The organism is Oceanobacter sp. 1_MG-2023 (assembly GCF_030689025.1).
GTDB lineage: Bacteria > Pseudomonadota > Gammaproteobacteria > Pseudomonadales > Oceanobacteraceae > Oceanobacter.
In genome coordinates, this window is record NZ_JAUYWA010000022.1 from 1 (window position 1) to 57671 (window position 57671).

Here is a 57671-nt window from a genome sequence, read left to right on the forward strand (position 1 = left end):
CGTATTTATCAGACATGATGTGTCACTCCCTGTAGAGGGTAAACTATAGAGGTGACACAGAATTTTGAACACTACCCTCCATGCCGTAGCGGCAGCTTCAGCGCTTGATCTCTTCAACAGAAATAATCTGCTCAATCGGAAACACCGGTGGCCCATACTGGTTGTAAATGGCCACGTCGGTCGCGTCACGTCCGTAACCGGTAGCCACGTAGGCTCCCTTGCGGCCATATTGAGTGGCATCAAAGGTGTACCAGCGGCCGCCGACATAGGCTTCGAACCAGGCGTGTAAATCCATCGGCTGCAGCTCGTACAAGTAACCGACAACCTGACGGGCAGGAATACTCAGTGCCCGGCATAAAGCGATACAGAGGTGGGATAAATCCCGGCAGACACCGGACTGGCGCAGGTTGATTTCGATAGCCGATACCGGTAACGGGCTGGTGCCTGGTTCATAACGAATGGTACGGCGCACCCAGTCTTCAATCGCCGCCACCTGATCATAACCCGGCAGACAGCCTTGGGTGATTTCGGTAGCCAGTTGGTGAAAACGGTCGGATTCACAATAGCGGCTGGGCAACAGATAGTTGAGGACATCCGCTGGCAGATGCTGGATTTCCACAAAAAAGCTGCCCGGTGCTTCCTCGACATGCTCAAGGGTCATGACTTCTGCTGAGCAATACAGGGAAAACGGGCCGGGAGGCGCGATCAGTCGCTGGCAGTCGTTGCCATAGGAGTCTTTGAATTCGGTAACCGGCACGCTGGGAAGCACTTCGTATTCTTCCCGTGCGACCCATTGCTGAGAGCCCCGACGAGGGCGCAACATCAGAATAAACGGTGTGGGCACGGAAATTTCAAAGGAAAATTCACAACTGGTGCTGATCCACATTCATGCTTTTCCTGGTTGGTAGCTGAAGCGGTAACTATATGGGCAGAAGCCCTATACGCCTAGTGATATCAGGCTGTTTTCTGGACGGAGTGGGTAATTACAGCGGCCTGTTATCTGAGAACTTTTACCTCAAATCCGGCTTCGCTGAGAATATAGGCGGCGGCTTCGGCCCGGTTGTCTCCCTGTACCACGTAGATAAAATCGCGATTCAATGTGTCCAAATGGCTACGCAGGTGGGTCAGGGGGACGTTGCGAGCGCGGGAAGTGGTTTCTTTTATCAGCTCCTGGGTGGGGCGCACATCAAGCTGGATAATGCCGGTATCACTGTCTTCGATCAGTTCATTGAGTTGTTCGTTGTCGACATATTCCAGCACCGGTATTTTCAGTAAGGTATCAAAGTCAGTTTTACTGAGTACCATCACCGTGCCATTGCTGCTCATGGTAATGGTGGCACTGCGCGGCAGGTTACTGATCAGTGCATCTTCGCCGAAAAGTGTACCCGGGCCGAGTGCCGCCAGTGTTTCTTCTTGCTTGCCATTGCTTCTGGTGACAACGGCCTTGCCGTGTTTGATAACGTAACATTCATGGCCTTCATCTCCTTCCTGGATAAGTACATCCCCCAGTGTTACCGGACGTTCGTCGAAACGGGCTAATAATGTCTGGATATTGCCGGGTGGAATACGGCTGAACAGGTCGGACGTCAGCAAGGCCTCGAGCCAGTCGGTTTCTTCATCGGATGCTGCAGCCAGCGCGACGTCAATCCAGGTGTTGATTAATTGCAGGGAGCGCCTGGGCAAACGGGCAATCAGGCAATCGTCAACAACGACCGCTGAGTATTTATGAATGGAATGGTCGGCGTCGATTGCGAGGACGTTACCTTCATCCTCGCTGTGCTGGCGGGTGACATCAAAATGATCGTCGATCAGGTCGATGGAGCCCTGTAGCAAATAATGACAGTAGTCGGCTTGCTGACCGCGTTTGAACAACAAGCTGCGTGACGTCAGCCGGATCAGCTCGAAATGGGGCAGCAACTCTTCCAATGCATGTTCGGAGAGATCACCAAAAGGGATAAACCGCTGTAATTGCTCTGCACTGATCATAACCTTCCGTCCTGGGTGGGAGAGTGCCGGGTGAGCGGAGTACAGAATGTCATGAATACAGGTGTGCCCGTCAAGATAAAAAACCGCCAGTAATAAAATACAAAGGTGTTCGAGGATACCTCAAGTACGTCAGCCCCTGATTTGCGCTGTATCACAGCTCCGGTGAAGTTTTGTCGTTCACTGGTTGTTTGGGGTGTGACTGGCTTTGGGATACTCCGGCAGTGATCGCAAAGCGCATGGCATCTTCAAAGGACCAGTCAACCTGGGTCAACTCTGACTTGGGCAGAAACAGGGTGTAGCCACCAACCATATAACTCATTGGCAGATAAACCGCGACGAGGGGCTGGTCAGGGCGTGTTTGTTGTACCACCGGGGGTACCTTTTGGTTGGTGATAAAACCGACGGCAATACCTGGCCCGGGCATATCAACCAGTACGACCGGCTGTGACTGTTTTTTCTGGCCGTCAAACATACCGGCAAAGTCCTTTACTGCACCGTACAGGGTCTTGACGACAGGGAAGCGTAACAGGGTGTCTTCGAGGTATGAGTGTAACCAGCTGATCGGGTTGAACTGGATCAGTAAACCCACCACAAACAGGCTGACCAGCATCACGATCAGGCCAAAGCCGGGAATGTCTGAGTTGGCATCGCTCAATACCAGGCCGGTCAGGGATAACAGTTCAAGACCGATATTGTCGAGCCATAGCAGCGTTGACCACAGCAACCAGGCAGTGATCACCAGTGGTAATACGACGACAGATCCCTTTAATAGCACTCGAGCCAGGTATGGCATGGACGTTCCTTGATAATGGAGCCGGCTCAGAGGTCCGGTTTCCGGTGATTGAGTTTGTGTCGTAGCGCTTGGCGCTTGCGCCGGATTTTACGCTGTGTTGCCTGGGTATTGTTACTGCTCGGTACATTGACCACGAGACCAGCCACCACGTTCAACAATACGCAGCTGGCCAGAAAGATAAAGCGGGAGTCCAGGATTCACAACCGTGGACAGCCCGTAATGCGTGTACTCGTGATATGGCGTCAATCCTGCCGGTTATTTCCCCGCTGATGGGCCCCGGGAGTCCGGCGAACAGTGATCCCCCGTGCTTGCGTGAACAAAAGTCATGCTTTGGAGCAATGACTGGTTTGTGACTTCGAGAGTGGATATCAACGGGTGACAGGAGTGCCGGATGATTGCGCTTCTGGTTCTGCTTGGCCGGGATTATTCCTGCTGGCAAGCGTGCTGGATTGTATCTGAATGTAACAGAACGTGAGGAATCGCCTTGAGTCATGACGCCAGGCTTCAAGGCCGCTGGAATATTTTGTTTGTGAGTTTTTTTTGCATCGCCAGAAAGCTTGCTAACTGATTGTTCTTTAAAAGAAATTTCAAATTTCAGGTGGATTCATCAGCTTGCAATGAGAGTAGCCTATTCCTATAGTGTCACAAAGTGTCGAATTGTGGCGTATTTGAGACAAAAGTGGGAGATAGTGGGGAGTAACCGGATGGAATAAAGGCTAATATCCACTGCCCTGAATTGAGCTTTGACCAAGACATACACGAGGGTCTGTAATGACCAAAACGCCTGAAACCTGCACCGTGATGATCTGATTTTTTATGTTTCGCGGCATGCACCATATAAATCTGGATGCCAAAGGTCGTCTGGCAATCCCGGCAAAAGTACGGGAAGCCTTGGAGGAGCAGGAAGTGTCTGTTTTGGTGGTAACGGTGGACAGTCAGGATTCCTGTCTGCTGGTTTACCCGCTCGCGGAATGGGTCAAGATTGAAGCCAAGCTGGATCAACTGCCCACGTTAAACCCCGCGACCAAAAAGCTGAAACGCTTGCTGCAAGGCCACGCGACAGAATGCAGCGCCGACGGCAGCGGTCGGATCCTGATCAGCCCAGCCTGTCGTCAATACGCCGGGCTGATCAAGGAATGTGTATTGATGGGGCAAGGCAACAAGCTGGAACTCTGGGACAAGGCCCGTTGGGAGACTCAGCTGAACGATTATCTGGAACAACCCATGTCGCTGGACACCCTTCCCGACGAACTCAAGAGTCTGTCTATATGAATTTGCAAGAGCTGGCCCACGCTACCGTGTTGCTGGAACCAACCGTTGACGGTTGTTTGAACGATCCGTCCGGGGTTTATATTGATGGTACCTTTGGTCGTGGTGGGCACAGCCGGCTGTTGTTATCGAAACTGGCAGCGGATGGCCGACTGTTCGGGTTTGATAAAGACCCGCGGGCCATCGAAACCGGTGAGCAGCTGCATCAGGAAGACGAGCGTTTCAATATCGTACAAGCCTCGTTTGCGGATATGAAACAGGAGATGGCGGCTCGGGGAATCGAGCGTATCAACGGCATTCTGCTGGATTTGGGTGTTTCTTCCCCACAGCTGGATGATCCGGAACGTGGCTTCAGCTTTATGCGTGATGGCCCGCTGGATATGCGTATGAATCCGGATGCGGGCATGTCTGCCGCGGAATGGGTGGCCACCACGGACGAAAATGAAATTATCCGGGTCTTGAGAGAATACGGTGAAGAGCGTTTTGCCCGGCGTATGGCACGCGCCATTCTGGCTGCCCGGGCGACGGCACCAATTACCCGTACCCTGCAACTGGCGGAACTGATCAAGGAAGCCAACCCGGCCTGGGAACGTCACAAGCATCCAGCCACCCGTGCCTTTCAGGCGATCCGTATTGCCGTGAATAATGAACTGGGAGATCTGGAGCGGGTACTGGACGAAAGCGTCGACTTCTTGTTACCCGGTGGCCGCCTGGCGGTAATCAGCTTTCATTCGCTGGAAGATCGCATGGTGAAACGCTTTATCCGGGCACAGGAAAAAGGACGCGATGTACCTCCCGGCTTCCCGATACTGGAAGCAGACCTGGGTAAAACCATGAAACGTATTGGGAAAGCCATCATGCCCGATGATGACGAAGTGCGCAGTAATGCCCGTGCCCGCAGTGCGGTATTACGCATTGCCGAACGGTTGTCATGAACCTGGCAGTGATCCTGGTCTGGTTGGTGGTTGTGGTTTCTGCGCTGGTACAGATCGGCGTCAGCCATGGTCATCGCCAGCTGGTACAGCAATGGCAGACTCTGGATAGTCGCAGCGACGCCTTGCAGCAGGAACAGACCCGGTTGGTTCTGGAGCTGGCGGCATTGACCAGTTATGCCCGTATCGATCAGCGCGCACGACGTGAACTCAATATGATTGAACCGCAACAGGTCAGGATTCTTCCTCAATGACAGGCTTGGCGAATGATCATACTGCTCCGGGCATTATCCGCTGGCGCTTTGTATTAGTGCTGCTGGTGATGGCTGCGCTGCTGGTGATGATTCTGGTGCGGCTGATCTCGTTACATACGGTAGATCAGCCGTTTCTGTTTGAAGAAGGCGAAAAACGGATTGTCCGTGCCCAACTGCAACCTGCCCGGCGCGGCATGATTACCGACCGTTTTGGCAAGCCATTGGCGGTCAGTACTGCGGTGGTGGATATCAGCCTGAATCCACAGGTTTTTGATGTAAAACAGGCCGGTGCACTGGCTGACGTGCTGGATATGCCCGCCGCGACACTGGCAAAGGAAATTACCGAAGCCCGCCAGCGTGGGCGTGGCTTTTATTACGTCGACCGTCAGGTACAACCGGCCCAGGCCGATCGGGTTGCCGCTTTGGGGCTGGACGGGCTGCAATTTGACAGTCGGTTCCGGCGTTATTATCCCGCCGCAGAGGTGACATCGCATCTGGTGGGGATTGTTGATATCGATGGTAACGGCCAGGAAGGAATGGAGCTGGCTTATAACGATTACCTGACCGGTACTGGCGGGCGGCGTACCGTGATTCGTGACCGATACGGTCGGGTGGTAAAACAACTCGTGGTGGAGTCCGTGGCACAGCCGGGCCACGACCTGCGCTTGACCATCGACCTGCGGCTGCAATATCTGGCCTATCGTGAACTGATGGCTGCGGTGCGTCAGCACCAGGCGACGTCGGGCAGTGCGGTGTTACTGGATGCTCATAATGGCGAGGTACTGGCGCTGGTGAATCAGCCATCGTACAACCCCAATAACCGGGCCGGGCTAAAACCGGAGTTTATGCGTAACCGGGCACTGGCGGATGTGCTGGAGCCAGGTTCAACCATGAAGCCGTTTACGGTCGCGGCGGCGCTGGATTCCGGCCGCTATACTCCGGATACCCCGATTGATACCAGTCCGGGTTATTTACGTATCAAAAACAAGACCATTCGGGATCATCGTAACTATGGCGTACTGGATGTCACCGGTGTGATTACCAAGTCCAGTAACGTTGGCGTGAGCCTGATTTCAGCCGATCTTGGGGCTGACGTGCTGTTCAATATCATGCGAGCGGCCGGTCTGGGTCAGGCCAGTGGTTTGGGCTTTCCGGGTGAAAGTGTGGGCATCTTGCCTTATCCCGAACAGATGGACGACTTGCGTCTGGCCACGGTGTCGTACGGTTACGGCATGGCGGTTTCGCCGTTACAGCTGGCGCAATCCTATACCAGTTTTACCCAGCATGGCTGTCGTTTTAACGCGACCTTGCTACTGGACAATGAAGCGCGGCCTGGTTGCAAGCAGGTAATGTCGGCGGATACCGCTCGCAAGGTACTGGATATTCTCGAAACCGTGACTTCCGATATCGGCACCGGTCGACGTGCTCGTGTTGCTGGCTATCGGGTCGGCGGCAAAACAGGCACAGCCCACAAGGTTGGTGATAGTGGTTACGAGGATTCGACCTATAACGCCGTGTTTGCCGGTATTGCACCGCTGACCGACCCTGACCTGGTGCTGGTTGTTGCGATTGATGAACCCCAGGGGCGTGAATATTACGGCGGCGAAGTGGCTGCTCCGGTTTTTTCTCGCATCATGGAACAAGCGTTACGTTTGCGCCAGATTGCACCGGACGATTCGAGTGCCGCCGCCCTGATTGTTGCCGGAGACCCGAGATGAAGCTTTCCCAATTGTTGCAGGACGATCTGTTTATTCCACCGGAATGGGATCGTGAATTTGCCGATATGGTTACCGATAGCCGAGATGTTCAGGCCGGTGACTTGTTTGTTGCCCGTTCTGGAGCGGTGAGCCACGGGGCTGATTATATCAATGCTGCGATTCAGCAGGGTGCGGTTGCGGTTCTACAAGAGGCGGACGTCGGTTTTCGCTGTGAGTTTGGCCAGACCGCGGTGCCGGTTTTTTCGACACCAGAAGTGTCTGCGCAACTGGCAAGCTGGTTGTATCGGCGGTATCCGGATGCGGGCCAGTTACCGGTTCTGGCGGTCACCGGCACCAACGGCAAAAGCTCATGCGTGGCGTATATGGCCCAGCTTTCCCGGGCGCTGGGCAAGCCTTGCGGGGTGCTGGGCACCCTGGGGAATGGTATCTGGCCGGCCTTGGCTCCGACTCGTAATACCACGCCGGATTTGTCGGTGGTCTTACGGACCCTGGCCCAGACCGCGGACCAAGGCGCTGGCCGTGCGGCAATGGAAGTGTCGTCCCACGGTCTCGACCAGGGCCGTGTGGCCGGCATGCATTTCCAGGGCGCACTACTGACCAATCTGACCCAGGATCACCTGGATTATCACGGTGATATGGAGAGTTACTTCCAGTCCAAGCGCCGCTTGTTACTGGATTACAACGCCCGGTTTGTTGTGATTAATCGGGATTGCCCGTATGGACAACGCTTGCTGGCGGACCCGGAGATTCCGGGGCATCGTTTCAGTTATGGCGAGATGACGGATCAGGCGAGTACAGCACCAAGCGACGCTGGCTCTGCAGCGATTCAGTCTGTCAGTTATCGTCTGCTGACCCTGAACCGCAACGGGATGTGTGCTGAGCTAACCACCCCTTGGGGATGCCGCCAGCTGGAGTTGCCGTTATTGGGGGTGTTTAACCTCGCCAATGCAGTGGCTGCCATCACCATGTTGGCGGCGGCCGGTGACGATCTGGATGCGCTGACAGAGGCGGCCGCCGGACTGCAGCCTGTGGCTGGCCGTATGGATGTGTACGAGCCGGTCAGTGGTACTGGCCCGACGGTTATTATTGATTTTGCCCATACGCCGGATGCATTGAACAGCGTGCTGTCCTCCTTGCAGCCCTGGCAGCAACCGCTGACGCTGGTATTTGGCTGTGGTGGTGATCGAGACCGGAGCAAACGGCCCAAAATGATGGCGGTCGCCATGCAGTTTGCCGATGCCATCTGGCTGACCGATGACAACCCGCGTTTTGAAGATCCGCAGCGTATTTTTGCTGATGCACTGGCAGCTCCCGGCGCCAGTGAAGCCGGTTTGCACCTGGAGCATGACCGCACGCAGGCCATTACCCAGGCCCTGGCTGATGCGCCGGAACAGGGACTGGTGGTGATCGCAGGGAAAGGTCACGAAACCTGGCAGGAAATTGCTGGTGTCAAACATCCTTTTTGCGACGCCGATGTACTGGCGGCATTGGGGTATGTGCCGCGTAGCCCGTCTCCCAGGGGAGGGCAGCATGCGGTTTGATTTTAACCTCAGTCAGGTGGCGGCTTTATTGGGCCTGGCAACACCAGCCGTGGATGTGCGTTGTACTGGTGTCTGTACGGATACACGTCAGATCCAGTCGGGCGACTTGTATGTCGCGCTGCGGGGCGAGCATTTTGATGGTAATCGGTTTGCATCCCAGGCGTTGGCCGCTGGCGCGGTGGCCGTCTTGCTGGATGAAGCACCGCCGGAGGTCCTGGATGGCCCGTGTCTGATCTGTGCTGACGGGCTGTTGGCGTATGGTCAGATTGCAGGCTGGCAACGGGGCGCCTTTTATGGCCCGATTGTGGCGATTACCGGCAGTGCAGGTAAAACCACGACCAAGCAGCTGATGGCGAAGGTGCTTGAGCAACAATTTATTACCTGGATGACACCGGGGAATCTGAATAACCACATTGGGGTGCCCAAAACCCTGCTGGCTTTGCAACCGGAGCATGAAGCGGCGGTGGTGGAGCTGGGTGCCAGTGGCCCAGGGGAGATTGATTACACGGCCTGTCTGGTCAAACCAACCATCGGCATCATCACTAACGCGGGTGCTGCTCATCTGGAAGGGTTTGGCTCTCTGGCCGGGGTGGTGCAAACCAAAGGCGAGTTGATTGATAGCGTCGATGTTAACGGCATCGTGGTGTTGAACGCCGATGATCCGGCATTTGCACCGTGGCAAACACGAGCGGGCAATAAACAGGTTGTCTCGTTTGGTTTATCGGCCAGCGCTGATTTGTTTGCCAGCGAAGTGGCGTGCCGTGTGGGTGGCAGTGATTTTGTTGTGCATAGCCGTCATGAGGGTTGGTCGCAACATGTGTGTCTGGCTTTCCCGGGGCAGCACAATGTAAGCAATGCGCTGGCTGTTTTTGCGGCAGCCAGGGGATTGGGCATGACTCCGGCTATGATTGCCGCCGGATTGCAGGCTGCCGTGCCTGTGGCTGGTCGAATGAAGGCCGTGGCCGGGCAGAATCAATGGCAAATTATTGATGACAGTTATAACGCTAACCCGGCTTCCATTCGCGCAGCGATTGATGTAATAAGCCTCGCCTCCGGTGCCTGGTTGGTGCTGGGTGATATGGCAGAGCTGGGTGAAGAAGCGGAACAGGCGCACAGCGATATTGGTCGTTATGCACGCCAACAGGGAGTCTCGGCACTGGTTGCAACCGGGCCATTGAGTCGCTTCACTGTGGCCGCATTTGGTGATCAGGGATATTGGTTACCTGATCGGGATGGGGTGGTGGCGCTGATAAAACAAAAAATGCCCGACCAGACGACTGTTCTGGTCAAGGGTTCGCGCAGCGCTGGTATGGACTCTGTGGTCCGGGCGCTGCAACTGCATTCAGAGGAATAAGGTTTATGTTGTTGTGGCTGGGGGAATGGCTGACGCAGTGGCACTCGGGTTTTGGTGTCGTGGGTTATTTATCGTTAAGAAGTATCTTCTCCGTCATTACGGCACTGGTGGTGTCGATGGTGCTGGGGCCGGTTGTGATTCGCAAACTGCACCAATATCAGATTGGTCAGGCGATTCGTGAAGTCGGGCCAAAATCGCATTTGAGCAAGGCTGGCACACCAACGATGGGAGGCGTGCTGATTCTGCTATCGATCGCGGTCAGCACCCTGTTGTGGGGGAATCTGGAAAACCGGTTTGTCTGGGTAGTGCTGGTGTTGACGCTGATGTTTGGTGCCATTGGCTGGGTTGATGACTACCGCAAGGTGGTGGAGAAAAATTCACGAGGCTTGCCGGGGCGCTGGAAATATTTCTGGCAATCGGTGTTTGGTGTGATGGCTGCGGCGTATCTGTACTACAGCGCCCAGAGCCCGCAGGAAACCTTGTTTGTGATGCCGTTTTTCAAGGACATCATGCCGCAACTGGGACTGATGTTTGTGCTGCTGAGTTACTTCGTCATTGTTGGCTCCAGTAATGCCGTCAATCTGACCGATGGTCTGGATGGTCTGGCGATTATGCCAACGGTGATGGTCAGCGCGGCATTGGGCGTATGTGCTTACTTGGCGGGTCATGTGAACTACGCTAATTATCTGCATATCCCCTACATTGCCGGCGCTGGGGAACTGGTGGTTTTCTGTGGTGCCATGGTAGGGGCAGGGATTGGGTTCCTCTGGTTTAACACCTATCCAGCCCAGGTATTTATGGGAGACGTGGGCTCGCTGGCGCTGGGAGCTGCGTTGGGTATTGTGGCGGTGATCATTCGCATGGAAGTGGTGCTGTTTATCATGGGCGGTATTTTTGTTGCCGAAACCCTGTCGGTCATCCTGCAAGTGGGATCATTCAAAATGACGGGGAAACGCATCTTCCGTATGGCGCCCCTGCATCATCACTTTGAGTTAAAGGGGTGGCCAGAACCGCGGGTGATTGTCCGCTTCTGGATTGTCACTATTATTTTGGTGCTAGCCGGACTGGCTACCTTGAAAATTCGATAACAGGTTGTATCTATGACGCTGGCAGAAGCAGATATCAAACGCTTGATCGTCGGACTGGGAATCTCAGGCCAGGCGACGGCGCGCTATTGCCAGCGAATGGGCTGGTCGTTTGATCTGTGTGACAGCCGTACCGATTGCCCGGCAGCGAGCAGTCTGAGCACTCTTTTCCCAGCCGCGAATCTGTATCTGGGGGCGCTGGATGGTCAGCGCCTGTCTGCTTATCAGCAGATTATCGTCAGCCCGGGGGTGGCTTTGTCTGACCCTGCATTACAGCAGGCCTTGGCTGCGGGAGTGGACGTGATTGGGGATGTTGAGCTGTTTGCTCGCCAGAACCGGGTGCCGGTGATTGCGATCACTGGTTCCAACGGCAAGAGTACGGTCACTACCCTGGTCCGGGATATCTTGCGGGATGCCGGGGTTGCCGCGGAAATGGGCGGCAACATCGGGGTGCCGGTACTGGATTTATTGGCTGGGCCGCAACCGGATGTGTATGTGCTGGAACTATCGAGTTTCCAGCTGGAAACGACAGCGAGCCTGAAGGCACGAGTGGCGACCATTCTGAACCTGAGCGAAGACCATATGGATCGTTATCAGGGGATGTCGGCTTACCAACTGGCCAAGCAACGTATTTTTACTGGTTGTGAGTTGGCCGTTGTGAATCGTGATGATGCGGCCAGTAATCCGTGTGGCGAGATTATTGAAGCCGCCGGTTTCACCATCAAGGCCCCGACAGAGGATGATTTTGGCCTGCAAGCGGGCGACTGTGATGGTGTTGCTGGCGATTGGATTGTGCGTGCCGGTATGCAGCTGGTACACAGCTCGAAATTGAAAATACATGGCCGTCACAATCTGGCGAATGTGATGGCAGCGTTGGCGTTGGTCGAAACCGTTGGTGTCAGTCCGGCCCAGGCCCGTATGACGCTGAGCCGTTTTACCGGCTTGGCGCATCGCTGTGAGTGGGTTGGCGAGCATAACGGGGTGGTGTTTATCAATGACTCCAAGGGCACCAATGTTGGCTCTACACTGGCCGCGATCCAGGGCCTGACCGGTCAGGCTGGTGCGTTGTGGTTGCTGGCAGGGGGGGATGGCAAGCAACAGGACTTTCAGCCTCTGGCTCCGGCGTGTGCCACGGGGGTCGCCGGTGTGTGTTGTTTTGGTCAGGATGGTGAAGCATTGGCGGCGACGCTGTCCGACAGTTGTCCGACGTATAGCTGTCAATATCTGGCTGAGGCGTTTGCGCTGGCTGTTGCAAAGGCGCAGCCGGGCGACCGGGTACTGTTGTCGCCCGCCTGTGCCAGCCTGGATCAGTTTGCCAATTACGTGGAACGGGGCCGGCATTTTGGCGCCTTGGTCGGGAGTCTGATGGATGATTGACAGTCTGCGCTGGCAAGCCCGTGATCAACATTTTGTTCCCTGGTTGCTGCTGATGGTGCTGGGCTGGGTCATGGTGGCTTCGGCGTCTACCGGTATTGGCGAAAAACTGACCGGTAATGCGGCGTATTTTGCGATTCGTCATGGTGTGTATCTGATTCTGGGTGTGGTTGCCTTGTACGGCGCCAGCCAGATCAGTCTGGCACGCTGGCGCCAGTTTGAGTTGCCAATGCTGGCGGTGGGCTTTGCGGGCTTGTGTCTGGTGTTGGTGCCGGGGGTTGGTCATGAAGTTAACGGCAGTCGTCGTTGGCTGAATTTTGTCCTGTTCAAGTTGCAGGCGTCCGAGCTGGCCAAGCTGGCGGCCGTTTTTTATGTGGCTGGCTATCTGGTGCGGCGCTTGCCAGAAGTGCGTGAGCGTTTCTGGGGGTTTATCAAACCCTTGATTGTGCTGGTTATCATGGTGCTGTTGTTACTGATGGAACCGGATTTTGGTGCAGCGGTCGTGTTGCTGGGAGCAACCATGATCCAGCTGTTTCTCGGTGGTGTGAAAGCCGGGCAATATTTTTTATTGATGATTGGCACCGGTGCTCTGTCGGTTGTGGCATTAACGTCGGAAGAGTGGCGGGTTGCGCGCTTGATGGCGTATCTGGATCCCTGGGCACCTGAGCATGTATATGGCACCGGGTATCAGCTGACGCAGTCATTGATCGCTTTTGGTCGTGGTGAATGGTTTGGGGTCGGGTTGGGAGAAAGTGTGCAGAAACTGTTTTATTTGCCGGAAGCACACACCGACTTTGTGTTTGCCATCTGGGCTGAAGAGACAGGCTTGTTTGGTGGCCTGATGGCTATTGGCTTGCTGACTTTTCTGGTTGTACGGATTTGGCAAACCGTCTGGATTGCCCAACAGCGTGGACTGTTGTACGGCGCGTATATTGCCGCCGGTATTGGCTCGATGCTGGCACTACAGATTGTTATTAACCTGGGTGTGAATATCGGCTTGTTACCGACCAAGGGTCTGACCTTGCCATTTTTCAGTTATGGCGGCAGTAGCCTGATTCTGGCCTGTGCCATGGTTGGTATTGTTATGCGAATCAAGCACGAGGCCATGCTGATGCCTGAGCCGGAACCAAGAGATAACGGAGGTAGGGCATGAAGCCTTCAGGATCCAGTCGTAGCAAAGTGGCCCTGATTATGGCTGCTGGTACCGGGGGACATGTGTTCCCGGCATTGGCGGTTGCCCGTGCTCTGGTAGCACAAGGCTATGTGATTCACTGGCTTGGAACACCTTATGGCATGGAACAAAATCTGGTTCCTGCTGCAGGGTACCCGCTGCATGCAGTGAATATTCGAGGTTTGCGTGGCAAAGGCATCAAGGGTCTGATGATGGCCCCCTGGCGTATTGCCCTGGCAACCTGGCAGTCACGGGCGGTTATTCGTGCCATCAAGGCCGATATCGTGGTGGGGTTTGGTGGTTATATTGCCGGCCCCGGAGGGGTGGCAGCACGGCTTGCCGGAGTGCCTCTGGTGATCCATGAACAGAATGCAATTGCTGGAATGACCAACCGCTGGCTTAACCGTATCGCGCACTTGAGTTTGCAGGCCTTTCCCGGTGCTCTGGCCGGCGCGATGACAGTGGGCAATCCGGTACGTCGTGAACTGGTCGAGTTACCAGCCCGTGCCGTGCCCTTGTCTGGCCCTTTGAATATTCTGGTGGTGGGCGGCAGTCTTGGTGCGTCGGCCCTGAACGATGCCGTCCTGGCTTGTTGGCAAGCGATGCCAGCGGCTGGGCGGCCGAACTTGCGCCACCAGGTTGGCAAGCGGGATGCTGAGCGTATGCTGGCGGCGTATGCTGCCAGTGATGTGGTCGCAGACGTCTCTGCATTTATTGACGATATGGAGGCGGCTTATGGCTGGGCCGATCTGATGATTTGTCGTTCTGGTGCCTTGACGGTATCGGAAGTTGCGGCGGTCGGTAAAGCGGCGATTTTTGTGCCGTTCCCTTATGCGGTCGATGATCATCAAACCATCAATGCCGGTTATTTGGCAAACAATCAGGCCGCACTGATCTGTCAACAGAAGGATCTGACGCCAGAGTGGCTACAACAAACAATAGGCTTGCTGGATAAGGATCGTGCCCGTTTACAAGGCATGGCCGATCAAAGTCATGCACAGGCCCGGCCGGATGCAACCGCACTGGCTGTTGAACAGATTATGAGGAAAACCCGTGATTAATGCGTCTGCAGAAGCGACGCTGGCGAATGGTCCGCTGGCACATATGATTCCCGAAATGCGGCGTATTCGTTGCATTCACTTTGTGGGTATTGGTGGCACCGGGATGTGTGGTATTGCAGAAGTGCTGTTGAACCAGGGCTATACCATCACTGGTTCCGATATCCGGGCTTCCGCGGTGACCCGTCGCCTGCAAAATCTGGGGGTGACATTGTTTATTGGCCACGCCGCAGACAATGTGGCGCGCGCCGATGTGGTGGTGGTATCGTCGGCGATTGATGTCAGCAACCCGGAAGTATCGACGGCCCTGGAACAACGCAAGCCGGTCGTGCGACGGGCAGAAATGCTGGCGGAACTGATGCGTTTTCGTCATGGGGTGGCGGTTGCCGGCACTCACGGTAAAACCACCACGACCAGCTTGTTGACCAGTATTTTTGCGGAGGCCGGGCTGGACCCGACCTTTGTTATTGGTGGCAAGTTGAACAGTGCCGGTGCCAATGCCCGCTTGGGGGCCAGTCGTTACCTGATTGCCGAGGCAGATGAAAGTGATGCCAGCTTCCTGCATCTGCAGCCGATGGTGTCGATCGTTACCAATATTGATGCGGACCATATGTCGACTTATGGCGGCGACTTTGAGCGATTAAAGCAGACCTTCGTTGATTTCCTGCAAAACCTGCCATTTTATGGGTTGGCAGTGATCTGTATTGACGACGAGACAGTACGCTCCATTCTGCCTGCCATTTCCCGTCAGACCGTGACCTACGGTTTTTCCGGAGATGCCGACTATCGGGCGATCAATGTGGTTCAGCAGGGGCTGTTTACCGAGTTCACTCTGGTGCGGCCAGGGGATCGTCAGCCACTGAATATTCGTATGCGGATGCCGGGTCGGCATAACGTTCTTAATGCGCTGGCAACGGTTGCGGTTGCCGATGAAGAAGGTGTGCCTGATGAAGCAATCCGTTCGGCACTGGAGAAATTTGCCGGTGTCGGGCGGCGTTTCCAGGTCTGTGGAGAATATCCACTGGCAGGTGGCAATGTGATGATGGTGGATGACTATGGTCATCACCCCCGTGAGCTGGAAGTGACGATTGAAGCCATTCGCAAGGGTTTTCCCGACCGCCGTCTGGTGATGCTGTTTCAACCGCATCGATTTAGCCGTACGCGTGACCTGTATGAAGATTTTGTCAAAGTATTATCGACCGTGGATATCCTGTTGTTGATGGATGTTTATCCCGCTGGAGAAAAAGCAATTGCCGGTGCGGATGGCCGCTCACTCTGTGGCAGTTTGCGTCAGCGCGGAGAGGTGGATCCGGTATTTATCGAACGTGGCGAATCCCTCGAAGGGCTGTTGACGGGGGTGCTCAGAGCCGGTGACTTGTTACTGACCCAGGGGGCTGGCGACATTGGTTCCTTGTCTGCCCGGCTGGCCGAGCAATTACCTGGCTGGTTGGAGTCCATTGATCGTGCCAAAGCAAAGGGAGCGAATGAATGACAGATCGTAGCGGATTTGGTCGTGTAGCCGTTTTGATGGGCGGTGTTTCTGCTGAACGTGCCGTATCGCTACGCAGCGGTGAGGCTGTGTTGAGCGCCCTGGTCGCTGCCGGGGTGGATGCTGTTGGCGTGGATGTACAAGAAGACATTGCGGCTTGCCTGGCGCGTGAGCATTTTGATATGGCATTTATCGCATTGCATGGGCGGGGCGGCGAAGATGGTACCATTCAGGGGTTACTGGAGTGGCTCCGGATTCCCTATACCGGTAGTGGTGTTATGGCATCGGCACTGGGAATGGATAAGTGGCGCACCAAGCTGATCTGGCAGGCTGCTGGCTTGCCAACACCCGCGGCGGTGCTACTGGGGCAGCAATCTGACTGGCAACACGTCATTCAGGAATTGGGGCATGACGTCATCGTCAAGCCTGCCCATGAGGGTTCCAGCATTGGCATGCGTAAAGTACATGATGCGCAAGCCCTGCAAGACAGTTATCAATTTGCCAGTCAATACGATGCGCTGGTGCTGGCAGAACGCTGGATTACCGGGAACGAGTACACCATTGCTCTGGTGGGGGGACAGGCACTGCCTGTGATTCAGTTGAAAACGTCACATGAGTTTTATGATTATGAGGCAAAATACGAATCATTAGACACAGAATATTTATTGCCATCGGACCTGAGTGCTGAGAAAGAAGCCGAGTTGCAGCAACTGGCCATGACGGCCTTCGATCTGATTGGTTGTCAGGGCTGGGGGCGAGTGGATGTGATGGCCGATGCCGATGGCCAATTCTGGCTACTGGAAGTGAATACCAGTCCGGGTATGACGGACCATAGCCTGGTGCCAATGGCGGCCCGGGCAGTGGGGATGTCATTTACGCAATTGGTTATCCGCTTGCTGGAAGAAGTGAAGAAGCACTGATATGTCGGACAAGCAACCAGCACGCGGTGCCACTCTGACACCAGTCAGACGTGAGCCAATTACCCGGCGACTGCATATTCCCGTTCAGGTCTGGATCGGACTGGTTATTGCGCTGCTCTTTGTCGGTGCCGGAGTTGTTGTACGTCAGGCCTATCACACCTGGCCGGTTCAAGCGGTGGTGGTGGTTGGCCGGCTGAATGTTTTGAATGCAGAAGATATTGCGCGCCAGTTATTGTGGGTGAGAGACAAGAGTTTCTTTACTCTGGATGTGAACCAGGTTCAGCAGCAGGTGGCGGCTATTCCACTGGTGAGCCGTGTTGCGGTCAGAAAGCACTGGCCGGACAGTGTGGAATTACTGTTGTATGAGGAGTTGCCGGTGGCGCTATGGAATGATGAACAGCTACTGACTGCCACGGGTCGTCTGTCGGCAATACCGCCTGGATTCGCCACAACCGGGCTGATGCGACTATACGGGGCTGATCCGGTGAAGAATGAATCAGTGAAATATTTTCGACGTCTGCAGCAGGCTTTGACTGGTCAGGGTTTGACCGTGAACAGCATGAGTGTTAATGCGGTGCAGGCAGTCGATGCAACATTGTCAAATGGCTGGATTGTTCGTTTTGGACGCCAGTATTTTGAAGAACGATTACAGCGTCTGATTGCTCTATTGGGAGCGCTGGATGCTAAAGAGGTACGCCAGGTGGATTTGAGATATGGCAAGGGTGCGGCTATTCGCTGGCAAACAACAGGGGTAACCGGGTAATGGCAAATGCACAGGCAGGTCAAATGCTGGTGGGACTGGATATAGGAACGTCCAAGATTGTTGCTATTGTCGGGGAAGTGACATCAGATGGCGGTATTGAAATTGTTGGTCTCGGTAGTCACCCCAGTCGGGGGATGAAAAAAGGCGTAGTGGTTAATATCGAGTCCACTGTGCAGTCAATTCGCCGTGCAGTTGAAGAAGCCGAACTGATGGCGGGCTGTACCATTCATTCGGTGTATGCCGGTATTGCTGGCAGCCATGTACAGTCACAAAACTCCAATGGCGTAGTCGCCGTCAGAGGAGCCGAGATCACGGAAGCCGACGTGGAGCGGGTCATCGACGCTGCTCAAGCTGTCGCTATTCCACAGGATCGACGTACGATCCATGTTCTGCCCCAGGAATATTCAGTCGACCATCAGGAAGGTATTCGTGAACCGGTAGGAATGGCCGGTGTCAGGCTGGAGGCCAAGGTACATCTGGTAACTGCAGCGGTGAATGCAGCGCAAAATATTGAACGTTGTGTACAACGTTGTGAACTGAGTACTGATGATATTATTCTGGAACAATTGGCATCCAGTTATGCCGTGTTAAGTGATGATGAGCGGGAATTAGGAGTCTGTATGGTAGATATCGGTGGTGGTACCACTGATATAGCTATTTTTACCGATGGCGCTATACGGCACACCGCTGTTATTCCAATTGCAGGGGATCAGGTGACCAATGATATCGCAATGGCATTATTAACACCGACCCAGCATGCCGAAGCGATAAAAATCAAGTACGCCTGCGCCTTGCGCCAGTTGGCGCACGAAGATGAGATGATCAATGTTCCGAGTGTTGGTGAACGCCCGCCACGTCAGCTGTCACGGCAATCTTTGGCAGAAGTGGTCGAGCCTCGATATGATGAATTATTTTCTCTGATTCAGGCAGAATTGCGTCGTAGCGGCTATGATGAATTAATCCCTGCTGGTGTTGTACTGACCGGCGGCACATCAAAAATGGAAGGTGTGGTTGAATTGGCAGAAGAGATATTTCATATGCCAGTCCGATTGGCCCGGCCTCATGGGGTTTCCGGGTTAACTGACGTAATTAATAACCCTATTTATAGTACCGCTGTAGGGTTACTTCTTTACGCTGTGAAACAGGCTAAAAATAAGCCAGTAGCTATAATTGAAGGTAAATCACATTCCGGGATCTTTACACAGTTATCGGAATGGATAAAAGGCAACTTTTAGTATTTAATGTAATGATGGGTAGTAGAGAGGGGGGGGCATCATGTCATTTGGAAAAGAAGGCGATATGTTTGAGTTAGCAGATGATGTGCCGGAAGAGGCGATAATCAAGGTTATCGGCGTGGGTGGCGGTGGCGGTAATGCCGTCCAGCACATGGTAGAAAGCAACATTGATAGCGTTGATTTTATCTGTGCCAATACCGACGCTCAGGCGTTGCGTAATGTTGGTGCTCGTTCTGTAATTCAACTGGGTGTTGGCCTGACCAAAGGACTGGGTGCTGGCGCGAATCCTGATGTTGGTCGCCAGGCGGCGATGGAAGATCGTGATCGTATCGCAGAGGCCCTGAAAGGTGCTGACATGGTCTTTATTACAGCTGGCATGGGGGGAGGCACTGGTACAGGTGGCGCTCCTGTTGTTGCTGAAATTGCCCGTGAACTGGGCATCCTGACTGTTGCTGTTGTTACTCGGCCGTTTTCGTTTGAAGGTAAAAAACGTATGGCCATGGCAGAAGTTGGCCTGAAACAGTTAAGCGAGCATGTTGACTCACTGATTACTATCCCTAATGAAAAACTCCTGTCGGTCCTGGGTAAAGGCACCACATTGATGGATGCTTTCCGCACTGCCAATGACGTGCTGTATGGCGCGGTCAAAGGCATTGCCGATCTGATTACCCAACAAGGCATGATCAACGTTGACTTTGCCGATGTGCGCACAGTGATGTCCGAAATGGGCCAGGCCATGATGGGTAGCGGTTCCGCCAGTGGCGAAGACCGTGCACGTCAGGCCGCAGAAGCAGCTGTTGGCAGTCCTCTGTTGGAAGACGTCAACCTGAAAGGAGCACGTGGCATCCTGGTGAATGTGACCGCAGGCTATGATTTGTCATTGGGCGAATTCTCGGAAGTAGGTGACATTATTGGTGAATACGCTGCTGAAGATGCAACGGTTGTTGTCGGTACTGTTATTGATCCGGAAATGACCGATGAGCTGCGGGTTACTGTTGTTGCCACTGGCCTGAATTTCCATGCCAGCAGTTCTTCAGCTCCTGCAACGGAACCCCGTCCAAAAAAAGTAGTCGATAATACACCGGCGCCAAAGCGTGCAGATGGTACTCCAGACTACAACAAGCTTGATCGTCCAGCCGTGACTCGTCAGGCTGGAGCGGGAGCTCAAGCTGCGACAAAAGCGGAACCACAAACACGGCAAGACATGGAGTATCTGGATATACCTGCTTTCTTGCGTCGTCAGGCAGATTGAGTAAAAAGAGCATGCCGCTAGCGTGTTCTTGCATTCCTGCTATAATTGCAGGATCTATCTATTTGTATAAGAAACGACCAGAAATGGCAGGATTGTCAGAATGATCCCTCAACGCACCTTAAAGAACACTATCCGCGCTTCAGGTGTAGGCCTTCACTCCGGTGAAAAGGTCTACCTGACTCTGAAGCCCGCCCCGGTTAATACAGGGATCGTATTCCGTCGTACCGATCTTGACCCTGTCGTTGATATTCCTGCGCATGCGTTGAATGTCGGCGAAACCACCTTGTCCACCACCCTTGTACGTGATCACGCCAAAGTCGATACGGTAGAACACCTGTTGTCGGCCATGGCCGGGCTGGGTATCGACAACGCGATTGTAGAAGTCAGTGCCCGCGAAGTGCCTATTATGGACGGCAGCTCTGGCCCATTTGTATTTTTGCTGCAATCGGCAGGTTTGATGGAGCAGGATGCTCCAAAGCGTTTTATCCGTATCAAACGTCGTATCGAAGTCAAAGAGCGTGACAAAACCGCTTCTTTTGCTCCTTATGATGGCTTCAAGGTATCGTTTGAAATTGATTTCGATCATCCAGTACTCAAACAGAGTGTTCAGAAGGCCAGCCTGGATTTTTCCTCGACGTCATACGTCAAGGAAGTAAGCCGTGCGCGTACCTTCGGCTTTACCAAGGATCTTGAGTATATGCGCTCCAAGAACCTGGCGCTGGGCGGTAGCGTTAAAAATGCGATCGTAGTGGATGATTATCGGGTTCTGAATGAAGACGGCTTGCGTTATGAAGATGAGTTCGTCAAACACAAGATACTGGACGCAGTCGGTGATCTGTATTTGCTTGGGCATAGCCTGATCGGTGAGTACATTGGCTACAAGTCTGGTCATGGGCTGAATAACTGTCTGTTACGAGAGTTGCTGGCGCATGAAGATGCATGGGAATTCGTTGAATTTACCGAAGAAACTGCACCGATTACTTATATGCGCCCAGCTGCTGCTGGCTGATTGCATCTGAAAAACTATAGCAATACCCGAAGGCCATACTATATGGCCTTGTTTTTGTCTGTTTGTTGGTGGATTCTGATGAGTTTTGCGGTTTGTAAGGCTTCGTTTGTGATGCGGTTGGTGTCAATAAGTAGCAAGCAAGTTGGTAATCGTCACTTACCTGGTTATTTATGAACATTATTGTTGTTGGTCAGCGTCACGGAGAGTCCCGTACTTACCGATTGACCACACCTGCCAAGACATTGTTATTTGGGTGCCTTGTGGCCCTGCCTTTTGCAATGGGGATGGCCGGGTTCTGGTTGGTTGACTGGTTGGCAGATGAAGGTTTTTCCCTAGAGCCACAGGCAGCAGAAGCCTGGGAAAATGATCTCAGCCTGCAGCGTCAGGAGCTGGAGCAGATTCGTGTCCAGACCAATCAGGAATTACAGGCATTAACGGTCAAACTGGCCGAGCTGCAGTCCCGTCTGATGCGTTTGGATGCTCTGGGTGAACGCCTGGTCAGTGTTGCCAATCTGGAAGCCGATGAATTCGATTTTTCCATGGCACCTGCTTTGGGCGGGCCAAAGACACTGGGTGAAGCCTACGAAGCGCCGGAAATCAGCGATGTGCTGAATGACCTGGCTAATCGTATTGGTCATCGTGAGCAGCAGCTGGAAGTGCTGGATGACCTGATGTCTGCCCAACGGCTGGATGCGGATACATTTGTAACTGGCCGACCGATCAAAAAAGGCTGGATGTCTTCCCGCTATGGTCGTCGTACCGATCCTTTTACCGGCCAGCTGGCCTGGCATGGCGGTGTTGATTTTGCCGGTAAGCAGGGGTCGGATATTATTGCGGTTGCGTCTGGGGTTGTTACCTGGGCTGGTGATCGTTATGGCTATGGCAAACTGGTTGAGATCAATCACGGCAATGGCTATAAAACGCGTTATGCCCACTGCTTTGAGCTGAACGTCAAGGTTGGCGATATCGTTCGTAAAGACGATGTTATTGCCTTGATGGGAAGTAGTGGCCGTTCAACCGGCCCTCATGTGCATTTTGAAGTGTACAAGAACGGCCGGACAGTTGACCCATCTGCATATCTTCATCGTACCCTCCGATAGGCATTGATCAAATTACTTGTCACCATCTCGGACTTGTCATCTGAAGCGCGTATAATCGAGCGTTTCAGTCCGTCCGGGCCTCACTGTATTTGCAAATTGGATAGTTAGAATCTCATGATGGGTAATATTTTTCGCAAGCTTTTCGGCAGTAAAAATAGCCGGGAACTGAAGCGTATGGGTAAGCTGGTTACACAGATAAACAGCCATGAAGAAGCCCTGAAAGCGCTTGTTGATGCCGAGTTGCAGGCCAAAACTGCTGAATTCAAGCAGCGCCTGGAAGGTGGTGAAAAACTGGATGCCCTGCTGCCAGAAGCTTTCGCCGTCTGCCGGGAAGCCAGCCGGCGAGTGATGGGGATGCGTCACTTTGACGTCCAGCTGATTGGTGGTGTTACCCTGCATGAAGGCCGTATTGCCGAGATGCGTACCGGCGAAGGTAAAACCCTGGTGGGTACCTTGCCAACCTATCTGAATGCTTTGACAGGCAAATGCGTCAGTGTCGTTACCGTGAACGATTATCTCGCGCGTCGTGATGCCGAGTGGATGCGTCCACTGTATGAATACCTGGGGTTGAGTGTTGGTGTTGTTGTCCCCGGCCAGCAAACCGCAGAAAAGCGCGAGCAATATCAAGCGGACATCGTGTACGGCACCAACAACGAATTCGGTTTCGATTACCTGCGCGACAATATGGCGTTTTCTCTGGACGATAAGGTGCAGCGCGAATTGTATTTCGCCATCGTCGATGAGGTGGATTCCATTCTGATCGATGAAGCCCGAACTCCTTTGATTATTTCTGGCCCTGCTCAGGATAATTCCGAGCTGTACCGCAAGATCAATTTGCTGGCACCCAAGCTGGTCCAAGGTGAACTGGACGAAGACGATACCCCGGTTTCCGGGCACTTTATTATCGATGAAAAAACCCGTTCAGTTGAAATGACTGAGGAAGGGCACGAATTTGTTGAAGGCATGTTGGTTGACGAGGGAATTCTGGAAGCCGGTGAAAGCCTGTATGCCACCCAGAATCTCAACTTGCTGCACCATGTCCATTCCGCTTTGCGGGCCCATGTGATTTACCATAAAAACGTCGACTATATTGTCCAGAATAACCAGATTGTTATTGTCGACGAGCATACCGGACGTACCATGCCAGGACGTCGCTGGAGCGAAGGCCTGCATCAGGCTATTGAAGCCAAAGAGGGTGTCCGTATCCAGGCCGAAAGTCAGACTCTGGCTTCCACGACCTTCCAGAACTACTTCCGGCTGTATGAAAAACTGGCTGGTATGACTGGTACTGCCGATACCGAAGCATTTGAATTTAACCAGATCTATGGCCTTGATGTGGTGGTGATTCCGACCAACAAACCCGTCCAGCGAATCGATTACAATGATGTGATTTACGCTACCCAGCCAGAAAAATACGCAGCGGTTGTCGAAGAAGTACGTGCGGTAATTGAGCTGAAACGTCCGGTACTGGTGGGTACCGCGTCGATTGAATCTTCCGAATATGTGGCTGGATTACTGACAAAAGCCAAGATTCCGCACAATGTGCTGAACGCCAAGGAAAATGCACGCGAAGCAGAAATTATCGCTGATGCCGGTCGTCCGGGAGCCGTGACCATCGCGACCAACATGGCAGGTCGTGGTACCGATATCATGCTGGGTGGTAACTGGGAGTCTGAAGTTGCCCGCCTGGATAATCCTACCGAGGAAGAAATCGCCGCAGTCAAGAAGGACTGGCAAGAACGGCATGATGCGGTATTGGAAGCCGGGGGTCTGCATATCGTCGGTACCGAACGTCATGAATCACGCCGTATCGATAATCAGCTGCGTGGTCGTGCGGGTCGTCAGGGGGATGCCGGTTCAACCCGGTTTTTCCTGTCGCTGGATGACAGTCTGATGCGTATGTTCATGTCCGACCGTATGCGTAACATGATGCAAGCGCTGGGCATGAAAGACGGCGAATCCATCGAGCACAAAATGGTCACCAATGCCGTTGAGAAAGCACAACGCAAGGTGGAAGGCCGTAACTTTGATATTCGTAAACAGCTGCTTGAATACGATGATGTTGCCAACGATCAACGTCGGGTGGTTTATGAGCAGCGTAATGACCTGATGGCGATGGAAGATATTGGTGACATTATCTCCACGATCCGGAAAGACGTGGTTGATGATGCGATTAATGACTATATCGCCCCACAAAGTCTGGAAGAGCAGTGGGATATCGCTGGGCTGGAAGCGCATCTGAAATCAGAATTTGATGTCGATTTACCAATTCAGCAATGGCTGGACTCGGAAGACAAACTGTACGAAGAGACGCTGCGTGAACGTATTCTGACGGCCATTGAGCAAGCCTACCAAGAGAAGGAAGCATCTGCCGGTCGGGAAACACTGCGTGGTTTTGAAAAGCAAGTCATGCTGCAGATCGTCGACAACCTCTGGAAAGAGCACTTGGCGACCATGGATCATCTGCGTCAGGGAATCCACTTGCGCGGTTATGGCCAGAAGAACCCGAAACAGGAATACAAGCGTGAATCATTTATCCTGTTCCAGGAATTGCTGAGCAACATCAAGCGCGAAACCATCCGTGTACTCTCTCATGTCAAAGTGCGTGAAGAGTCAGAAGTGCAGGCAATGGAAGAAAAACGCCGGGCGGAAGCTGAAGCCCAGGCCCAGTTGGCCAAGTACGAACACGAAGCAACGACCAGCATGGTGGCGGATGAGCCAATCGAGCAGGCCGAAGGTGATGATCAGGCGCAGCCATTTGTACGTGACGATCGCAAGGTAGGCCGTAATGAGCTCTGCCCGTGTGGTTCGGGTAAAAAATACAAGCATTGCCATGGCAAGCTGTCATAAGGCACAAGAGAAACAAGATGGCCGTTAATTTTTCTGTATTTGAAGATTTTGCAACTGTTGCCGGTGTGCGGCTGGGGGTTGCCCAGTCTGCCGTGCGTTATCCAAACCGGGACGACATGGTAATTTTTGAGCTGGCGGAAGGCACAGAAGTCGCCGGAGTATTTACCCGAAATGCCTTTTGTGCCGCCCCGGTCGTGGTTGCTCGTGAACATCTGGCGCTGCAGGCGCCACGTTACCTGCTGATCAATACCGGCAATGCCAACGCCGGGACAGGCAAGCAGGGATTTGCCAATGCTCGACGTAGTTGTGAGCTACTGGCGCAGGCAACCGGTGTGGCCAGCAATCAGGTCTTGCCATTCTCGACCGGCGTGATTGGTGAGCCGCTGAATATGGATGCCTTTGAACGGGGTATTCCACTGGCTCTGGCTCACCTGGGCGACGATCAGTGGGCCCGTGCAGCCCGTGGCATCATGACAACCGACACCTTGCCCAAAGGTTACTCTCACTGTTTTGAGCTGGATGGCCACGAAGTAACGATCACAGGCATCTCCAAGGGTGCTGGTATGATCAAGCCGGATATGGCGACCATGCTGGGTTTTATCGCCACGGATGTTCGCATTGACAAAACCGTGCTGGAACAGTGGTGTGGACGCCTGGCGAATGCCTCGTTCAACCGTATTACCATTGACGGTGATACCTCCACTAACGACAGTTGCCTGTTAATTGCAACAGGTCAGTCGACCCTGACCATTGATGATGCCGATTCGCCAGTGGCTGAAGCCCTGTTTGCCGAACTGAAAATCGCATTCCAGTTGTTGGCTCAGGCCATTGTGCGTGACGGGGAAGGGGCAACCAAGTTTGTCACCGTCGAAGTGGTCGAGGCACAAGCCGCGCAAGAAGCGCTGGATGTGGCCTATACCGTGGCCCATTCACCTCTGGTCAAGACAGCGATGTTTGCCTCCGATGCCAACTGGGGTCGTATTCTGGCCGCTGTTGGTCGTGCCGGTGTAGCAGATATGGAACTGGAAAAAATCCAGATCTGGCTGGATGACGTACAAATCGTGGAAGATGGCGGTCGTTGTGATGGTTATAACGAAGATGCTGGCGCTGCGATTTTCAAACAGCCCGAGTTTACCGTACGTATTGCCCTTGGGCGTGGTGATGTAACTGAGACTATCTGGACGACCGATCTGTCGCATGAATATATCAGCATCAATGCTGATTACCGTTCCTGATGGCAATTGGCGCTGATACCCAGCCACTTCAACTGGCTGTTGCCGTTGCGGTGATCTGTAATCCGCAACAGCAAATCCTGATCGCAAAACGTCCGTATAACAAACATCAGGGCGGCTATTGGGAATTTCCAGGTGGCAAAATTGAAGCTGGGGAAACAACGACGGCCGCGCTGATACGAGAGCTGGACGAAGAGCTGGGATTGCAGCTGGAGCCTGCCTGCCTGTCGGCACTGATTGAAGTCTGCTTCGATTATCCTGACAAGTCGGTGAGACTGGATGTGTATTGGGTTGCTGTTACGGCGGCTGAAGCGTTACAGGCTCATGGTGCCGAAGGCCAGCCGATTACCTGGGTAACCGCCAGGGAATTGCTTGATTACAATTTTCCGGCGGCGAATCAGCCGATTCTGGAAGCAACACTGCATCGTTTGGCCCAATCAAACCTGGCTGAATAACCGCAAGCCGGTTATTCAAACGCGGTTAAAAATGGCCATACGGTCAGCATGATAATAATAGCTATCGCCACTACTACCAGAAAAAAATCGACGGGACGTTCCTGAAAGCGCTGGCGTAGAGACGCTGGTAGCTGATCCGGATCGTCAGTCTGTTTTTGGGTTAACAGATTGTGCTGTACCTGGTCGATCAGGGATCTGGCTTCGGCATAATCGTCAGCACTCACTAACCAGATAGCTGCTACCGCTATCCCCCAACGCCCGGCATGGGTTTCATAATACGGAATATCATGCTGTTCCAGTAAAGCCCGCACGGCATTGGCTTCTTCATCCGGTACGTTATTCAGCTTGAATAATAATCTGGCCATCAGGGTTTGCTCGTTGCAGATGTTGGTCGGACCGTGATGATCAGACCGGCAGCACATATCAGGGATATCAGGCAGAAAGCATATAGAGGAATCAGTCCCCAGTGGGTGTAGGGGGTTTCTCCTGTGCGTAATTCCGCCTTGGCGGTCAGACTGCCCAGGGTACTGGTCTGTAGCTGTTTTACGATACGGCCGTGATGGTTGACCAGCGCGGTGATACCGGTGTTGGTCGAGCGGAGCAAATAGCGTCCGGTTTCCAGTGCGCGCATTTGCGCCAGTCCCATATGCTGTTTTGGCCCGAGAGAGTCACCAAACCAGGCGTCATTACTCACTGTAACCAGCAGGTTGGCATTCTTGGCCATCTCGCCCACCAGTTGGGGGTAGGCGATTTCGTAGCAGATATAAGGGGCTATCAGATACAGCTGGTCATGTGCTTCAAAACGGATCAGCGGCTGCTCGGCAGCACCATGCAGAAAACTCGACATTTCCAGATCAAGAAAGGGAATTAATCCGCGTAGCTGACTTTCAAAAGGGATAAATTCGCCAAAAGGCACCAGTTGTTGCTTGTGATACAGGCCGTCAGCCATACCCGCCGCAACCACGCTATTGTGGTACTCCCCAGCCAGCGGATGATTGGGGGGATAACGGTAGGCAATGCCGGTAATCAAGCCGGTATTATGCAGTTGGGCGTTGTGACTGAGTTCGTCAAGATAGGGTAGAAACTGGTCATAAACCAGTGTCACGGCTGTTTCGGGCCAGACAATCAGGTCGCTGTCCCAGAGTTTTCTGGTTTCCTTGATATACAGGTTGATGGTCGGACTGACCATCTCCGGTTTCCATTTCAGGTTCTGGTTGATATTGCCCTGTACGCTGCTGACCGTTAGTGTGTCGATCGTCGTGGTCCACTGCTGCTGCTGTAACCAGTACCCCGTGGGCCAAAGCAGCAGTACTAACAAGTAACGTAGCCGGGTAGTGCGTAATGTCTGGATCAGGCTGCTGACGGTCAGTACCAGAATAACGGAAATACCATAGCTGCCGATCACTGGTGCCCAGCCCGCCAGCCAGGTGAACAAGTGAGCATCACCGGCAAATAACCAGGGAAAGCCGGTAAACAGCCAGCTTCGTACCCACTCACTGATAAACCAGAATGTTGGTAACAGCAGCCAGGGTATTACCTGCCGTCCATTACGACGGAACAGGGCATACAGTGCGAAACAGCCAGCCGGTACCAGAGCCAGTACGGCAGCAAAGGCGGCAGCCAGCAAGATGGCCAGTGGCGCAGAGGTGCCTCCAAAGTCATGCATGCTGACATAGACCCAGGAAACACCGCTACCAAATTGGCCAAAGGCATACCACCAACTACGCCCAAAGGCCTGTCGGCAAGAATCCGGTTGCCACAGCATATGGGTAAACAACGCCAGGCTGACCAGGCCCAGCGGCCACCAGTACAGTGGCGCCAGTGCGAGAGGGAAAATGGCACCAGCGGCCAATAACAACAGCCTTGAAATCCAGCGGTGGGAGATCATAGAGACCCTGGTGGAAGTGGTTGGCATCACACAGGGGTGACCTCAAGCAAGTTGATTTGACGGCTGGTGCCGTTAATGACCTTGAAGTGCCAGTTTTCGATATTGATGCTTTCGTTACACTCAGGTACCCGGCCAAAATGATGGATCACGATGCCGCCAATGGTATCGAAGTCATCATCACTGAAGCTGGCTTCAAAATGGTCGTTAAAGTCATCAACCGGAGTCAGTGCCTTGACCATAAAGATCTGGCTTTCGACTTCCTTGATCAGGCTCTCTTCTTCATCGAAGTCGTGTTCATCTTCAATATCACCAACAATCTGTTCCAGCACATCTTCGATGGTGACCAGGCCGGCGACGCTGCCAAATTCATCAACCACGATGGCCATATGGTTACGGGTTGCACGGAATTCCCGCAGCAAAACATTCAGCCGCTTGCTCTCTGGCACAAAGGTGGTTGGACGCAGTATATCCCGCAGGCGAAAATGATCGTGATGATCCGCCAACAGCAGTGGCAACAAATCCTTGGCCAGCATAATGCCGAGGATTTCGTTTTGACCTTCACCGAGTACCGGGAAGCGCGAGTGAGCTGATTCAATAATGCGCGGAATGCAGCCCTTGAGTGACTCGTTGATTTGAATCGAGACCATTTGGGCGCGGGGAATCATGATATCCCTGACCTGCATTTCGGAAACCTGCAGGGCACCTTCAAGAATGTTCAGTGTATCGTTATCGACAATGCTGCGCTCGGCAGCCTCGCGTACAATCACTTTGATGTCCTGACGGCTTTGTGGATCGTCAGAGAACAGGTCAGTCAGCTTTTCCAACCAACTTCGGGGGTCTTCGTTCATGGGGCCTCGTCTTGATAAGGGTCTGGGAAGTTGAGCTGTGCCAGCAGGCAACGCTCCAGTGCTTCCATCTCTTCCGCTTCGTCGTCATTTATATGGTCGTATCCGAGTAAATGCAAGCAGCCATGAATGACCATATGCGCCCAATGGGCCTCGTCGGATTTACCCTGTTCATGAGCTTCTTTGGTGACAATCTGCACACAGATGACCAAATCTCCCAATAACGGGATCGGCACCTGGGGCGGAGCCTCAAAAGGAAAGGACAGGACATTGGTGGGCGAGTCCTTTCCGCGATACTCATGATTCAATTGTTGACTTTCTTCCGCTCCACAAAGACGAATGGTTAACTCTGGCTCGTCATAAGGTGAGCGGTCGGTGAGCGCGGCGGTTACCCATTGCAAAAACTGCGCTTCCGTTGGCAGTTCTGTTGCGCCCGGATCGATCTCATCGGCTAGCTGTAAGTCCAGCAGAGGTGTGGTCATTGTGTGTTGGCCTGCTGTCGTTCCTGGCGGCGGGCTAGTCTGGCCTGCTCCTCTTGTTCGTCGTGACGGTCGTAGGCATCCACAATTCGTTGTACCAGTGGGTGGCGGACGACATCACGATTGTCGAAGCGGGTAATGCCAATGCCTTCAACGCCGTCGAGAACTTCCAGACCATGGCGCAAGCCGGACTGCACGCCACGGGGCAGGTCGGTTTGGGTAAGGTCGCCGGTAATCACCGCTTTGGAGCCAAAGCCGACCCGGGTCAGGAACATTTTCATCTGTTCTCTGGTGGTATTCTGGCTTTCATCCAGAATCACAAAAGAGTGACTGAGGGTACGCCCCCGCATATAGGCCAGTGGCGCTACCTCGATGATATTACGCTCCATCAGTTTGCCGACATGTTCAAAGCCCAGCATCTCGTAGAGAGCGTCGTACAGTGGCCGCAGATACGGGTCAATTTTTTGGGCCAGGTCACCGGGAAGAAAACCCAGTTTTTCACCAGCTTCCACGGCCGGGCGTACCAGCAGGATGCGTTTTACTTCATCTTGTTGCAGGGCTTCTACTGCGGCGGCAACGGCGAGAAAGGTTTTACCGGTACCTGCGGGGCCAATGCCGAAGCTGATGTCGTAGCGACGTATCTGGTGAATATATTCGCGTTGATGCTTGCCGCGGACTTTGACATAGGTCTGGGGGGTCTTGATAACCAGCGGGCCGTGGAGATCAGGCTGTTCTGGTGACTCTGCAATATCGCTGTCACTGTTACTGTTGTCACTGGCTTCATCATGCTGACTGATTTTATCTTCCGAGAGCAGTAAATGAATCAGGTCGGGTGTGATCGGCGTGCTATTGGCGGTCTCACGGTAAAGCCGTTCAATCAGCCGCGCTGCCCGCTGCCCGGCAATCTGGTCGCCTTCAAAGCGGAACTGACCGCCGCGATTATAGATCACCAGTTGGTAGTGGTCGGCAATCTGGCGAATATGGCTGTCCAGATGGCCACTGAGATTGGCGAGTCGGGAGGCATCTTCCGGCTGCAGCTCCAGAGTCTGGACGGCAGGATCCGCAGTAAGTGCTGGAGCGCTGGGCGTATCGGTCAAAAAAATCTCCTGAAAATAAGCAAAAGCGTACTGGTCTAATACGCCTGGTCAGCATCGATGATGACACCACGCAGACTGTTCGGGTAGGCATCTTCAATCTGCACCCGGACGAATTTACCAATCAGGCTATGGTCTTCATAGTGGAAGTTGACGACACGGTTGTTTTCAGTACGTCCCTGCAGTTCACCGGGGTCTTTGCGGGAGACGCCGGTGACCAGAATGGTCTCTTCCCGGCCAACCATACGACGACTGATCAGCTGGGCATTTTGCAAAATACGGTCCTGCAGAATATGCAGACGTTCTTTCTTGATGCTCTCTGGTGTCTCGTCCGGTAACTCAGCCGCCGGTGTACCGGGGCGGGCGCTGTAAATAAAACTGAACGAAGTATCAAAACCAATGGTTTCGATCAGCTTCATGGTGTCTTCAAAGTCTGCCAGTGTTTCACCCGGGAAGCCGATAATAAAGTCGGAGGAAATGGAGATATCCGGACGCAGCTTGCGCAGTCGCTCAATCTTGTCGATGTAGAGGTCAATTTCATGGCCGCGTTTCATCGCCGCAAGAATCCGGTTGGAACCACTTTGTACGGGTAAATGCAGATGGCTGACCAGTTCGGGGACTTCGGCATACACCTGGATCAGGCTATCGCTGAATTCCAGTGGGTGGGACGTGGTGAAACGGATACGGTCAATACCCTCGATATCGGCAACCTGAGTGATCAGTTCGGCAAGGTCGGCTTCGTCGTTGTCGGTGGTTTGGCCACGGTAGGCGTTAACATTCTGACCAAGCAAGTTGACTTCACGTACCCCTTGCGCTGCCAACGATTCGACTTCCTTGAGGACGTCGGCCAGTGGTCGGCTGACTTCTTCGCCGCGGGTGTAGGGCACAACACAGAAAGTACAGTACTTGGAGCAGCCTTCCATCACCGAGACAAACGCGCTGCAACCCTCTACCTTGGGAGCCGGCAAGTGATCAAATTTTTCGATCTCAGGGAAGGTAACATCCACTACCTGGATGGCATTGGCCGCCTTGTTGACCATGGATGGCAGGCGGTGCAACGTCTGGGGGCCAAACACCATATCGACAAAGGGAGCACGCTTGATAATGGCATCCCCTTCCTGGCTGGCAACACAACCGCCAACGCCGATTTTCAGGTCGGGATTTTTGGCTTTCAATTTTTTCCAGCGACCCAGCTCGTGGAAGACTTTCTCCTGGGCCTTTTCCCGGATGGAACAGGTATTCAGCAGAATAACATCGGCTTCTTCCGGGTTCTGGGTGATTTCCATTTTATGGCTGGACTCCAGCATGTCTGCCATTCGGGATGAATCGTATTCGTTCATTTGGCAACCGTGCGTTTTGATGTAAAGCTTTTTCGGTTGGTCCTGAGTGGCAGATGTCATGGGCAAAACAGCCTTCGGTATCGCGTAAAAAAAGGGGCGGTATTATACTTCGCTCCCTTCTGTTGATGCCAGTATGTATCAGCAGTCCTGATCGAGATTTTCTGTGTATTTGAGGTTGTCTGACGCCTGTATGAATTCGAAAGAAATAGCTGAACCCGTTTACCGTGTTGTTTTTTTACAGCAAGCGGAGGTATTTGAAATTTATGCGCGCTATATCTATCCCAGTGATTTATATGGTTTTGTTGAGATCGAACAATTGCTGTTTGGCGAGCGTTCCCAGGTGGTGGTTGATCCAGGCGAAGAGAGGCTGAAAAACACGTTTGCTGATGTCAAACGCACCTTTATTCCTATGCATGCCGTTATCCGTATTGATGAAGTCAGCAAAGAGGGTACGCCGACCGTGACCAAAACCGATGGTACGACCAATATCAGTGTCTTCCCCGGGCCAGGAGGAGGCCCGGCAGGACGGCGATAACGTCATTGATGACGGTTGGTGATGATGATTCCGGCACGGCTTGTCAGCTTCGGCAGGCCCTGCTATGTTCAGATGAGATGTTCCTGATGAGTAGGGGAGTGAGTCTCATGAATACAGAAGTGATGCCGTTGTTCTGGCGGATTGCCGAACACGAAAAAAACGGACTGGAAGCCGTTAGTCTGTTAATGCCTGCTCCGGTTAGCGGAGAAGAGCCTGCAGAATTCCCCACTGATGTTTTTTTCTGCTCTTCCAGAGAGCAAAAACCACCGGTTGACTTGCGCTGGTCTGATGAAGATTCTGACCTGTTTATGAGTCTGTTGGATCGCGTGGTGGATGTTGAGGAAAACAACGAAGTCACACTGGATATCAATGACGGTATCGTTCAGGGCATCGTGCAACTGGTAGCCTTGGCACGATTCAAGAAACCAGCCAGTACGGATGATCTGGTCGGTGAGGATTTTAATACCGAGCGGGAAGAAACCGAAATTGGCGATCTTGTGGCGCTGAATACCCGTTACGGTTATATCCTGGCGATTGTGGTCGGATTGGATTCCATCGATACCACCTGCGTCTTGCTGGAGTCTGTGGAGGATGAATCCGGACTGACTCTGGCGGCAGAAAACACCCTGGTTGTGGCTAACCGACTGTCAATCTTATCGAGCCGCTTTGCCGACTCGGATATTGGCCAAGGTGAGGTGCGGCACTGACGTTGATTGGCAGCGACATGTCGCTATATCTCATATGATTGCTTATTTCGCCAGCGCCAGTCGCTGGCGTTTTTGTTTCAGTATCAAGTGAGTCAGGGTGGAATAAAAACCAGTCCCGGCTTGAGAGTGGTAGCGGAGCTGAGCGGTAACTTCACTGGCCACAGTATTTGCAGTGGATTGCTTGTTCATGTGTGATCCTGTCCGAGTAGGTGAAAGAATATTCATTCCGTGTTCGTATCGTATTAGCAGCGTATGGCATCCCAGCACAGGCAGAGAATCTCGTTTTCATCACAGTTGACACAACTGAACTTCTCAGGTGCCTGCTGTTGTTTTTTGGCCATCATGGAAAGGCTTCCGTACGTCACGGTATTCAGCAGTTCGTTAGGAAGTTCTTTGAATACTCCCTGATGCTTGCCGTCATTCAGTAACTGCCCAATCACCTGCTGGAGCGTTGCCAGGGATTTTTCCCGTTGTTCCGGGCAAATCGTCGGTGACGCCAGCAGTTGATCCATCAGTGCCCGCTGGCAAGGGTTGGCCAGCACGTAGCGATAATAATTTCCCCACAAGGTGAAAAAGCGTTCGCGTAGTGACAGCGAGGGGTCGTAGCCCTCGGTACAGGCGGCGGTCAGCTTTTCAATCAGGTCATCAAACAAGGCACAAACCAGATCCTGCTTGGTCTCGAAATATCGATAGATAGTTCCAGCCCCACACCCGGCAAGGGCGGATATTTTGGACATTGGGCATGCTTGAAGGCCATGTTCAACAATCATTTTTGCTGTTGCTTTAAGGATATCTTCGCGCCTGTCTATCATGATGCTCTATTGCTTGTGACTGAATGTTCATTCTGTTCTTTGAAGAGCCTGTTTGCAATCCAATATTAGGGGAATATTAGGTATTGTTTTGGTTCAATCTGTTGATTATCTGCAACAGTTGTCAGGAAAGGGCAGTGCAGCGGTGAGCAAGGAGAGAGAATCGGTCAAAAGTGATACGAATAGCAGGCAGTCAGGACTACCTGTGCCTGCTATATTGTTGATATATCGGTTGATATTTCGAAGGTGGCCTCGAAAATTGCGTGCTTATACGTTGAAACGGAAATGGATAATATCACCGTCCTTGACGATATATTCTTTACCTTCCAGACGCCACTTACCGGCTTCTTTGGCACCGGATTCACCCCGATACTGGATAAAGTCGTTGTAACCAATCACTTCCGCCCGAATGAAGCCTCGTTCAAAATCGGTATGGATGGCAGCAGCAGCCCGTGGGGCGGTATCACCGACCTTGATGGTCCAGGCGCGAACTTCTTTTACACCTGCGGTGAAGTAGGTTTGTAATCCGAGTAATTCATAACCGGCGCGAATTACACGGTCCAGTCCTGGTTCTTCCATACCGATTTCGGAAAGGAATTCCATCTTGTCTTCATCATCCAGTTCAGCGATTTCAGACTCGATTTTGTTACATACCACGACCACCTGGGCACCTTCAGCAGCGGCGATATCGCGGACCACATCGAGGTGAGGGTTGTTGTCAAAACCGTCTTCCGCCACGTTGGCAATGTACATGGTGGGTTTGGTGGTCAGCAGGTGGAATGCGCGGGCGACCTTTTTCTCGTCATCACTCATATCCAGCATGCGGGCGGTATGGCCTTCTTCAAAATGAGGCAGCAAGCGCTCGAGCAAGGCTTTTTGTGCGATGGCGTCCTTGTCACCCCCTTTGGCGGTACGGGTGACACGTTGATACTGTTTCTCGCAGGAATCCATATCAGCCAGTACCAGCTCGGTATTGATAATATCGATGTCATCAGCCGGATTAACCTGGTTGGCAACGTGAATCACGTTGTCATCTTCAAAACAGCGGACAACGTGGGCGATGGCATCCGTTTCGCGGATATTGGCAAGAAACTGGTTGCCCAGGCCTTCACCCTTGGATGCACCGGCGACCAGCCCGGCAATATCAACAAATTCCATCGAAGTGGGAACAACGCGTTCCGGTTTGACGATTTCAGACAATTCATCCAGGCGTTTGTCGGGCATGGAAACCACTCCCGAGTTAGGCTCAATGGTGCAGAACGGAAAGTTCTCTGCGTCGATGCCGGCCTTGGTGAGTGCATTGAACAGCGTGGATTTTCCGACGTTGGGTAAGCCAACGATACCGCATTTAAAGCCCATAGATGGTTTCCTGTATCTGATAAAAACGGGGCGGGTATTTTACCCTTTAAACGAGTGAAGTCGATTCATGGCTTTGGCCATTTCGCCATTCAGGGCATCGGGTAGCACTTGAATGGCTTCATCGATTGCAGCCCGAATACTTTTTTCTTCGGCAATGGGGGCGCGACCCAACACATGACCGGTAACGCGAGATTTATCGCCGGGGTGGCCAATACCAATGCGCAAACGGTGAAAGTCCTTGTTATTGCCAAGCTGACTGATAATGTCGCGCAAGCCATTCTGGCCACCATGGCCACCACCGGTTTTGAAGCGTGCAACACCGGGAGGAAGGTCCAGCTCATCGTGAATAACAAGGATGTTATCTGCTTTGAGTTTGTAAAAATTAGCCAGTGCCGCAGTAGCAAGTCCGCTGCGATTCATAAAAGTGGTGGGCTTGAGTAACCAGCATTCATGGCCATTGATTCGGCCCTTGCCTGCGAGCCCATGAAATTTTTTGTCCGCTGACAGGGTGATACCGTGGCTACGTGCAATAGCGTCCAGGCACCAGAAGCCAGCGTTGTGGCGGGTATGTTCGTATTCGCTGCCCGGATTGCCCAGACCGACGATCAATGAAATTGGTGCAGTCACTTACTTGCCTCATCAACATAATGATTCGAGAACCGCTTGTCAGCTTGCGGCATCATAAATGCTGGTCAATCTGAAAACAAAAAAAGCGAGGATAAACCTCGCTTTTTTTATTACGACCAGACGAAATTATTCAGCAGCGTCTGCTGCTTCGTCTTCGTCGCTTTCTGTGGTGCCTTTAGGTACCAGAACAGACAGTACTGCAGCGTCGTAATCTGCGCCATGGCTCAGAGCCAGAGATTCAACACCTTCTGGCATTACCAGATCGCTCAAGTGAACAACAGTACCGACTTCAACGTCAGCCAGATCTACCTGAATAAATTCTGGCAGGTTTTCAGCTGTTGTGATGATGTCGATGCTGGTGACCTGGTGAGTCACTTTACCACCGCCCATTTTAACGCCAACGCAGGTATCTTCGTTGATGAAGTGCAGAGGGACGTGGGCCTTGATCTTGCTGTCTTTGTTAACGCGCAGGAAATCAGCGTGCCACAGGATGTCTTTGGCAGGATGGCGTTGCAGGTCTTTCAGGACAACCTGTTCAGACTTGCCAGCAATCTCCAGAGTAATGATGCTGTTGTAAAACGCTTCATTCTCCAGTCGTTTGTTGAATTCATTCGACTTGATGGTAATGGTTACAGGCTCTTCTGAACCACCATAAACAATAGCAGGAACGCCATTTTCACGACGCAGGCGGCGGCTCGCACCTTTCCCTGAATCTTCGCGAACAACAGCAGACAATGTGAAGTCTGACATAATAAATACCTCGTTAGCAGATAGAAAAACCGCCAGAACTTGCGACCAGTGCTGGCGGTTTTATTTAACCGGTAACACTGAGTGCTACCGGGTTCAGTACGTGTTCGTATGGTTAACGGAACATCGCGCTGATGGATTCTTCATTATTAACCCGGCGTACCGCTTCAGCCAGCAGACCAGCAATGGTCAGTTGGCGAATGGAACCGGTGGCGCGAGCGGCTTCAGACAGCGGGATGGTATCGGTAACCACCAACTCATCCAGTTCTGCATTGGCAAGCCGTTCAAGAGCGGGGCCGGATAGTACAGGATGTGTACAGTAGGCGACAACTTTTTCAGCACCAAATTCTTTTAATGCCTTGGCGGCATGGCAAAGAGTGCCGGCGGTATCGACCATGTCATCAACCAGTACACAGGTACGGCCTTTGACATCACCGATGATATTCATGACTTCGGCAACGTTGGCTTTCGGGCGACGTTTGTCGATGATGGCGAGGTCGACATCCATCTGTTTGGCGATGGCACGAGCACGGACAACACCGCCGATATCCGGAGAGACAACAATCAGGTTATCGTAATTCTGGCGTTCCAAGTCATCCAGCAATACCGGAGAGGCGTAAACGTTATCGACGGGAACATCAAAGAACCCCTGAATCTGGTCAGCGTGCAGATCAACCGTCAGCATACGGTCAATACCAGAACCTGCCATCATATCGGCAACGGCACGGGCACTGATTGGTACACGGGCACTGCGTGGGCGACGATCCTGACGGGCGTAACCAAAATAAGGTACAACGGCGGTGATACGTCCGGCAGAAGCACGACGCAAGCCATCGGCCAGCAGCAGGATTTCCATCAGATTATCGTTTGTGGGAGCGCAGGTAGGCTGGATTATAAAAACGTCTTTACCGCGTACGTTTTCATCGATCTCAATGGTGATTTCACCATCACTGAATTTTCCAACGCTGGCTTCACCGAGGGGAATGTCGAGACGTTCGACAACGAGTCGGGCCAGTTCCGGATTGGCATTACCGGTAAATACCATCAACTTAGACACAATAGTCCCCTTTGATGTCACTTTAATCTGAATTGGGAGAAAAAGAGTTGGCTGGGGTGGCAGGACTCGAACCTGCGGATGACGGGATCAAAACCCGTTGCCTTACCACTTGGCGACACCCCAATCTAGGACGGTCTGAATAATATCTTATGTGCTGGTGAGTAGTTAATACCCCGCGCAATAAAGCGTTCATATTCAGCCGGTAACTGCTCAGAAACCTTTGCGGCTTCTGCTTCCGAGTCGAAGCTTGAGAATATGCAAGCTCCGGTTCCCGTCATCTTAGCAAAGGAAAATTTATTTAGCAAATTCAATGCTTTACCAACTTCAGGATAAATCATTGAGACAACTTGCTGGCAATCGTTATTGCCCCCTTGCTCAAGTGCGAGGCGCATATTAATTACAGGAGTGTGTCTTGTCAAACACTTATGTGAAAAAACTTTTCCCGTGTTTACATGGACATCGGGCCGAACCACCAGAAACCACTTTTCTTCCAGCTCGGGTACCGGCGTTAGTTGTTCACCAACACCCTCAGCAAAGGCCGCCTGGCCCTGTACAAAAACCGGCACATCGGCTCCAAGGGTAAGACCCTGGGCAGCGAGCTGGTCGAGCGATTGATGGCACTGCCATAATTGATTCAGAGTGAGCAGTGTCGTGGCGGCATCGGAACTGCCACCACCAAGGCCACCTCCCATTGGCAAGCGCTTGGTCAAACGAATATCAGCCCCGGGCACAGTCCGGCCTTGTGTTTTGGCAAGATTCTGTAACAACCGCGCAGCACGAATAATCAGGTTGGATTCATGCTCAACACCATCAATGGCTGGTGTGAGTGTCAGCTGGTCATCCTCTCGGCACCGAAACTCCAGCCAGTCGCTGTAATCGAGAAACTGAAACAGGGTTTGCAGGTTATGGTAACCGTCGGGTCGCCGACCGGTAATATGCAGCATCAGATTGAGTTTGGCGGGTGCCGGTACTCTGACCCAGGGGTTGGCAGTATCAGTCATACAATGTCCATTCGTTAATCGCCAGAGTCAGAGAGTAATGGTAACCCTGGATCTTGATCAGTCCGGGCAGCCAGATGCCCTGTTGCTGTTGGTAGCGGCTAAAGCGCAAGGTCCAGCCGTTTTGCTGTAGATGACTGAGCAAACCATAATCATCAAACTGACTGGTGGCATCGCCATCCGGTGCCGGTTGCCCCTTGACCCAGTAACGAATACCACTCACCGGCAAGTACCAGCCAAGGTGATCCGCCATCAAGCTTTCTGCGTTGGCTGCGGTCAGGGGCTGGTCATGGTTTGGCAAGGTCAAGGTCGCGTTATGCTGATTACCCTCCAGGCGGGATGACCCCTGACCCATGGGGCCGGTAATAAACAGATCGTACTGCTGCTGGTCTTGTTGCCAGGTGAGGTAGCCGGTCACGCTGTCATTCTGTGTTGTGACCGATAATTTACCGCGCAGCTGCCAGTGTTGCAGTTGATTCAGCTGACGTTGTTGTAACTGCTGGTCACCGGGCAAGAGCGAACAGGAAGAGAGGGCGCTGACGAACAGCAGGAACAGCGGCACTACCCATCGGGAGCGGACGTGTGGCGCAGCGTGCGCCATCAATATCGGATTACTGATCATTCAGATCGACCTTCAGACGCTGCAGCGTGTTCTCGATAATGGTGCTGTCAGGCTGATCTTGCAGCCCGGACTGCCAGACGGCCTTGGCCTGTTGTTGCGCCCCGGTGATCCAGAGCAGTTCGCCGTAATGAGCGGCGATTTCATGATCGGCAATGATAGTAAAGGCTTGCTGTAGCAAGGGTTCGGCTTTCTGGTAGTCTCCCAGCTTAAAGTAGGCCCAGCCCAGGCTGTCGATAATGGCTGGACTGTTGGGACGTAATGCCAGCGCCCGTTGCAGCAGCGGCAAGCCGTCCTCAATACGATGCAAGCGGTCGACCAGAGTATAGCCGAGGGCATTGAGGGCATCGGCGTTGTCGGGTTGCAGCTCAATAACCCGCCTCAGGTCCTGTTCCATGAGTGGCAGGTTATTCATGCGTTCGGCGACCAATGCCCGGTAGTAGATAACCTTGGCATCATTGGGGTTGTCATTAATAAGCCGGGTATAACGATCCATTGACTCCTGATACTGGCCATAGTCGGTCAGCAGGCTGGCTTCCAGTATGGTCAGTTCTGTGTGTCTTTTGGGGAAGCTCTGGCGCAAGGTTGTCAGGTAAGCAACGGCGCTCTGGATACCTTGTTGCTCGGCGATCAGTGCCGCGGCATTCAGGTGGGCGGGCATAAACTCTCGGCTGTCTTTAACCTGGATATAATACTCAAGCGCCTGATCCGGTTGATTAAGCCGCTCTGACAGTTGTCCGAGATAAAACAGTGCCTGATTCTGATGCGCGCCACTCTCCAGCAGACTGACCAGATGCTGGTAAGAGGACTGATCTTCTCCCATATCAAATTCAATCAGCCCCAATGACAGCAACACGGTATGGTCGCCAGGGTATTGCTGGTGCAAGTCACTGAAAGCCTGTCGGGCGAGCAGGATCTGGTCGGTATTCAGCAAGAGCCGGGCACGCAGCACTTGCATACCTTTATGGTCAGGGTGTTGTTGCAGGACTTGCTCGACCCAGGCCAGAGCAGCAAGTTTGTCACTTCTTGCTGCCAGCATTCGCGCCTTGAAGACCGATGCCGGCAGATTTGCGCTATCCAGTACCAATGCCTGGTTGAAATGCTCAAGGGCGCTGGTATCGTTGCCGGTACCTTGTTCCAGAATTCCCACCGCAGTCCAGAGCGACGGATTATCAAGATCTTCCTGCAGTGCTTGTGACAGAGCATCAAGCAATGGCCTGCGATCACTTTCTGCACCGAGAGACGCAGTAGAAGCCAGTAATTCGTAATGACTGTCACCGGTGAGCGCCTGCAATTTTTGTAAATGTCCCAGCGCATCAACAAACTGCCGTTGTGCCATATACAACTGCGCCAGTTGCCAATGGACCTCGGCGTTGTCAGGATCGGCAGCAAGCCAGATATTGGCGGCCTGGATCGCTTGCGGATACGCTCCCATATATTGGGAGACCTGGGTAGCTCGGGCAGCAATTTGTGGATTGCCGGTGCGCTTGGCGGAAGCAAGATAACCGTCACGAGCACGTTCGAACTGCTGACGCTGTCCGGCAAACTCGGCGGTGAGCAGTTCGACCAGTTCTGTCTGGCTGAAATTGGCCACTCTTTCGTCTTCGACTTCGTCAGCAGCAACAGCGGTTTCTTCTGGCTCGATCGATTGTGTGATTGCCGGAGTACTGGCAAGAGGCTCATCAGGCTGCATTTGTTGGCTGGCACAGCCCGGCAACAAGATGCCGAATGCCAGGGTTGTGAGGAGCCAATGAGAGAGAGAGGCACCTTTACTACCGGCTGAATGCAGTAAAGATGTCGCGTTCGGAGCGGCTGTCAACGATGTTGTGAACACTCTGTTTCTTCCGGAACGAGGGCCTTCAGGAGTCGATAACACCTGAATTGCCAGAAAATTTTGTGTCTATTTAGGGTTAGATGACACACTAAGTCAAAGATTTAAGCGGTAAAGCCAAGCGCTGGCGTTTATAATCCGCGCTTTTCGATCAGGGGTAGCACACAGCGTAATGGGTATCTGGGTTCTGGGAATTAACCATAAGACCGCACCGGTGTCCGTGCGTGAACGCGTTGCATTTAATCCCGCTACCATGCCCGCCGCTCTGGTCGACATTTGCCAGGACAAGGCGGCTGCCGAGGTTGTCATTCTTTCAACCTGCAACCGTACTGAGATCTACGGATCGTCTGCAGAGTTCCGTTGGACACACGTTAGAGACTGGCTTGCCGGGCATCATGGGCTGGATGCACGAGAATTGGATAACGCACTTTACTGTCTCGAAGGCGAAGAAGCGGTACAACACACCATGCGAGTCGCCAGTGGGCTGGACTCATTGGTACTGGGTGAGCCACAAATCCTCGGGCAAATGAAGTCCGCTTTCGCCGTAGCGCAGGAAGCGAGCAGCGTCGGGTCCGAATTGGGACGGCTGTTTCGCCAGACATTCTCGATTGCCAAACGCGTCCGCACCGATACCGCCATTGGCGAGAACCCGGTCTCGGTGGCCTTTGCTGCCGTACGGATGGCACAGCATATTTTTGCCGACCTGGGTCGCAGCACTGCGCTGTTGATTGGTGCCGGGGAAACCATCGAACTGGTGGCCCGGCATTTACGCCAGGCGGGTATTGAAAAAATCATTGTCGCCAACCGTACCCTGGCACGGGCGCAACATCTGGCCGAAGAATTTCACGCCGAAGCGGTGCTGCTGGAAGATATACCGGAAGTACTGACCGAAGCCGATATCGTGATCACCTCTACCGCCAGCCCGCTCCCGGTATTGGGTAAAGGCGCGGTTGAAAAAGCCCTTAAAAAACGCCGCCACAAGCCCATGTTCATGGTTGATATTGCCGTTCCCCGTGATATTGAGGCCGAAGTCGCCGACCTGAGCGATGTCTATTTGTACACCGTCGATGATCTGCGCAATATCATTGAAGAAAATGTCCGCTCGCGTGAAGACGCCGCGCAACAAGCCGAAGAGCTGATTCTGGCGGGCGTTGAACACTTTATGCGCGAGCTGAAAGTGCTCGATGCCGTTCATACCGTGACGGACCTGCGCTCTCATGTCGACACACTGCGTGAAGAACAGCTGATCAAAGCGATCAAACAACTGCAGAACGGTGCCGAACCCGAAAAAGTCCTGCGCCAGTTTGCCTATACTTTTAGCAATAAACTGCTTCATGCACCGACGATTGCCCTGCGTAAAGCAGCCGCCGACGGTCGCATGGATGTCTTCGACAGTACCCGTGAGCTGTTCCAGCTCAGTGATGCCGCCGATGCCGCCAGCAACAGCGATGATAGAACATGAAAGCCTCCCTTTTGCACAAACTGGAATCGCTCTCCGAGCGTTACGAAGAAATCGGACACTTGCTCTCCGACCCGGAAGTGATTAACGATCAGAACAAGTTCCGCCAACTATCACGAGAATACAGCGAGCTGGAAAGCCTGGCCCAGACCTTTGGCCGCTACCAGCAAGCACAAGCTGACCTGGATGAAGCTGATCTGCTGGCCAATGACAGCGACCCCGACATGCGCGCCATGGGCGAAGAAGAACAGCACGCCGCCAAGGCACAGCTGGAAGCCTTGAGCGGCGAGCTGGAAATCCTGCTATTACCAAAAGACCCGGACGATGGCCGCAACGTGATTGTCGAAATCCGGGCCGGCACAGGTGGCGACGAAGCGGCAATTTTTGCCGGTGACCTGTATCGCATGTACACCCGTTTTGCCGAAACCCAGGGCTGGCGCACCGAACTGATGAGCGCCAGCGAAGGTGAACACGGCGGCTTCAAGGAAGTGATCACGCGCATTGCCGGGACGGATGTTTACTCGCGGCTGAAATTTGAATCCGGTGCCCACCGGGTGCAGCGCGTACCAGAAACCGAAAGCCAGGGGCGTATTCATACCTCGGCCTGTACCGTTGCAGTGATGCCAGAAGTCGACAGTGAAGAAGAAATCGATATCAACAAAAATGATCTCCGTATCGATACCTTTCGTGCCTCCGGTGCCGGTGGTCAGCACATCAACAAAACCGACTCCGCTATTCGCGTAACGCATTTGCCGACAGGTCTGGTTGTCGAATGCCAGGACGAACGCTCGCAGCATAAAAACCGCGCCAAGGCACTGGCCGTTCTGGCGACTCGCTTGCGTGATGCCCAGCGGCAGGCAGCTCATGCCGAACTGGCAGCCACCCGCAAAAGCCTGGTGGGATCGGGGGACCGTTCTGAGCGAATCCGCACCTATAACTATCCGCAAGGGCGAGTCACCGACCACCGCATAAACCTCACCCTGTACAAGCTCGACGAGATTGTACAGGGAGACCTCAACCCGATTCTCGGGCCGTTGGCGCAGGAACATCAGGCTAACCTGCTGGCGGATATGTCCGGCCAATGAGTCAGACCATCGACGCCTGGCTGGCAGCTGCACGACAGCGGCTGGAAGCAAGCTGTCATGCCCATGACCCGCAAGACAGCAGCGCCCGGCTGGATGCCGAATTACTGGTTGGCCATGTACTGCAAAAGCCTCGTACCTGGCTTTATACCTGGGGTGACAAAACCCTGGCGGCCGCCGCGCGCGAGCAACTCGAACCGCTGTTAGTACGTCGCTGTGAAGGAGAACCGATAGCCCATATTCTGGGTCAGCGCGCGTTCTGGTCACTCGATCTGGAAGTGAATGCCAGCACTCTGATTCCCCGCCCCGATACCGAAACCCTGGTGGAATGGGCATTGGAATTACCCTTGCTGGCCACCGCTCGGGTGTTGGACCTTGGTACCGGCACCGGTGCTATTGCCCTGGCGCTAGCCAGCGAACAGCCGAGCTGGCAGGTATCCGGGGTCGATGTGTGTTTGCCCGCTGTTGAACTGGCACAGCGTAATGCCCGGCGTAACCAGATCAAGGCCACCTTCTTGCACAGCCACTGGTTTGACGCCCTGAGCGGGCAATTTGACCTTATCGTCTCCAATCCGCCTTATATCGACTCCGATAATCCGCATCTGGTGCAAGGGGATGTGGCCTTCGAGCCGCGCAGTGCCCTGGTTGCGGAACAACAAGGCATGGCAGACCTGAAATATATCATCAGCCAGGCACCGGCTTTTCTTAACGCCGACGGCTGGCTGTTGCTGGAACATGGCTATCAACAGGCAGAAGCAGTTGCCGCCTGTTTGGCGCAACAGGGCTTTGTCGATATCGATACCCGGCATGATCTGGGCGGCCAGCCACGCATTACTGGCGGACGCTGGCCTCAAATCCGGTTGGCCTGATGCGTATGACCCAAGCCATCCTGTCGAAGGAATAGAAAATGGACACTCTCTCAGATCAACAACTACTGCGTTACAGCCGTCATCTTTTACTGCCAGAGCTGGACCTCGATGGCCAACTGGCACTGTTACGCGCCCGGGTAATGATCATCGGATTGGGTGGATTGGGCTCTCCGGTTGCACTGTATCTGGCCGCCAGCGGTGTGGGCGAGTTGATCCTGGTCGATGACGATCAGGTGGAATTGTCCAACCTGCAGCGCCAGATTATCCACGGCGATGCCGACCTCGGGCGCGCCAAAGTCGATTCCGCCGCGACCAACCTGCGAGCACTCAACCCGGACTGCCAGGTAACAGCCATTCAGCGTCGAGCCGATCAAACCTGGTTGCAACAGCAACTGGATAGCGTCGATGTGGTACTGGATTGCACCGATAATGCCGATATTCGTTACCAACTGAATCAGGCCTGCCTGACAACCTTGACGCCATGGTTATCGGCTGCCGCTACGGGCACACAAGGCCAATGGATCTGGTTTGACCCAAGAGACAGCAACAGCCCGTGTTACCGCTGTCTCTACCCGGACCTGAACAGTGATGGACTCAGTTGCGCCGACAGTGGCGTGCTGGCCCCTCTGGTTGGGGTTATCGGTTCATTACAGGCATTGGAAGCGCTGAAATTTATTGCCCGGATCGGTGACACCCGCCCAGGTCGACTGAAGACATTCGATGCCCTGACAGGGGATCAGCGTTGTTGGGAATTACCCGGCAACCCGCATTGCCCGGATTGTGGTCAATCGGAGTAGTTGTTTACTATTTGTGATCAGAGCAGCAAAGTGTGGCAGAAGACCGATTCGTTTCCACGTTAGCTCTCAAAAGGCGCTTCCATGATCTTATATAAGTACATGTCCTTTGAAACTGCATGTAAGGTCATTGATACTCTATCATTAGGCTTTTCATGCCTCGAAGATTTGAATGATCCATTTGAATGTACCGCTTTTGGTTTTACGAATAATGGGACGGAGATAAATTCTGATTTAGCTACAGCGGCAGCGGCGTGCAGGAACAGATTTTCCAGAAAATACGGAATCTTGTCTTTAACCAGGCAGCCGCTAAATAGTTTGATGTGGTCACACTATGGAGATGAACATCAAGGTGTTGTCATAGGAATTGATGTTGATATTGCTGGATTTTCTTGTGTCGAAAAATGCGTTATTCCTAGTCAATATGGCGAAGTGATTTACTCTGCAACCAAACCACATAAAGACTTGCCAGTTATTAGTGCAGATACTCTCATGGAAATTGGGCAAGAATTGAGATTTGATCCAGATGCATTTAATCTTGTGAAAAGGGCATTCTTATACAAGTCAATCGAATGGGGTTACGAAGAGGAAGTAAGAGTGGTTAAAAAAATATCAGGAATTTCTTTGGGTTATCATATCGGACAAGGTCGTCACGATGAGTGGAATAAAATAACTATTTCTGGTAGGCCTCTATATTTTTTTGATATACCAGAAAACTCAATAAAAGAAATATATTTGGGGCACCATATTCGTAAGAATGTAACAAAGAAAAATGTATTGACTGGAGAAGAACTCAAGGGTTTATTAAATTCTTGGAGAGAAAAAGGTATCAAGGTCATGCGATGTAATCCTGATTTGCATTCATGGAATCTGATTGCTAAACCGTAATCCAGCTAAAAAGGGGAGCAACCTCCCCCTGTAATTATTAGGCTTCTAGCCGGGCACCAAATACATTCCGCCAATCTTTTAGTAACCGCTTACTTCGTGATCACCAGTACCCTAATATACCCCACCAAATCGCCCCAACCAACGTCCAGATAATCAGGTTTACCACGCTCATTACCAGGCCCATGATCCACCAGTCCTCCATGGAGACGTAGCCAGAGCCAAAGATAATTGGTGAGGTGCCGGTGGCGTAATGGGTGAGGGACATCATCAGGGAAGAGGCGCCAGCCATCAGCAAGGCAAGGAACATGGGTGGTGCTCCCAGCGCCAGCCCAGCAGCATAAAATGCGGCAAACATGGCGGTAATATGCGCGGTGGTGCTGGCAAAAAAGTAGTGGGCGTAAAAATACACCGCTACCAGAATCAGCACCGATAATTGCCAGTTAAAACCAAAGTCGGCGATATGGCTCTCAACCTGATGGGAAAACCAGCCAACCAGCCCCAGTTTATTCAGGAAGGTTGCCATCATAACCAGTGCTGAGAACCAGACGACGGTGTCCCAGGCGGATTTTTCTTTCAGTATATCGTCCCACTTCAATACGCCAGACACCAGCAAGACCGATAACCCGAGAAAAGCCACGGCGGTGGTATTAACGGCAAAGGCATCGCCAAACAGGATGGCAGGCAACCCGGCCCACAAAATCAATAACAGGGCAAAAACACCAACCATGATTTTTTCGTCAAAATGCATGGGCCCCATATCATCCAGCTGCTGATGGGCAAAACGGCGGGCGTCGGGTGTTTGGGTAATTTCTGGTGGGTAAATCCAATAGATAATCAGCGGCATCAGCAGAATACATACCAGCCCGGGCAATAATGCGGCCAGCGCCCAGGTTGCCCAGCTGATACTGATCGCCATGCCGGTAGCATCGGCGACGAGTTTGACAACCAGCGGGTTCGGAGCCGTGGCGGTAATAAACATGGCAGAGGTAATAGGGTTGCTGTGGTAGTTCACCAGTGCCAGGTAATGGCCTATTTTCCGTTGTGTTCCTTGCTCCGGGCAAGAGCCAAAACTGCCGGCAATGGATTTCATGATGGGATGAATAATGCCACCACCACGGGCAGTATTGCTGGGGGTGACGGGGGCCAGCACCAGTTCGGATAACGCCAGGGCATAACCGACTCCGAGGGTTTTACTGCCAAATAAAGCAATAAAATGATAGCCAATCCGATTGCCAAGACCGGTTTTAACCAAGCCTCGGGAAATCATGATGGCGATACCAATCAGCCAGATCAATGAGTTGGAAAAACCACTGAGAGCGTCTGCAATGGCTCCTTTGGGGCTGTCGTTGGTGACGCCGGTGATAGCAACCAGGGTGATGGCCAGCATGGCGATGGCACCAATGGGCATCACCTTACCGATAATGGCAGCAATGGTACCCACAAAAAGCGCCAATAAATGCCAGGCTGAAGGCGAAACGCCTTCAGGCACAGGAATAACAAACCAGATCAGTAAAATAATGATGAGGCTGACCGTGGCCGGAATGATTTTAATGCCTCCAGCTTGCATATTCAGATCCTTATTCAGTGGACAAAAGGGTGTGAGTTAATGCGTTATAAATAATGCTTCTGGATTGATGTTACCTATAATAACAGGCTGTGCTTCGATAATGTTTATAGCAGTTTATGCTTGCCTGCTATTAGTTGGTCTGAGTCATTATGGCTCAATGGTGTTGTTATGGTCAGCCCGATTATTCACCCAGGTATCGATGAATAATCAGGCTGGGTAATCAGCCATTATTGAGCTGAATGATTACCTCTGTTTTACATGGCTTCTTTAAAGATTTGCGCCACTTCTTCAAATGTTGGCTGGATCGGGTTGGTGATACCACAGGCATCTTTCATGGCATTTTCAACCAGCGTCGGGATATCTTCTTCCTTGGCTCCCAACTGGGCAACACCCGCTGGAATATTGACATCCGCAGACAGGGTGCGAATTGCGGCGATGCAGTCTTGGGCGGCATCTTCAGCGGATTTACCCAGTACATCACAGCCCATTGCGGCGGCTATATCAGCCAGTCGTGGTGACGCGACCTTGGCGTTAAAAGCCTGTACATGTGGCAACAGAATGGCATTACACACGCCATGAGGAAGGTCATAAAAACCGCCCAGTTGGTGAGCCATCGCGTGTACATAACCCAGAGAGGCGTTATTAAAAGCCATGCCTGCCAGAAACTCAGCGTAAGCCATTTGCTCGCGGGCTTCTGCGTTGCTGCCATCGGTGACAGCAGTGCGCAGGTTGTCGCTGATCAGACGAATGGCCTGAAGGGCGCAGGCGTCGGTAATCGGGGTGGCTGCGGTTGATACATAGGCTTCGACGGCGTGAGTCAGTGCATCCATACCGGTGGCGGCGGTCAGTGAGGGTGGCATACCCAGCATCAGATCGGAATCATTGACGGAAAGCAGCGGCGTGGTGTGCTTGTCGACGATGGCCATTTTTACATGGCGAGTATCGTCAGTAATGATACAGAAGCGGGTCATTTCACTGGCGGTGCCTGCGGTGGTGTTAATGGCAACCAGTGGCAACTGCGGCTTGGCGGACTGATCCAGACCTTCGTAGTCGGCAATATCACCACCATTGGTGGCTACCAGAGCGATACCTTTGGCGCAGTCATGAGGTGAACCGCCACCCAGGGAAATCACAAAATCACAGTTGTTTTCTTTCAGGATGGCCAAGCCGTGCTCGACATTGGTGACGTTGGGGTTTGGTTTGACTTCGTCGTAAACCACCGAGGTGACATTGTGCGAGGCCAATAACTCAGCAACCTGACCCACAACACCGAGTTTGACCAGCGGTGCATCGGTAACAATCAGTGCTTTTTTCCAGCCGTAGGATTCAATGGCTGTCGCCGCTTCTTTCAGGCAACCGCTGCCCATCAGGTTGACACTAGGAATATAAAAAGTAGTAGCAGGCATAATGCAATCCTCAAAGAATTTTAATGGCAAGTAAACTGTAGACCTCTATTTGTTAGAAGTACTTGATATAACGCAAGTATCGATTGATCCGCAGGGCATGAATATGATTTTCAGAATATTTGAAAACAGAACAGTATGTCGCTGAAATATTAATTATAAATCATTGAAAAAATATATATTATATTGCTGATTTATAAGTGATAAACATTTTCATGTCGGGCTTGGAATAGCCTGCTGGCGTCGAAGAGAACAGCACGGGGCACATCACTGAGCACGGCACAGCACAGTCACGAGAGTATGGCGAGCCCGGTGCTGGCTCGCAGCGGCTGTTTGAGTTATGACCCCATGCTTCGCCCTGGTCCACCGACAGGGCCAAAGGGAAGGCTGGCCGCTGTCATCCTGTCCCGGGTCGTGCTGTTACCCCTGCTGTGGTGTTCTACTATCGTCTGAAAATTGAGCAAATAATCATCAAATGAAAGCCTTACTCTGGCCAGAGATAACAAATCTCGCTAGAGTATGAGGCGTTGAATGAATATTTCTTTGTTTCTGCAAGGCTGGGAAATATCACATGGAATTGGATTTTGGTTTGTTGTTTTTATGACTAGGTATCGTTCACCTTGGTGGTGGACTCTAGCGGTATAGGAGTACCCTGGGATTGATTTCACAATTGCCCAAATGGGTTGAAACCGGCGCTTTTGTATTGGCATTGATCGCCGGTGTTGTTAACGCAGTCGGTTTATTAGGATTTGAACATCAGTCAGTTTCTCATTTGTCGGGTATTGCTACATTGCTGGGTACCAGCCTGATTACAGATTCTTTAAGAAATGTTCTTCATATTTCCGGTCTTATGCTGGCCTTTTTGATGGGGTCGGCAATATCCGGCTTCATGCTGCATGGTGTTGCCCTGAAACTGGGGCGACATTACGATACCTTGCTGATACTGGAAGCGGTTTTATTGACAATGGCTTTTTTGCTATTATCCAAAGAGTTTTTTTATGGGCATTATCTGGCATCTGCTGCCTGTGGTTTACAAAATGCCATGGCTACTACCTATAGTGGGGCAATTATCCGAACAACACATGTTACCGGTATCTTTACCGATCTTGGAATCATGATCGGTGCGTTTCTTCGTGGCGAAGAACTTGATATCAGGAAATTAAAACTGTTTACTCTTATTATTGCCGGGTTTATATCCGGTGGTGTTATCGGTGTTTTACTCTATAGTGAATACTATTTTATGACCCTGCTGTTTCCGGCGGCTGTCTGTATGGTTATAGCGTTGATCTATCGAATTTACACCAGAACCCATAAATAACCGGTATGTGTTTGTTTGGGCAGCTGTATATAGTCAACTGATGGATGCTGTGTATGAAATTACTGATTTTTCTGGGCACTGTGCGCGACAGTACCCCGCCACGACCAGCTCGATTGGGTGAGCGGGTGGCAAAAGCCTGCCTGACATGTCTTGAACAGCGTTATAAAGAGCACGACATCGAACTGATTGATGCTTTGGATTATCCGCTCGAAACGGTTTTCAAACCGCATTTTGCGTATGCTGAAGGCCGGGCACCAGCCGCGTTGAATCGGTTGGCAGAGAAAATTGCCTCCGCCGATGGCTTTATTATGGTCAGCCCGGAATATAACCATTCGATGAGTCCTGCACTGGCCAATTTGCTGAATCATTTTGGCAGTTCACTATTTTCCTACAAGCCCAGCGCTATCGTGACTTACTCGGCAGGTCAGTGGGGTGGTATGCGAGCTGCGGTAGGAATGCGTACGTTTTTGGCGGAATTGGGCTGCTTGTCTGTGTCTGCCATGATTCATGTACCCAAGGCCCAGGCTGTGTTTGCTGCTGATGGTTCGATGCAAGCCGGGGAAGAGCAGGGGGCCTGGTTTGGTTATTTTGATCGGGCTTTCAGTCAACTGGTCTGGTGGGCGCAAGCTACCGCTACTTACCGGAGTGAGGTGAATCCACACACCTTGCTGCAAGATTTCAAAACCGACCCGTCTGAGCGTAACGCACCTTAGCCGGTCACTCTCTGATCCAGAATTGATTGGGAAACAGACAACCCTTGCCAGCCGCTGGCAGGGGTTGTTTGGGTGATTTTTGTTGCCTGTCATTTTTGGCAGTCTACTGAAAATAATGGCAGCCAAATGGCCTGTTTCAACAAAATTTCCCGGCCACACTCCGTTGTTATGTTTATCGTGTGCCAGTTGTTGCTTGGGCTGGCTTGCCCAACACTTTGATTTTATTAGTGATTGCTTGTCATAATTTTTAAATATTCCTGTTGAGGAATATTGGCCTCTCTGTTGCTAATGTAATGGGGACATCTATTTAATCCTGCACGGCTCTGCGCGAGTGTTGCCGTTGTTCAGGGCAAGACGACGAATGCAGCGAAATGACGAGTCCTTTTCAAATTCGTCAACACCGCACTGGACGACGGCAACCCGCGCTCTTCGGGGGCTGCCGGATGATCTCGACTCGGTGTCGCCGACTTTTGACTTGACCCGTCAGGCCTGCAAGTCGGCGGTGGCCCAGAGTGAGCACCAGATTAAATAGGTGTCCCCTAATGGTATCGACACACAAAAAAAAGAGAGGCTGAGCATGGCAAGAGTCATTGTATTGGGTGCAGGCACAGGCGGCATGGCCGGGGCATATGAAATCCGGGAGCTATTGGGCAAAGACCATCAGGTCACGGTAATTAATGAACGGGAAGACTTCCAGTTTGTGCCGTCTAACCCCTGGATTGCAGTACGCTGGCGTGAGCGACCGGAAATCAGCTTCCCGATTCGTCCCTACCTGGAAAAGAAAGGTATCGAATTTATTGCCTCTGCGGTAACGGCAATCGATCCGGACGAGAACTGCCTGACGCTACAAGATGGCTCTCTGCAACAGTACGATTATCTGGTTATTTGTACCGGCCCGAAACTGAATTTCGCCGCGGTGGAAGGAGCAGGCCCGCACGGTGGTTTTACCCAGTCGGTGTGTACGCTGGATCATGCTGAAGCTTGCCGTGACGATGTGGATAACCTGATTGATGAGCCAGGGCCAGTGATTGTTGGCGCATTTCCGGGGGCTTCGTGTTTTGGCCCTGGATATGAATACGCCTTTATTCTGGAAACGGAACTGCGCAAGAAAAAAGTCCGGGACCAGGTTCCCATGACCTATATCACCAGCGAACCCTATATTGGCCATTTGGGCCTGGGTGGCGTAGGCGATTCAAAATCGATGATCGAAAGCGAGCTGCGTAACCGTCATATCAAATGGATTACCAATGCCAACGTGACGCGGGTAGAAGCAGGCATGATGTATGTGGACGAGATGAACGACGACGGTTCATTAAAACAGCAGCACGAAGTGCCATTTAAACATTCCATGATGTTGCCAGCCTTTGCCGGGGTCGAACCGGTAGCGGCGGTGGAAGGGCTGGTAAACCCGAAAGGTTTTGTGATTATTGATGAATTCCAGCGTAACCCGACCTGGAAAAATATCTATGCCGCTGGTGTGTGTGTGGCGATTCCGCCGGTAGAAGAGACGCCAGTGCCAACCGGAACACCCAAAACCGGCTATATGATTGAATCCATGATGACTGCCATTGCGCATAATCTGCAGGCCGATCTGGAAGGGGGTGTGGCGGATTCCAAAGGTACCTGGAGTGCGATCTGTTTGGCTGATATGGGAGATACCGGGGCAGCGTTTGTGGCGATTCCACAGATTCCACCGCGTAATGTCACCTGGTTCAAACAAGGCAAATGGGTGCATCTGGCCAAGGTGGGTTTTGAGAAGTACTTTATGCGCAAGATGAAAACCGGTTCCAGTGAACCGATATTTGAAAAGTACACCTTGAAGGCGTTAGGCATTCATCGCCTGAAAGATCATTGAAAGATCATTAAGGTAGCAAGGTAACAGACAAGGCGAGCCAGTTGCTCGCCTTGCCCTGTCTTATTCCTCTTATTCCTCGCCGAACAGCGAACAGTCGATATAGTCGCAAAGACAATGGATCACCAGCAGGTGAACCTCTTGAATACGTGCAGTTACCGTCGAAGGCACGCGGATTTCCACATCGTCGGTGGTCAGCAGCGATGCCATGTCACCACCATCCTTACCCGACAGGGCAATCACGGTCATTTCCCGCTCATGGGCAGCCTGAATCGCTTGCACCACGTTGGCAGAGTTACCACTGGTGGAGATCGCCAGCAGAATATCCCCCTTGTTACCCAGTGCCCGAATCTGTTTGGAAAACACTTCATTGTAGCTGTAATCGTTGGCAATCGACGTCATGGTGGATGAGTCGGTGGTCAGGGCAAAAGCAGGCAGCCCTGGACGCTCGCGTTCAAAACGATTGAGCATTTCCGAGGAAAAATGCTGGGCATCGCCAGCCGAGCCACCGTTGCCACAACTGAGAATCTTGTTGCCACTGAGGATGGCGTTCACCATGGTTTGGCCGCCCCGTTCAATAAATGGCGGCAGCTGTTCGGCAGCGAGCGCCTTGGTTTCAATACTGTTGCCAAAATGGCTGATGATGCGATCTTGCACGGCGGTTCTCCGTCAACAGAAGCAGCCAATGGTAATGCATCGACCGGGCAAGACCAACATGCCAGAAGGAATTGCTTATCAAATACAGTAAGAGTCAGAAGGCATTTTGTATCCAGTCAAAGATAACCGGTTTACCACTGCCGGATAACACATCAAAACGGCAGTCCGGCAAGGCGTGAGGATAACGGTGTTGCAGATAGTGCTCGGCCGCCAGACGCAGCTTTTGTTGTTTCGCGGGGGTGACGGATTCTGCACCAGAACCATGGGCGTTACGCTTGCGATAACGGACTTCGATAAATACCAGCACCGTGTTATGGCGGCAGACCAGATCTATTTCACCCCGACGGGTGTAATAGTTACGGGCTTCAAGTGTGAGTCCCTGAGCCAACAAGAACTGCTCTGCAGCGTCTTCTATTTGTTGGCCCTGGGCACGACGGGATAGCCGTTGCGAGGTCATCGAACCACCCGGTTATTCCTGACTCAGCAGTACCGGACGGCCATCACGGAATATGGCACAAACGCTCTGGCGATGAACGCGGCGTTCGGCATCCAGCTGTATGACACCGGTTTCACCTTCCAGACGGCTGTTCGGGAAAGCCTGCAGCTGTGGCAGACGCGGTAACAGGCGATAGGCATCGACGCCCAGCGCGTACAAGCGCAGGTAAGGGCCCTGGCCATTGTCGCTGTTTTGCTCGACCTGATCATACAGCGGGCCACCTTCCAGCACCCAGGGTAAGTCGCAAAAACGGATACCATCGAGATCACGGTCGTGATCAGTATCGTTATGGCCACTGTATACGTGGGATGTGGCGTACACGGGTAAATCAACGGCAAAGTTAAAGGCCAGCGTTGGTTTGATCTGGCGCGCCTGTTGCGGTTGAGCTACCAGGAATACCCAGTCGATATCCTGACGACGGCGAGGTTCAAATTCAGTGGTCTGGCGTAACAGCTGTCGCATTTTCCGGTTACGGTTGACGCTGTCGTCCACGTTCAACAGGGCTTTGATATCCGGGTTGTAATCGTTCTGTTGCGTATAGAAACGGGTTTCTCCCAGTACGCCGCCCAAGGCTTCCCAGTGATCGCGGAAAGCCGTAAAGATACGCTCACCCCAAGAACCTTCGGGAATCATCACCAGCGCCCGGCGGTGGCCATCGGCCCAGGCCTGGTTTGCAGCCTGTATGGCATCATCTTCAGGGGCAAGGCCAAATTGGTACAGGTTGGCTGACGTGGTGGCTTCGTTGTCTGCGGCGGGATCACCGTAGTTCAGTGCCAGTGTCGGAATGGCCAAATCCTGGCGCTGCTCCAGCGCGACGACTTCCTGCTTGCTGACCGGCCCAACAACCCACTGGGCACCACTCATTAATGCTTCCGCGTATCCCTGGCTGATGGAATCCACGCCCTGACTGTCGATCAGAGTGACTTCCGGGGTCGGCTGTTCCGTTGCAATGGCCTGATAATAGGCTGCCAGAAAACCATCCCGAATGGCTTCTCCGGAAGCGGCCAGCGGGCCGGATAACGGTAACATCAGAGCCACTCGCTCTGGCCGTTGGTTGGCCAATTGGGTCAGGTAGGCCAGGCTGCCGGGTAACTGCAGAGCAGCAGGGTGGGTGGGGTTTTGACGACGCCACAGCGCCAGCGAGGCAAGTTGCTCGTCGACACTGAGGCTGGAATGACGGCTTAGCAGAGCCAGCTCAATCCATTGCCCCAGAACCGAGCCGGTATTTTCTGCGCGCTTGTCGGCCAGTTCTTCTTCCGACATGGCCATTAACTGACCCCAGATGGCCTCATGGTTACTGTTGGCCAACGAACCTTGCAGCAGGGGCGCAATAAACACTCGCTCTTGTACCGCGGCATAGTGCTCACCACGTTGGCCGTAAAGTGTGGCGCGTAACAAACTGATACGGGAATCCTGGGACGGAGTAGCCTGGTCTCGAAGGGACTGTAACTGCTGCAGAGACTGTTCGGCATCGTCAGGCTGGCCGGACTTTAACGCCAGCACCGTGGCGACTAACCACTGCTCGATACGCTCGCTGTTCGTCAGGTTCCGTTGCTGCAGTTGTTGCAAATACTGTCTGGCGTTGCCAAACTCGCCCCTTTCAATCGCAGTACCAGCGCGTTGCAGCAGCTCGGCATTACTCACCTGTACAGGCTGAATGGCCTTTACCGGAGTCGTGTCTTGAGGTGTCGTAGTGCATCCAGCAAGACCCAACAGCATAGCCGCTGTTGCGGTCGCCAAGAATTTCCATCCCCCAGGTGTATTTCCCCGCATGAGCTCTCTTCCCGATTCTGTTAGCGCCACGCTGTACGTCGTGGCAACGCCTATTGGCAACCTGGCTGACCTGACTGAGCGGGCCCGCCAAGTGCTGAGTGCCGTGAATATCATTGCCTGCGAGGATACCAGACATACCCAGAGATTGCTCCAGCACCTCGGCCTGCGCAAGCCGATGTTATCGGTACACGATCACAACGAACGTGAGCGTATCCAGCAGGTGAAAGATCACCTGGACCAGGGCCATGATATGGCTCTGGTATCCGACGCTGGCACGCCGCTGATTTCTGATCCTGGTTATCCTCTGGTGCAGGCGTTACGCCAGGCTGGCCACAAGGTGGTGCCGATTCCAGGGGCCAGCGCCATTATTACCGCTCTGTCGGCTGCCGGTTTACCCACCGACCGCTTTACCTTTGAAGGTTTTTTGCCTCACAAAAGCAGTGGCCGCAAAGAGCGCTTGCGAGCCGTGTCGCAAGATACCTGTACTCTGGTTTTCTACGAAGCCAAACACCGGATTTTATATACCCTTGCGGATATGGCCGAAGTGCTCGGTGATCAGCGCGAGGCTGTGGTTGCGCGGGAATTAACCAAAACCTTCGAGAGTTTTTATCGCGGTACACTGATGGATATCCATGCCCAGCTATCGAGCCATGAGGATCATCAAAAAGGCGAATTTGTGGTGATGGTCAGCGGTAATCAATCACCATCACCAGCGTCTGAAATCGATACAGAACGGCTGTTCAAACTATTGCTGGCCGAGCTGCCACCAAAAAAAGCCGCCGCCATTATTGCTGAACTGACCGGCGAGAATAAAAAAGAGCTGTATCAAAAAGCATTGGGTTGGAAAGACGCCTGAAAAGACGCCTGATCTGGCTGACAGCCAGCACCAGCACCAGCACCGGTGCGCTGCGGTTCTGCCGGTGTGCTGTATGACATTTTTATGATAGTCTCCGCGCCGGAGTCGGCCAGACAGTCGTCGCTTGTATGTTTCGGCATGCAGGGGGAGGAAAGTCCGGGCTTCAAAG

54 protein-coding genes, 1 tRNA gene and 1 other RNA gene (1 of these 56 running past the window's edge) are annotated in these 57671 nt (G+C 52.8%); 32 read left to right on the forward strand and 24 right to left on the reverse strand.

The genetic code is table 11. From position 1 onward, the window contains the following. Nucleotides 1-97 precede the first annotated feature (97 nt). The 3 genes from Q8W22_RS13105 to Q8W22_RS13115 form a co-directional block, all read right to left on the reverse strand. Nucleotides 98-886, reverse strand: a complete 789-nt coding sequence (locus Q8W22_RS13105) for a transglutaminase family protein (protein WP_303433060.1) — start codon at nt 884-886, stop codon at nt 98-100. 110 nt (nt 887-996) lie between these two features. After that, complete coding sequence (locus Q8W22_RS13110; protein WP_303433059.1) at nt 997-1986, reverse strand: cyclic nucleotide-binding domain-containing protein; 990 nt, start codon at nt 1984-1986, stop codon at nt 997-999. Between the two features lie 151 nt (nt 1987-2137). Further along, complete coding sequence (locus Q8W22_RS13115) at nt 2138-2779, reverse strand: DUF502 domain-containing protein (protein WP_303433057.1); 642 nt, start codon at nt 2777-2779, stop codon at nt 2138-2140. A gap of 828 nt (nt 2780-3607) precedes the next feature. Between Q8W22_RS13115 and mraZ the strand changes: the two genes are divergently transcribed. The 20 genes from mraZ (at nt 3608) to mutT (ending at nt 26840) form a co-directional block, all read left to right on the forward strand. Continuing rightward, nucleotides 3608-4051, forward strand: a complete 444-nt coding sequence (gene mraZ, locus Q8W22_RS13120; protein WP_303433055.1) for a division/cell wall cluster transcriptional repressor MraZ — start codon at nt 3608-3610, stop codon at nt 4049-4051. Beyond that, nucleotides 4048-4983 (forward strand): 16S rRNA (cytosine(1402)-N(4))-methyltransferase RsmH, encoded by a 936-nt coding sequence (gene rsmH / locus Q8W22_RS13125; RefSeq protein ID WP_303433053.1) that lies wholly within the window; start codon nt 4048-4050, stop codon nt 4981-4983. Before mraZ ends, rsmH begins: the two co-directional genes overlap by 4 nt. Next, nucleotides 4980-5234, forward strand: a complete 255-nt coding sequence (ftsL, locus tag Q8W22_RS13130; protein ID WP_305414978.1) for a cell division protein FtsL — start codon at nt 4980-4982, stop codon at nt 5232-5234. Before rsmH ends, ftsL begins: the two co-directional genes overlap by 4 nt. Further along, on the forward strand, nt 5231-6952 hold the full coding sequence (locus tag Q8W22_RS13135; protein ID WP_305452622.1) for a penicillin-binding protein 2: 1722 nt from the start codon (nt 5231-5233) through the stop codon (nt 6950-6952). The genes ftsL and Q8W22_RS13135 overlap by 4 nt, the downstream gene beginning before the upstream one ends. Continuing rightward, nucleotides 6949-8493, forward strand: a complete 1545-nt coding sequence (locus Q8W22_RS13140) for a UDP-N-acetylmuramoyl-L-alanyl-D-glutamate--2,6-diaminopimelate ligase (RefSeq protein WP_305452623.1) — start codon at nt 6949-6951, stop codon at nt 8491-8493. Before Q8W22_RS13135 ends, Q8W22_RS13140 begins: the two co-directional genes overlap by 4 nt. Next, on the forward strand, nt 8483-9847 hold the full coding sequence (gene murF / locus Q8W22_RS13145; RefSeq protein WP_305452625.1) for a UDP-N-acetylmuramoyl-tripeptide--D-alanyl-D-alanine ligase: 1365 nt from the start codon (nt 8483-8485) through the stop codon (nt 9845-9847). Before Q8W22_RS13140 ends, murF begins: the two co-directional genes overlap by 11 nt. A gap of 5 nt (nt 9848-9852) precedes the next feature. Next, nucleotides 9853-10935: a phospho-N-acetylmuramoyl-pentapeptide-transferase gene (gene mraY / locus Q8W22_RS13150; RefSeq protein WP_303433047.1), complete on the forward strand. Its 1083-nt coding sequence runs from the start codon at nt 9853-9855 to the stop codon at nt 10933-10935. Nucleotides 10936-10947: 12 nt separating this feature from the next. Then, nucleotides 10948-12309, forward strand: coding sequence for a UDP-N-acetylmuramoyl-L-alanine--D-glutamate ligase (gene murD, locus Q8W22_RS13155; protein ID WP_305452626.1), 1362 nt, complete (start codon nt 10948-10950; stop codon nt 12307-12309). Next, nucleotides 12302-13459 carry a putative lipid II flippase FtsW gene (ftsW, locus tag Q8W22_RS13160; RefSeq protein ID WP_303433045.1) on the forward strand — a complete coding sequence of 386 codons (1158 nt, stop codon included), beginning with the start codon at nt 12302-12304 and terminating at the stop codon, nt 13457-13459. Before murD ends, ftsW begins: the two co-directional genes overlap by 8 nt. Continuing rightward, entirely contained in the window at nt 13456-14538 is a 1083-nt protein-coding gene (murG, locus tag Q8W22_RS13165; RefSeq protein WP_305452627.1) for an undecaprenyldiphospho-muramoylpentapeptide beta-N-acetylglucosaminyltransferase, read from the forward strand. The genes ftsW and murG overlap by 4 nt, the downstream gene beginning before the upstream one ends. A gap of 43 nt (nt 14539-14581) precedes the next feature. Continuing rightward, nucleotides 14582-16027 carry a UDP-N-acetylmuramate--L-alanine ligase gene (gene murC, locus Q8W22_RS13170; RefSeq protein WP_303433088.1) on the forward strand — a complete coding sequence of 482 codons (1446 nt, stop codon included), beginning with the start codon at nt 14582-14584 and terminating at the stop codon, nt 16025-16027. After that, entirely contained in the window at nt 16024-16944 is a 921-nt protein-coding gene (locus Q8W22_RS13175) for a D-alanine--D-alanine ligase (protein ID WP_303433042.1), read from the forward strand. Before murC ends, Q8W22_RS13175 begins: the two co-directional genes overlap by 4 nt. A gap of 1 nt (nt 16945) precedes the next feature. Then, nucleotides 16946-17707, forward strand: a complete 762-nt coding sequence (locus tag Q8W22_RS13180; protein WP_303433040.1) for a cell division protein FtsQ/DivIB — start codon at nt 16946-16948, stop codon at nt 17705-17707. Then, nucleotides 17707-18942, forward strand: a complete 1236-nt coding sequence (ftsA, locus tag Q8W22_RS13185) for a cell division protein FtsA (protein ID WP_303433037.1) — start codon at nt 17707-17709, stop codon at nt 18940-18942. Before Q8W22_RS13180 ends, ftsA begins: the two co-directional genes overlap by 1 nt. Before the next feature lie 64 nt (nt 18943-19006). Continuing rightward, the gene (ftsZ, locus tag Q8W22_RS13190; RefSeq protein ID WP_303433086.1) at nt 19007-20194 is read left to right on the forward strand and encodes a cell division protein FtsZ; all 1188 of its coding nucleotides are present in this window, start codon (nt 19007-19009) and stop codon (nt 20192-20194) included. Nucleotides 20195-20294: 100 nt separating this feature from the next. Further along, nucleotides 20295-21203 carry a UDP-3-O-acyl-N-acetylglucosamine deacetylase gene (gene lpxC, locus Q8W22_RS13195; protein ID WP_303433035.1) on the forward strand — a complete coding sequence of 303 codons (909 nt, stop codon included), beginning with the start codon at nt 20295-20297 and terminating at the stop codon, nt 21201-21203. Nucleotides 21204-21373: 170 nt separating this feature from the next. Next, nucleotides 21374-22303: a M23 family metallopeptidase gene (locus tag Q8W22_RS13200; RefSeq protein ID WP_303433033.1), complete on the forward strand. Its 930-nt coding sequence runs from the start codon at nt 21374-21376 to the stop codon at nt 22301-22303. A gap of 114 nt (nt 22304-22417) precedes the next feature. Then, nucleotides 22418-25153, forward strand: coding sequence for a preprotein translocase subunit SecA (gene secA, locus Q8W22_RS13205; RefSeq protein ID WP_305452628.1), 2736 nt, complete (start codon nt 22418-22420; stop codon nt 25151-25153). Between the two features lie 17 nt (nt 25154-25170). Further along, the gene (gene argJ / locus Q8W22_RS13210) at nt 25171-26388 is read left to right on the forward strand and encodes a bifunctional glutamate N-acetyltransferase/amino-acid acetyltransferase ArgJ (RefSeq protein ID WP_305452629.1); all 1218 of its coding nucleotides are present in this window, start codon (nt 25171-25173) and stop codon (nt 26386-26388) included. After that, the gene (gene mutT, locus Q8W22_RS13215) at nt 26388-26840 is read left to right on the forward strand and encodes an 8-oxo-dGTP diphosphatase MutT (protein WP_305452630.1); all 453 of its coding nucleotides are present in this window, start codon (nt 26388-26390) and stop codon (nt 26838-26840) included. Before argJ ends, mutT begins: the two co-directional genes overlap by 1 nt. 11 nt (nt 26841-26851) lie before the next feature. Here mutT and Q8W22_RS13220 read toward each other — a convergent pair whose 3' ends face one another. Genes Q8W22_RS13220 through miaB form a run of 6 tightly spaced genes read right to left on the reverse strand, consistent with a single transcriptional unit; the run spans nt 26852 to nt 32546 of the window. Further along, nucleotides 26852-27205, reverse strand: a complete 354-nt coding sequence (locus Q8W22_RS13220; RefSeq protein WP_305452631.1) for a DUF6164 family protein — start codon at nt 27203-27205, stop codon at nt 26852-26854. Continuing rightward, nucleotides 27205-28728, reverse strand: a complete 1524-nt coding sequence (gene lnt / locus Q8W22_RS13225) for an apolipoprotein N-acyltransferase (protein ID WP_305452632.1) — start codon at nt 28726-28728, stop codon at nt 27205-27207. The genes Q8W22_RS13220 and lnt overlap by 1 nt, the downstream gene beginning before the upstream one ends. Before the next feature lie 26 nt (nt 28729-28754). Further along, nucleotides 28755-29576, reverse strand: coding sequence for an HlyC/CorC family transporter (locus Q8W22_RS13230; RefSeq protein WP_305452633.1), 822 nt, complete (start codon nt 29574-29576; stop codon nt 28755-28757). Further along, the gene (gene ybeY / locus Q8W22_RS13235; protein ID WP_305452634.1) at nt 29573-30055 is read right to left on the reverse strand and encodes an rRNA maturation RNase YbeY; all 483 of its coding nucleotides are present in this window, start codon (nt 30053-30055) and stop codon (nt 29573-29575) included. Before ybeY ends, Q8W22_RS13230 begins: the two co-directional genes overlap by 4 nt. Continuing rightward, a complete protein-coding gene (locus tag Q8W22_RS13240) occupies nt 30052-31149 on the reverse strand; it encodes a PhoH family protein (RefSeq protein WP_303433024.1) in 1098 nt (365 codons plus the stop codon). The genes ybeY and Q8W22_RS13240 overlap by 4 nt, the downstream gene beginning before the upstream one ends. A 35-nt stretch (nt 31150-31184) precedes the next feature. Next, entirely contained in the window at nt 31185-32546 is a 1362-nt protein-coding gene (gene miaB, locus Q8W22_RS13245; RefSeq protein WP_305452636.1) for a tRNA (N6-isopentenyl adenosine(37)-C2)-methylthiotransferase MiaB, read from the reverse strand. A gap of 130 nt (nt 32547-32676) precedes the next feature. Here miaB and Q8W22_RS13250 point away from each other — a divergent pair, with 130 nt between their 5' ends. Next, the gene (locus Q8W22_RS13250) at nt 32677-33021 is read left to right on the forward strand and encodes a DUF1820 family protein (protein ID WP_303433022.1); all 345 of its coding nucleotides are present in this window, start codon (nt 32677-32679) and stop codon (nt 33019-33021) included. 107 nt (nt 33022-33128) lie between these two features. Continuing rightward, nucleotides 33129-33728: a hypothetical protein gene (locus Q8W22_RS13255; protein WP_303433021.1), complete on the forward strand. Its 600-nt coding sequence runs from the start codon at nt 33129-33131 to the stop codon at nt 33726-33728. Nucleotides 33729-33770: 42 nt separating this feature from the next. On the opposite strand, the gene Q8W22_RS13260 is transcribed toward Q8W22_RS13255, so the two are convergent. From Q8W22_RS13260 to Q8W22_RS13305, 10 genes are all read right to left on the reverse strand, one after another. Further along, a complete protein-coding gene (locus Q8W22_RS13260; RefSeq protein WP_305414995.1) occupies nt 33771-33917 on the reverse strand; it encodes a hypothetical protein in 147 nt (48 codons plus the stop codon). A 53-nt stretch (nt 33918-33970) separates the two neighbouring features. Then, nucleotides 33971-34540, reverse strand: a complete 570-nt coding sequence (locus Q8W22_RS13265) for a TetR/AcrR family transcriptional regulator (protein WP_303433019.1) — start codon at nt 34538-34540, stop codon at nt 33971-33973. Nucleotides 34541-34804: 264 nt separating this feature from the next. Further along, on the reverse strand, nt 34805-35896 hold the full coding sequence (gene ychF / locus Q8W22_RS13270) for a redox-regulated ATPase YchF (RefSeq protein ID WP_303433018.1): 1092 nt from the start codon (nt 35894-35896) through the stop codon (nt 34805-34807). 39 nt (nt 35897-35935) lie between these two features. Then, nucleotides 35936-36523 (reverse strand): aminoacyl-tRNA hydrolase, encoded by a 588-nt coding sequence (gene pth / locus Q8W22_RS13275; protein WP_303433017.1) that lies wholly within the window; start codon nt 36521-36523, stop codon nt 35936-35938. 126 nt (nt 36524-36649) lie between these two features. Next, nucleotides 36650-37273, reverse strand: coding sequence for a 50S ribosomal protein L25/general stress protein Ctc (locus Q8W22_RS13280; protein WP_303433016.1), 624 nt, complete (start codon nt 37271-37273; stop codon nt 36650-36652). A 112-nt stretch (nt 37274-37385) separates the two neighbouring features. After that, complete coding sequence (locus Q8W22_RS13285; RefSeq protein ID WP_303433015.1) at nt 37386-38327, reverse strand: ribose-phosphate pyrophosphokinase; 942 nt, start codon at nt 38325-38327, stop codon at nt 37386-37388. 48 nt (nt 38328-38375) lie between these two features. Beyond that, nucleotides 38376-38450, reverse strand: a tRNA-Gln gene (locus tag Q8W22_RS13290). A gap of 2 nt (nt 38451-38452) precedes the next feature. Then, on the reverse strand, nt 38453-39328 hold the full coding sequence (ispE, locus tag Q8W22_RS13295; RefSeq protein ID WP_305452638.1) for a 4-(cytidine 5'-diphospho)-2-C-methyl-D-erythritol kinase: 876 nt from the start codon (nt 39326-39328) through the stop codon (nt 38453-38455). Further along, nucleotides 39321-39947 (reverse strand): lipoprotein insertase outer membrane protein LolB, encoded by a 627-nt coding sequence (gene lolB, locus Q8W22_RS13300; RefSeq protein WP_305452639.1) that lies wholly within the window; start codon nt 39945-39947, stop codon nt 39321-39323. The genes ispE and lolB overlap by 8 nt, the downstream gene beginning before the upstream one ends. Beyond that, complete coding sequence (locus tag Q8W22_RS13305; RefSeq protein WP_305452640.1) at nt 39937-41637, reverse strand: tetratricopeptide repeat protein; 1701 nt, start codon at nt 41635-41637, stop codon at nt 39937-39939. The genes lolB and Q8W22_RS13305 overlap by 11 nt, the downstream gene beginning before the upstream one ends. 310 nt (nt 41638-41947) lie before the next feature. Between Q8W22_RS13305 and hemA the strand changes: the two genes are divergently transcribed. The 5 genes from hemA to Q8W22_RS13330 all read left to right on the forward strand — a co-directional run bounded on the left by hemA (nt 41948) and on the right by Q8W22_RS13330 (nt 46867). Beyond that, entirely contained in the window at nt 41948-43237 is a 1290-nt protein-coding gene (gene hemA / locus Q8W22_RS13310; RefSeq protein WP_305452641.1) for a glutamyl-tRNA reductase, read from the forward strand. Next, a complete protein-coding gene (prfA, locus tag Q8W22_RS13315) occupies nt 43234-44319 on the forward strand; it encodes a peptide chain release factor 1 (RefSeq protein ID WP_303433010.1) in 1086 nt (361 codons plus the stop codon). Before hemA ends, prfA begins: the two co-directional genes overlap by 4 nt. Further along, nucleotides 44316-45185, forward strand: coding sequence for a peptide chain release factor N(5)-glutamine methyltransferase (gene prmC / locus Q8W22_RS13320; RefSeq protein ID WP_305452642.1), 870 nt, complete (start codon nt 44316-44318; stop codon nt 45183-45185). Before prfA ends, prmC begins: the two co-directional genes overlap by 4 nt. Before the next feature lie 38 nt (nt 45186-45223). Beyond that, entirely contained in the window at nt 45224-45982 is a 759-nt protein-coding gene (locus tag Q8W22_RS13325; RefSeq protein WP_305452643.1) for a molybdopterin-synthase adenylyltransferase MoeB, read from the forward strand. Nucleotides 45983-46063: 81 nt separating this feature from the next. Next, nucleotides 46064-46867, forward strand: a complete 804-nt coding sequence (locus tag Q8W22_RS13330) for a DUF2971 domain-containing protein (RefSeq protein WP_305452644.1) — start codon at nt 46064-46066, stop codon at nt 46865-46867. Nucleotides 46868-46967: 100 nt separating this feature from the next. Here the strand turns inward: Q8W22_RS13330 and Q8W22_RS13335 are convergent, their stop codons facing one another. After that, nucleotides 46968-48434, reverse strand: coding sequence for an anion permease (locus Q8W22_RS13335; protein WP_305452645.1), 1467 nt, complete (start codon nt 48432-48434; stop codon nt 46968-46970). Nucleotides 48435-48688: 254 nt separating this feature from the next. Then, entirely contained in the window at nt 48689-49840 is a 1152-nt protein-coding gene (gene yiaY / locus Q8W22_RS13340; protein WP_303433004.1) for an L-threonine dehydrogenase, read from the reverse strand. A 655-nt stretch (nt 49841-50495) separates the two neighbouring features. On the opposite strand from yiaY, the gene Q8W22_RS13345 reads away from it, so the two are divergent. From Q8W22_RS13345 to Q8W22_RS13355, 3 genes are all read left to right on the forward strand, one after another. Continuing rightward, nucleotides 50496-51155 (forward strand): YoaK family protein, encoded by a 660-nt coding sequence (locus Q8W22_RS13345; protein ID WP_305452646.1) that lies wholly within the window; start codon nt 50496-50498, stop codon nt 51153-51155. Between the two features lie 53 nt (nt 51156-51208). Further along, entirely contained in the window at nt 51209-51868 is a 660-nt protein-coding gene (locus Q8W22_RS13350) for an NADPH-dependent FMN reductase (RefSeq protein ID WP_305452647.1), read from the forward strand. A gap of 577 nt (nt 51869-52445) precedes the next feature. Next, nucleotides 52446-53723 carry an NAD(P)/FAD-dependent oxidoreductase gene (locus Q8W22_RS13355; RefSeq protein ID WP_303433001.1) on the forward strand — a complete coding sequence of 426 codons (1278 nt, stop codon included), beginning with the start codon at nt 52446-52448 and terminating at the stop codon, nt 53721-53723. Between the two features lie 69 nt (nt 53724-53792). On the opposite strand, the gene Q8W22_RS13360 is transcribed toward Q8W22_RS13355, so the two are convergent. The 3 genes from Q8W22_RS13360 to Q8W22_RS13370 form a co-directional block, all read right to left on the reverse strand. Beyond that, a complete protein-coding gene (locus Q8W22_RS13360) occupies nt 53793-54377 on the reverse strand; it encodes a phosphoheptose isomerase (RefSeq protein ID WP_303432999.1) in 585 nt (194 codons plus the stop codon). Between the two features lie 94 nt (nt 54378-54471). Further along, nucleotides 54472-54834: a YraN family protein gene (locus tag Q8W22_RS13365; protein WP_303432998.1), complete on the reverse strand. Its 363-nt coding sequence runs from the start codon at nt 54832-54834 to the stop codon at nt 54472-54474. A gap of 12 nt (nt 54835-54846) precedes the next feature. Further along, complete coding sequence (locus Q8W22_RS13370; RefSeq protein ID WP_305415006.1) at nt 54847-56613, reverse strand: penicillin-binding protein activator; 1767 nt, start codon at nt 56611-56613, stop codon at nt 54847-54849. 31 nt (nt 56614-56644) lie between these two features. Here Q8W22_RS13370 and rsmI point away from each other — a divergent pair, with 31 nt between their 5' ends. Next, the gene (gene rsmI, locus Q8W22_RS13375; protein ID WP_303432994.1) at nt 56645-57502 is read left to right on the forward strand and encodes a 16S rRNA (cytidine(1402)-2'-O)-methyltransferase; all 858 of its coding nucleotides are present in this window, start codon (nt 56645-56647) and stop codon (nt 57500-57502) included. 101 nt (nt 57503-57603) lie between these two features. Further along, nucleotides 57604-57671: RNase P RNA component class A (gene rnpB, locus Q8W22_RS13380), an RNA gene on the forward strand (it continues 307 nt past the right edge of the window).

Bases quoted from the DNA above. Each gene is read 5' to 3' on its own strand.
- Q8W22_RS13105 (WP_303433060.1), bottom strand. From the start codon at position 886: ATGTGGATCAGCACCAGTTGTGAATTTTCCTTTGAAATTTCCGTGCCC.
- Q8W22_RS13110 (WP_303433059.1), bottom strand. From the start codon at position 1,986: ATGATCAGTGCAGAGCAATTACAGCGGTTTATCCCTTTTGGTGATCTC.
- Q8W22_RS13115 (WP_303433057.1), bottom strand. From the start codon at position 2,779: ATGCCATACCTGGCTCGAGTGCTATTAAAGGGATCTGTCGTCGTATTA.
- mraZ (WP_303433055.1), top strand. From the start codon at position 3,608: ATGCACCATATAAATCTGGATGCCAAAGGTCGTCTGGCAATCCCGGCA.
- rsmH (WP_303433053.1), top strand. From the start codon at position 4,048: ATGAATTTGCAAGAGCTGGCCCACGCTACCGTGTTGCTGGAACCAACC.
- ftsL (WP_305414978.1), top strand. From the start codon at position 4,980: ATGAACCTGGCAGTGATCCTGGTCTGGTTGGTGGTTGTGGTTTCTGCG.
- Q8W22_RS13135 (WP_305452622.1), top strand. From the start codon at position 5,231: ATGACAGGCTTGGCGAATGATCATACTGCTCCGGGCATTATCCGCTGG.
- Q8W22_RS13140 (WP_305452623.1), top strand. From the start codon at position 6,949: ATGAAGCTTTCCCAATTGTTGCAGGACGATCTGTTTATTCCACCGGAA.
- murF (WP_305452625.1), top strand. From the start codon at position 8,483: ATGCGGTTTGATTTTAACCTCAGTCAGGTGGCGGCTTTATTGGGCCTG.
- mraY (WP_303433047.1), top strand. From the start codon at position 9,853: ATGTTGTTGTGGCTGGGGGAATGGCTGACGCAGTGGCACTCGGGTTTT.
- murD (WP_305452626.1), top strand. From the start codon at position 10,948: ATGACGCTGGCAGAAGCAGATATCAAACGCTTGATCGTCGGACTGGGA.
- ftsW (WP_303433045.1), top strand. From the start codon at position 12,302: ATGATTGACAGTCTGCGCTGGCAAGCCCGTGATCAACATTTTGTTCCC.
- murG (WP_305452627.1), top strand. From the start codon at position 13,456: ATGAAGCCTTCAGGATCCAGTCGTAGCAAAGTGGCCCTGATTATGGCT.
- murC (WP_303433088.1), top strand. From the start codon at position 14,582: ATGATTCCCGAAATGCGGCGTATTCGTTGCATTCACTTTGTGGGTATT.
- Q8W22_RS13175 (WP_303433042.1), top strand. From the start codon at position 16,024: ATGACAGATCGTAGCGGATTTGGTCGTGTAGCCGTTTTGATGGGCGGT.
- Q8W22_RS13180 (WP_303433040.1), top strand. From the start codon at position 16,946: ATGTCGGACAAGCAACCAGCACGCGGTGCCACTCTGACACCAGTCAGA.
- ftsA (WP_303433037.1), top strand. From the start codon at position 17,707: ATGGCAAATGCACAGGCAGGTCAAATGCTGGTGGGACTGGATATAGGA.
- ftsZ (WP_303433086.1), top strand. From the start codon at position 19,007: ATGTTTGAGTTAGCAGATGATGTGCCGGAAGAGGCGATAATCAAGGTT.
- lpxC (WP_303433035.1), top strand. From the start codon at position 20,295: ATGATCCCTCAACGCACCTTAAAGAACACTATCCGCGCTTCAGGTGTA.
- Q8W22_RS13200 (WP_303433033.1), top strand. From the start codon at position 21,374: ATGAACATTATTGTTGTTGGTCAGCGTCACGGAGAGTCCCGTACTTAC.
- secA (WP_305452628.1), top strand. From the start codon at position 22,418: ATGATGGGTAATATTTTTCGCAAGCTTTTCGGCAGTAAAAATAGCCGG.
- argJ (WP_305452629.1), top strand. From the start codon at position 25,171: ATGGCCGTTAATTTTTCTGTATTTGAAGATTTTGCAACTGTTGCCGGT.
- mutT (WP_305452630.1), top strand. From the start codon at position 26,388: ATGGCAATTGGCGCTGATACCCAGCCACTTCAACTGGCTGTTGCCGTT.
- Q8W22_RS13220 (WP_305452631.1), bottom strand. From the start codon at position 27,205: ATGGCCAGATTATTATTCAAGCTGAATAACGTACCGGATGAAGAAGCC.
- lnt (WP_305452632.1), bottom strand. From the start codon at position 28,728: ATGATCTCCCACCGCTGGATTTCAAGGCTGTTGTTATTGGCCGCTGGT.
- Q8W22_RS13230 (WP_305452633.1), bottom strand. From the start codon at position 29,576: ATGAACGAAGACCCCCGAAGTTGGTTGGAAAAGCTGACTGACCTGTTC.
- ybeY (WP_305452634.1), bottom strand. From the start codon at position 30,055: ATGACCACACCTCTGCTGGACTTACAGCTAGCCGATGAGATCGATCCG.
- miaB (WP_305452636.1), bottom strand. From the start codon at position 32,546: ATGACATCTGCCACTCAGGACCAACCGAAAAAGCTTTACATCAAAACG.
- Q8W22_RS13250 (WP_303433022.1), top strand. From the start codon at position 32,677: ATGAATTCGAAAGAAATAGCTGAACCCGTTTACCGTGTTGTTTTTTTA.
- Q8W22_RS13255 (WP_303433021.1), top strand. From the start codon at position 33,129: ATGAATACAGAAGTGATGCCGTTGTTCTGGCGGATTGCCGAACACGAA.
- Q8W22_RS13260 (WP_305414995.1), bottom strand. From the start codon at position 33,917: ATGAACAAGCAATCCACTGCAAATACTGTGGCCAGTGAAGTTACCGCT.
- Q8W22_RS13265 (WP_303433019.1), bottom strand. From the start codon at position 34,540: ATGATAGACAGGCGCGAAGATATCCTTAAAGCAACAGCAAAAATGATT.
- ychF (WP_303433018.1), bottom strand. From the start codon at position 35,896: ATGGGCTTTAAATGCGGTATCGTTGGCTTACCCAACGTCGGAAAATCC.
- Q8W22_RS13280 (WP_303433016.1), bottom strand. From the start codon at position 37,273: ATGTCAGACTTCACATTGTCTGCTGTTGTTCGCGAAGATTCAGGGAAA.
- ispE (WP_305452638.1), bottom strand. From the start codon at position 39,328: ATGACTGATACTGCCAACCCCTGGGTCAGAGTACCGGCACCCGCCAAA.
- lolB (WP_305452639.1), bottom strand. From the start codon at position 39,947: ATGATCAGTAATCCGATATTGATGGCGCACGCTGCGCCACACGTCCGC.
- Q8W22_RS13305 (WP_305452640.1), bottom strand. From the start codon at position 41,637: ATGCAGCCTGATGAGCCTCTTGCCAGTACTCCGGCAATCACACAATCG.
- hemA (WP_305452641.1), top strand. From the start codon at position 41,948: ATGGGTATCTGGGTTCTGGGAATTAACCATAAGACCGCACCGGTGTCC.
- prfA (WP_303433010.1), top strand. From the start codon at position 43,234: ATGAAAGCCTCCCTTTTGCACAAACTGGAATCGCTCTCCGAGCGTTAC.
- prmC (WP_305452642.1), top strand. From the start codon at position 44,316: ATGAGTCAGACCATCGACGCCTGGCTGGCAGCTGCACGACAGCGGCTG.
- Q8W22_RS13325 (WP_305452643.1), top strand. From the start codon at position 45,224: ATGGACACTCTCTCAGATCAACAACTACTGCGTTACAGCCGTCATCTT.
- Q8W22_RS13330 (WP_305452644.1), top strand. From the start codon at position 46,064: ATGATCTTATATAAGTACATGTCCTTTGAAACTGCATGTAAGGTCATT.
- Q8W22_RS13335 (WP_305452645.1), bottom strand. From the start codon at position 48,434: ATGCAAGCTGGAGGCATTAAAATCATTCCGGCCACGGTCAGCCTCATC.
- yiaY (WP_303433004.1), bottom strand. From the start codon at position 49,840: ATGCCTGCTACTACTTTTTATATTCCTAGTGTCAACCTGATGGGCAGC.
- Q8W22_RS13350 (WP_305452647.1), top strand. From the start codon at position 51,209: ATGAAATTACTGATTTTTCTGGGCACTGTGCGCGACAGTACCCCGCCA.
- Q8W22_RS13355 (WP_303433001.1), top strand. From the start codon at position 52,446: ATGGCAAGAGTCATTGTATTGGGTGCAGGCACAGGCGGCATGGCCGGG.
- Q8W22_RS13365 (WP_303432998.1), bottom strand. From the start codon at position 54,834: ATGACCTCGCAACGGCTATCCCGTCGTGCCCAGGGCCAACAAATAGAA.
- rsmI (WP_303432994.1), top strand. From the start codon at position 56,645: ATGAGCTCTCTTCCCGATTCTGTTAGCGCCACGCTGTACGTCGTGGCA.